At 64.1% G+C, this 57671-nt stretch carries 43 protein-coding genes and 1 riboswitch (1 of these 44 running past the window's edge); of the genes, 19 read left to right on the forward strand and 24 right to left on the reverse strand.

Annotated features, from left to right (window positions below):
• Nucleotides 1-632: 632 nt before the first annotated feature.
• The 5 genes from DMP11_RS02065 (at nucleotide 633) to nifJ (ending at nucleotide 11023) form a co-directional block, all read left to right on the forward strand.
• Nucleotides 633-1856: a hypothetical protein gene (locus DMP11_RS02065; RefSeq protein WP_123184849.1), complete on the forward strand. Its 1224-nt coding sequence runs from the start codon at nucleotides 633-635 to the stop codon at nucleotides 1854-1856.
• Nucleotides 1857-2677: 821 nt separating this feature from the next.
• Nucleotides 2678-4006, forward strand: a complete 1329-nt coding sequence (frc, locus tag DMP11_RS02070) for a formyl-CoA transferase (RefSeq protein WP_123184850.1) — start codon at nucleotides 2678-2680, stop codon at nucleotides 4004-4006.
• 163 nt (nucleotides 4007-4169) lie between these two features.
• Nucleotides 4170-5915, forward strand: coding sequence for an oxalyl-CoA decarboxylase (gene oxc / locus DMP11_RS02075; RefSeq protein WP_123184851.1), 1746 nt, complete (start codon nucleotides 4170-4172; stop codon nucleotides 5913-5915).
• A gap of 52 nt (nucleotides 5916-5967) precedes the next feature.
• Complete coding sequence (locus DMP11_RS02080) at nucleotides 5968-7161, forward strand: AEC family transporter (protein ID WP_123184852.1); 1194 nt, start codon at nucleotides 5968-5970, stop codon at nucleotides 7159-7161.
• 208 nt (nucleotides 7162-7369) lie between these two features.
• Nucleotides 7370-11023 carry a pyruvate:ferredoxin (flavodoxin) oxidoreductase gene (nifJ, locus tag DMP11_RS02085; protein ID WP_123184853.1) on the forward strand — a complete coding sequence of 1218 codons (3654 nt, stop codon included), beginning with the start codon at nucleotides 7370-7372 and terminating at the stop codon, nucleotides 11021-11023.
• A 271-nt stretch (nucleotides 11024-11294) separates the two neighbouring features.
• Here nifJ and cysK read toward each other — a convergent pair whose 3' ends face one another.
• The gene (gene cysK, locus DMP11_RS02090) at nucleotides 11295-12221 is read right to left on the reverse strand and encodes a cysteine synthase A (RefSeq protein WP_123184854.1); all 927 of its coding nucleotides are present in this window, start codon (nucleotides 12219-12221) and stop codon (nucleotides 11295-11297) included.
• 163 nt (nucleotides 12222-12384) lie between these two features.
• Entirely contained in the window at nucleotides 12385-13662 is a 1278-nt protein-coding gene (locus DMP11_RS02095; RefSeq protein WP_123184855.1) for a hypothetical protein, read from the reverse strand.
• Between the two features lie 664 nt (nucleotides 13663-14326).
• Between DMP11_RS02095 and DMP11_RS02100 the strand changes: the two genes are divergently transcribed.
• A complete protein-coding gene (locus tag DMP11_RS02100; RefSeq protein WP_123184856.1) occupies nucleotides 14327-15154 on the forward strand; it encodes a gamma-glutamyl-gamma-aminobutyrate hydrolase family protein in 828 nt (275 codons plus the stop codon).
• 231 nt (nucleotides 15155-15385) lie between these two features.
• Here DMP11_RS02100 and DMP11_RS02105 read toward each other — a convergent pair whose 3' ends face one another.
• Entirely contained in the window at nucleotides 15386-16756 is a 1371-nt protein-coding gene (locus DMP11_RS02105; RefSeq protein ID WP_123184857.1) for a Na+/H+ antiporter NhaC family protein, read from the reverse strand.
• Between the two features lie 115 nt (nucleotides 16757-16871).
• On the opposite strand from DMP11_RS02105, the gene DMP11_RS02110 reads away from it, so the two are divergent.
• On the forward strand, nucleotides 16872-19493 hold the full coding sequence (locus tag DMP11_RS02110) for a DEAD/DEAH box helicase (protein ID WP_123184858.1): 2622 nt from the start codon (nucleotides 16872-16874) through the stop codon (nucleotides 19491-19493).
• Here DMP11_RS02110 and DMP11_RS02115 read toward each other — a convergent pair.
• Complete coding sequence (locus DMP11_RS02115) at nucleotides 19490-21628, reverse strand: HelD family protein (protein WP_123184859.1); 2139 nt, start codon at nucleotides 21626-21628, stop codon at nucleotides 19490-19492. The two genes, DMP11_RS02110 and DMP11_RS02115, sit on opposite strands and share 4 nt — an antisense overlap.
• Nucleotides 21629-22111: 483 nt before the next feature.
• Here DMP11_RS02115 and DMP11_RS02120 point away from each other — a divergent pair, with 483 nt between their 5' ends.
• The gene (locus DMP11_RS02120) at nucleotides 22112-22465 is read left to right on the forward strand and encodes a nitrous oxide-stimulated promoter family protein (RefSeq protein WP_123185042.1); all 354 of its coding nucleotides are present in this window, start codon (nucleotides 22112-22114) and stop codon (nucleotides 22463-22465) included.
• 19 nt (nucleotides 22466-22484) lie between these two features.
• Here the strand turns inward: DMP11_RS02120 and DMP11_RS02125 are convergent, their stop codons facing one another.
• Nucleotides 22485-24335: an ABC-F family ATP-binding cassette domain-containing protein gene (locus DMP11_RS02125; RefSeq protein ID WP_123184860.1), complete on the reverse strand. Its 1851-nt coding sequence runs from the start codon at nucleotides 24333-24335 to the stop codon at nucleotides 22485-22487.
• A gap of 467 nt (nucleotides 24336-24802) precedes the next feature.
• Between DMP11_RS02125 and DMP11_RS02130 the strand changes: the two genes are divergently transcribed.
• Both DMP11_RS02130 and DMP11_RS02135 read left to right on the forward strand, forming a co-directional pair.
• A complete protein-coding gene (locus DMP11_RS02130) occupies nucleotides 24803-25273 on the forward strand; it encodes an RNA polymerase sigma factor (RefSeq protein WP_123184861.1) in 471 nt (156 codons plus the stop codon).
• On the forward strand, nucleotides 25273-27669 hold the full coding sequence (locus DMP11_RS02135; protein ID WP_123184862.1) for a beta-propeller domain-containing protein: 2397 nt from the start codon (nucleotides 25273-25275) through the stop codon (nucleotides 27667-27669). Before DMP11_RS02130 ends, DMP11_RS02135 begins: the two co-directional genes overlap by 1 nt.
• A gap of 312 nt (nucleotides 27670-27981) precedes the next feature.
• Here DMP11_RS02135 and groL read toward each other — a convergent pair whose 3' ends face one another.
• Nucleotides 27982-29610, reverse strand: coding sequence for a chaperonin GroEL (gene groL / locus DMP11_RS02140; protein ID WP_123184863.1), 1629 nt, complete (start codon nucleotides 29608-29610; stop codon nucleotides 27982-27984).
• 35 nt (nucleotides 29611-29645) lie between these two features.
• Nucleotides 29646-29933, reverse strand: coding sequence for a co-chaperone GroES (locus DMP11_RS02145; protein WP_123184864.1), 288 nt, complete (start codon nucleotides 29931-29933; stop codon nucleotides 29646-29648).
• Nucleotides 29934-30186: 253 nt separating this feature from the next.
• Between DMP11_RS02145 and DMP11_RS02150 the strand changes: the two genes are divergently transcribed.
• On the forward strand, nucleotides 30187-31455 hold the full coding sequence (locus DMP11_RS02150; RefSeq protein ID WP_214647039.1) for a sensor histidine kinase: 1269 nt from the start codon (nucleotides 30187-30189) through the stop codon (nucleotides 31453-31455).
• A gap of 11 nt (nucleotides 31456-31466) precedes the next feature.
• Nucleotides 31467-32171: a response regulator transcription factor gene (locus DMP11_RS02155; protein WP_123184865.1), complete on the forward strand. Its 705-nt coding sequence runs from the start codon at nucleotides 31467-31469 to the stop codon at nucleotides 32169-32171.
• Between the two features lie 224 nt (nucleotides 32172-32395).
• On the opposite strand, the gene nadE is transcribed toward DMP11_RS02155, so the two are convergent.
• The 7 genes from nadE to DMP11_RS02190 all read right to left on the reverse strand — a co-directional run bounded on the left by nadE (nucleotide 32396) and on the right by DMP11_RS02190 (nucleotide 38216).
• Complete coding sequence (gene nadE, locus DMP11_RS02160) at nucleotides 32396-33214, reverse strand: NAD(+) synthase (protein WP_123184866.1); 819 nt, start codon at nucleotides 33212-33214, stop codon at nucleotides 32396-32398.
• A gap of 506 nt (nucleotides 33215-33720) precedes the next feature.
• Nucleotides 33721-34260 (reverse strand): P-loop NTPase family protein, encoded by a 540-nt coding sequence (locus DMP11_RS02165; protein WP_123184867.1) that lies wholly within the window; start codon nucleotides 34258-34260, stop codon nucleotides 33721-33723.
• Nucleotides 34260-34628 carry a hydrogenase maturation nickel metallochaperone HypA/HybF gene (locus tag DMP11_RS02170; protein WP_123184868.1) on the reverse strand — a complete coding sequence of 123 codons (369 nt, stop codon included), beginning with the start codon at nucleotides 34626-34628 and terminating at the stop codon, nucleotides 34260-34262. Before DMP11_RS02170 ends, DMP11_RS02165 begins: the two co-directional genes overlap by 1 nt.
• Complete coding sequence (gene tatC, locus DMP11_RS02175) at nucleotides 34628-35413, reverse strand: twin-arginine translocase subunit TatC (RefSeq protein WP_123184869.1); 786 nt, start codon at nucleotides 35411-35413, stop codon at nucleotides 34628-34630. Before tatC ends, DMP11_RS02170 begins: the two co-directional genes overlap by 1 nt.
• A gap of 3 nt (nucleotides 35414-35416) precedes the next feature.
• Nucleotides 35417-36619 carry a twin-arginine translocase TatA/TatE family subunit gene (locus DMP11_RS02180; protein ID WP_123184870.1) on the reverse strand — a complete coding sequence of 401 codons (1203 nt, stop codon included), beginning with the start codon at nucleotides 36617-36619 and terminating at the stop codon, nucleotides 35417-35419.
• Between the two features lie 22 nt (nucleotides 36620-36641).
• Nucleotides 36642-36857 carry a CASC3 protein CASC3 gene (locus DMP11_RS02185; protein ID WP_123184871.1) on the reverse strand — a complete coding sequence of 72 codons (216 nt, stop codon included), beginning with the start codon at nucleotides 36855-36857 and terminating at the stop codon, nucleotides 36642-36644.
• 3 nt (nucleotides 36858-36860) lie between these two features.
• Complete coding sequence (locus DMP11_RS02190) at nucleotides 36861-38216, reverse strand: amidohydrolase family protein (RefSeq protein WP_123184872.1); 1356 nt, start codon at nucleotides 38214-38216, stop codon at nucleotides 36861-36863.
• A 253-nt stretch (nucleotides 38217-38469) separates the two neighbouring features.
• Between DMP11_RS02190 and DMP11_RS02195 the strand changes: the two genes are divergently transcribed.
• A complete protein-coding gene (locus tag DMP11_RS02195; protein ID WP_123184873.1) occupies nucleotides 38470-39171 on the forward strand; it encodes a 5'-methylthioadenosine/adenosylhomocysteine nucleosidase in 702 nt (233 codons plus the stop codon).
• Nucleotides 39172-39434: 263 nt separating this feature from the next.
• Here the strand turns inward: DMP11_RS02195 and DMP11_RS02200 are convergent, their stop codons facing one another.
• From DMP11_RS02200 to tsaD, 3 genes are read right to left on the reverse strand one after another with little or no spacing between them, the layout of a single operon-like run.
• Nucleotides 39435-39929 (reverse strand): S-ribosylhomocysteine lyase, encoded by a 495-nt coding sequence (locus DMP11_RS02200; protein WP_123184874.1) that lies wholly within the window; start codon nucleotides 39927-39929, stop codon nucleotides 39435-39437.
• 35 nt (nucleotides 39930-39964) lie between these two features.
• Nucleotides 39965-40771 carry a class I SAM-dependent methyltransferase gene (locus tag DMP11_RS02205; protein ID WP_235869369.1) on the reverse strand — a complete coding sequence of 269 codons (807 nt, stop codon included), beginning with the start codon at nucleotides 40769-40771 and terminating at the stop codon, nucleotides 39965-39967.
• Between the two features lie 10 nt (nucleotides 40772-40781).
• Complete coding sequence (tsaD, locus tag DMP11_RS02210; protein WP_123184875.1) at nucleotides 40782-43307, reverse strand: tRNA (adenosine(37)-N6)-threonylcarbamoyltransferase complex transferase subunit TsaD; 2526 nt, start codon at nucleotides 43305-43307, stop codon at nucleotides 40782-40784.
• A gap of 302 nt (nucleotides 43308-43609) precedes the next feature.
• Between tsaD and tsaE the strand changes: the two genes are divergently transcribed.
• Complete coding sequence (gene tsaE / locus DMP11_RS02215) at nucleotides 43610-44125, forward strand: tRNA (adenosine(37)-N6)-threonylcarbamoyltransferase complex ATPase subunit type 1 TsaE (protein WP_183621482.1); 516 nt, start codon at nucleotides 43610-43612, stop codon at nucleotides 44123-44125.
• Between the two features lie 91 nt (nucleotides 44126-44216).
• Here tsaE and DMP11_RS02220 read toward each other — a convergent pair whose 3' ends face one another.
• The 3 genes from DMP11_RS02220 to DMP11_RS02230 all read right to left on the reverse strand — a co-directional run bounded on the left by DMP11_RS02220 (nucleotide 44217) and on the right by DMP11_RS02230 (nucleotide 47719).
• Nucleotides 44217-44732 carry a DUF4430 domain-containing protein gene (locus DMP11_RS02220; RefSeq protein ID WP_123184876.1) on the reverse strand — a complete coding sequence of 172 codons (516 nt, stop codon included), beginning with the start codon at nucleotides 44730-44732 and terminating at the stop codon, nucleotides 44217-44219.
• Nucleotides 44733-44764: 32 nt separating this feature from the next.
• Nucleotides 44765-44859, reverse strand: a riboswitch (adenosylcobalamin-variant (AdoCbl-variant) riboswitch).
• A 213-nt stretch (nucleotides 44860-45072) separates the two neighbouring features.
• Nucleotides 45073-46761: a formate--tetrahydrofolate ligase gene (locus tag DMP11_RS02225; RefSeq protein WP_123184877.1), complete on the reverse strand. Its 1689-nt coding sequence runs from the start codon at nucleotides 46759-46761 to the stop codon at nucleotides 45073-45075.
• Between the two features lie 262 nt (nucleotides 46762-47023).
• Nucleotides 47024-47719: a response regulator transcription factor gene (locus tag DMP11_RS02230; protein ID WP_123184878.1), complete on the reverse strand. Its 696-nt coding sequence runs from the start codon at nucleotides 47717-47719 to the stop codon at nucleotides 47024-47026.
• A 122-nt stretch (nucleotides 47720-47841) separates the two neighbouring features.
• Here DMP11_RS02230 and DMP11_RS02235 point away from each other — a divergent pair, with 122 nt between their 5' ends.
• The gene (locus DMP11_RS02235) at nucleotides 47842-48621 is read left to right on the forward strand and encodes a type III pantothenate kinase (RefSeq protein WP_123184879.1); all 780 of its coding nucleotides are present in this window, start codon (nucleotides 47842-47844) and stop codon (nucleotides 48619-48621) included.
• On the opposite strand, the gene DMP11_RS02240 is transcribed toward DMP11_RS02235, so the two are convergent.
• Nucleotides 48618-49982 carry a PFL family protein gene (locus DMP11_RS02240; RefSeq protein WP_123184880.1) on the reverse strand — a complete coding sequence of 455 codons (1365 nt, stop codon included), beginning with the start codon at nucleotides 49980-49982 and terminating at the stop codon, nucleotides 48618-48620. The genes DMP11_RS02235 and DMP11_RS02240 overlap by 4 nt on opposite strands.
• Before the next feature lie 321 nt (nucleotides 49983-50303).
• Here DMP11_RS02240 and DMP11_RS02245 point away from each other — a divergent pair, with 321 nt between their 5' ends.
• Nucleotides 50304-52022 (forward strand): restriction endonuclease subunit S domain-containing protein, encoded by a 1719-nt coding sequence (locus tag DMP11_RS02245; protein ID WP_123184881.1) that lies wholly within the window; start codon nucleotides 50304-50306, stop codon nucleotides 52020-52022.
• A 99-nt stretch (nucleotides 52023-52121) separates the two neighbouring features.
• On the opposite strand, the gene DMP11_RS02250 is transcribed toward DMP11_RS02245, so the two are convergent.
• The 3 genes from DMP11_RS02250 to DMP11_RS02260 all read right to left on the reverse strand — a co-directional run bounded on the left by DMP11_RS02250 (nucleotide 52122) and on the right by DMP11_RS02260 (nucleotide 55523).
• Nucleotides 52122-52877: a TlyA family RNA methyltransferase gene (locus DMP11_RS02250; protein WP_123184882.1), complete on the reverse strand. Its 756-nt coding sequence runs from the start codon at nucleotides 52875-52877 to the stop codon at nucleotides 52122-52124.
• Nucleotides 52878-52990: 113 nt separating this feature from the next.
• On the reverse strand, nucleotides 52991-54040 hold the full coding sequence (locus DMP11_RS02255; RefSeq protein ID WP_123184883.1) for an aspartate-semialdehyde dehydrogenase: 1050 nt from the start codon (nucleotides 54038-54040) through the stop codon (nucleotides 52991-52993).
• Nucleotides 54041-54245: 205 nt separating this feature from the next.
• Entirely contained in the window at nucleotides 54246-55523 is a 1278-nt protein-coding gene (locus tag DMP11_RS02260; protein ID WP_123184884.1) for an aspartate kinase, read from the reverse strand.
• A gap of 478 nt (nucleotides 55524-56001) precedes the next feature.
• Between DMP11_RS02260 and DMP11_RS02265 the strand changes: the two genes are divergently transcribed.
• The 3 genes in view from DMP11_RS02265 to DMP11_RS02275 are tightly spaced (at most 27 nt apart) and all read left to right on the forward strand, a layout consistent with a single transcriptional unit that may run on beyond the window.
• Nucleotides 56002-56562: a hypothetical protein gene (locus tag DMP11_RS02265; RefSeq protein ID WP_123184885.1), complete on the forward strand. Its 561-nt coding sequence runs from the start codon at nucleotides 56002-56004 to the stop codon at nucleotides 56560-56562.
• 7 nt (nucleotides 56563-56569) lie between these two features.
• Nucleotides 56570-56809 carry a helix-turn-helix domain-containing protein gene (locus tag DMP11_RS02270; RefSeq protein ID WP_123184886.1) on the forward strand — a complete coding sequence of 80 codons (240 nt, stop codon included), beginning with the start codon at nucleotides 56570-56572 and terminating at the stop codon, nucleotides 56807-56809.
• A 27-nt stretch (nucleotides 56810-56836) separates the two neighbouring features.
• On the forward strand, nucleotides 56837-57671 hold the 5' portion of the coding sequence (locus DMP11_RS02275; protein ID WP_123184887.1) for a radical SAM/SPASM domain-containing protein. Its footprint extends 407 nt past the window's final position; only the first 835 of its 1242 coding nucleotides appear in the window; the start codon lies at nucleotides 56837-56839; its stop codon lies beyond the right edge, outside the window.

Raw genomic sequence — 57671 nt, forward strand, 5'->3', positions numbered from 1 at the left:
ATCAAACTCGCCCCGCCCTTCGCCACCGCGATGCAACCCACTCTGCCTTCGCCACCACGGAGTCGCGCGTTTGTGGCCGAACGATGTTTTTCTTGCTGGCCCGTGCGGAAACCAATCCTTCTGGCCTCCCGTTTTCCCATTCGGCGCCCCGCCCGATGCCCCGTTTTCCACTGTTCCCCTTCGACAGCGCTAAGCGTTCGCGTTCCGTTTTCCCCATTTTGGGGAAAGCTCCGCCATCGCGTTGCGCGCCAACACTCTCGCCGCAACGTCTGCCCTACTCCACACGGCGCAGCTGGTTTTCCACCGCCCCGTTTTGCCTCGGCGGATTTTCCACCGCTCCTGGTGCACCTCCTCCCAAAACCCGCATTTGGCGCCGCGCCATAACCGCCGTGACGAATTTCTGGCGAAACGGCGGCGACGGTTTGATGGAACTTTGTGTCATGGGGGGCGAAACCGTGACGAATTCCCGTAGAACAGGATCGAAATACCTGTTCAAGTGGCATATTTCCCCATTTTATCCACACCGGTAAAGCGAAAAAATCCCCGCTATAATGCCCGCAAACCCTGCCGCTCAAACCGGCAAACCCCAGTCCTGCCGCTTGGCATCTCTAGCCCCACGAAAAGGAATCCCCATGCCGAACCAGCCCAATCAAAAACACAGCGAAGCTCCCCAACTCCTCATCGCCGATGGAACCGCCGCTACTTTCTGGCGCTTTTCACCGGGCCGAAGCCTGGAAAGCGCCCGACAGCCCCTTGCCCACGCACCGCAAAAACCGCCGTCGGTAAAGCTCATCCCCGCCCTCATGGCCCAATGCCATCCGCGACTAGCGGCAAGTGGGGCTTTCCCGCTCTCCTACGATTCGCGAACTCGCAACAACGCCGCAAATGAAACTGCAAGCCAGCGCATCGCGACGCCCGCCAATCCCCACACCGTTCCGTCAGAGGAGGGCCTTTGCGCCGCTCCGTCAACCAGCGACCCCTTCGCCATCGGCACAAACGCTCGCGTGGAAGAACCTTCTCTGCTCCGTCAGGCCTTCGACGCACGCTGGCACTTTCTTGTCGACTCCCCCGAACAGCGTTTCCGCACCAAATTCGCCGAAAGCCACGTTTGCCGAAACACCTTACCGCCACAATCGGCCATCAGGCTCAACCAAGACGTGTCCATCGCTTCGCCCGAGTTCACCTTCCTGCGCATGGCCAAAAAGCTTTCCCTTCTCAATCTTGCAGCGTTTGGGTCGGAACTCTGCGCAGACTTTTACTACAGCTGGGAAGACGGCCGGACGGTTATCAAGCCACGATCGGCCCTCGTCACCCAAAACGCCCTTGCCGCGTTCGTGGAGCAGGCCAGCTTCATGGAAGGTGCGGTGAACGCCCGAAAGGCTCTTCCGTTTATCGCGGCCCATGCTCGGTCGCCCCGAGAAATACAGTCCGGTCTGGTGATGGGGCTCCCCCGTCGCATAGGCGGGCAAGGCATTGGAGCGCCGATACTCAATCACCGCATCGAACACGCGCCCACCCGAAACTGCCCCCAAGGGCACTTTATCTGCGACCTCTTTTGGCCGCTCGCCCAGGTAGACGTGGAGTACGAGGGCTTCGAATGCCACGCCAACCGATTCCTTGAAGATTCAATGCGCCGCAACGCCCTTGAGTCGCTGGGCATAACGGTCATCACCCTCACAAAAGACGAGTTTCGCGAGCTGAACGACATCATTGCCATCGCAAAGCGCATCACGGAGAAAAAGGGGATGCGGTGGAGGCCGCCTTCTGCGAAGGAGTTGGAACGCATGCGGCGCCTGCACGAGACCGTACTCTCATGGTCGAGGAACCAGGGCCAGCCGCCGAGCATCTTCGGCTGATTAAGCGCGGGCAAGCGCAATGCGGCGCGCAAATTAAGGACGGCGAATATCGGCCCGTCATGCCGGCATTTTTGCCACATCCTCGAAAAAATGACAGGGCGCGTCAAAGAAATGAGGATGTGGCAAAAACAGGCGGCGAAAATTGCCACATCCTCGTAATAGATGCGAAATCGGCACAAAAAATGAGGATGTGGCAAAAGTACGGCTCCAAAATTGCCACACCCTCGAAAACGCGACACAGCGCGTCGAAAAAACGAGGATGTGGCAAAAAACCGATGCGCGCGAGGTCCATGTTACGCGAAGACGCAAGCGGGACGGCGCGAGCAAGGGCAAAGGGCGCGAAGCGGTAGCGCCAGACTGGATGGCCCGCGTCAAAGGCGCACAAACAATGGCCCAGCGAAGCGCGGGGAAAGCACGGCGTGATGCGATGGATACAAACGGGGGCTACGCGGGCCGGCGGCGGCACGGCGCGTGGCGAGCAGGAACGGAGCCGCATCGGGGGTGTCAATCGCCGGCGAAGGTCGCACGGGGACGGAACTGCTGCGGGAGCGCCGATTGCCGGCGGGGCCCTGGCCGCGGGCGCGGACAACCGAGAGCGGCGGGAGGCGCGATGGGGCGGCCAGGGCTCGGCGCGCAGTGCGGGCGGCGGAGCTACGCGAGCCGGCGGCAAAGGCGGGCGACGGGGCGGGAGGGTCGGCAACATGCCTTTAACGGGCGGCTCCCAGCTCTATGGCAATCGCGCCCATGGAGGCGGAGCGCTCCCAGCAGCGACTATGCTCGTCTTTGGCGGTTTATCAATCCCTCTATTGAAAGGTGGAATAATGACCGATATGCAGTCAACGGCCCCTTTGGCCGGTATTAAGGTAATTGACTGGACCCAGGTGCAATCCGGCCCCTCCTGCACTCAGATGCTGGCCTGGATGGGCGCAGAAGTTATCAAGCTGGAGAAAGTACACGGCGGCGATCCCACCCGCAGTGAGATGAACGACGTGGACGGCAGCTACTCGCTGTACTTCCTGCAGCTCAACGCCAACAAGAAGTCGCTTACCCTGGACATGAAAGACCCCGAAGGCGCTAAGGTGCTGACCGCCCTTTTGAAAGACGCTGACATCTTTATCGAGAACATCGGCCCCGGCGACGTGGAGAAGCTGGGCTTTGGCTGGGAGCAAGTGCACCAGATCAACCCCAAGTGCATCATGGCCTCGCTGAAGGGCTTCAACCAGGGCAGCCGCTTCGAGCACGTGAAGGCCTTTGAACCGGTAGCCCAGTGCGCCGGCGGCGCCGCCTCCACCACCGGCTGGAACGACGGCACCCACCCGCAGCCCACGCAATCGAGCGCGGCCCTGGGCGACTCCAACACCGGCATGCACATGCTGATCGCCATCCTGAGCGCGCTTTTGCAGCGGCAGCGCACTGGCGAGGGCTGCTACGTGTACCAGTCCATGCAGAACGCCGTGCTCAACCTGTGCCGTATCAAGCTTCGCGACCAGCTGATCCTGGACAATCTGGGAGAGCTTTCCTACTACGCTTGCTATCCGGGCTTCAATTGGGGCAAGGCCATCCCTCGCGCCGAGAACGCCGAAGGCGGCCTGGTACTGGGCTGGTGCTACCGCGCCAAGGGCTGGGAGACCGACCCCAACGCCTACGTGTACATCGTCATCCAGCAGTCCCCGAAGGGCTTTGAGACCTTCTGCAAGGCGCTGGGCTTCGAGGATTGGCTGACCGACCCCAACTTCAGCACCCCCAACGCCCGCGACGAGCACAAGGCGGAAGTGTACAAGCGCGTGGAAGAGTACACGATGCAGTACGACAAGATGACCCTCACCGAGAAGCTGGGGGCCGCCGGCGTGCCGGTGGGCCCGGTGCTGGATTGGCACGAGCTGGAAAGCGACCCCGATCTGAACAGCGACGGCACCATCGTCACCATCGACCAGGAAGACAGCCGCGGCAACTTCAAGACCATCGGCCTGCCCTACACCATGTCGAACTACACCCCCGATTACAAGCGTGCGCCGAAGCTGGGTGAGAACAACAGCGAGATTCTTACCGCGCTGGGCTACAGCGCCGAGGAGATTGCCGCGCTCGAGGCCAAGGGTGTCATCGGTAGCAACAACGGCGTGCCGGCCGACCTGAAAAAGCCGGCCAAATAGGTGCCTTTTGCGGCGCGCGGTCCGCTAACTCGCCGCAGCCGCAAAAGACGACGGCCAAAGGCCGCACCCCCCCCCCGAAAACCCGGGGCGCTGCAGAACCTCCTGCGGCGCCCCCTTTCAAACGCCCCTTCCCCAGGAAGGGCAAACTACCTGGAGGCTTCTTATGGACAACACTACCGCTGCCACCAACCTCACTGATGGCATGCACATCCTTACCGAATCGCTCATGGCCAACGGCGTAAGCAAAATGTACGGCGTGGTGGGCATTCCGGTGACCGACTTCGCCCGCATTGCCCAGGCCAAGGGCATCCGCTACATTGGCATGCGCCACGAAGCCGACGCCGGCAACGCCGCCGCGGCCGAGGGCTTTCTCACCGGCAAGCCCGGCGTATTCCTCACCGTTTCCGCCCCTGGCTTCCTGAACGGCATCACCCCGCTGAAGGAGGCCACCGAAAACGGCTGGCCCTGCATCATGATCGGCGGCTCCTCCACCCGCAACCTGGTGGACATGGGTGAAGGAGACTACGAGGGCCTGGACCAGATGAATTTCGCCAAGCCCTTCTGCAAGGCATCGTTCCGCGTGGACAACTTGGAAGACATCCCACTGGCAGTGGCCCGCGCCATGCGCATCGCGCTTTCGGGACGCCCCGGCGGCGTGTACATCGACTTCCCCGGCGAAACCATGGGGCTTTCCATGGACGCCGATGCCGCCAAGGCCATGATCTACACCGTGAACGACCCTTGCCCGGCCATGGTGCCCTCGCAAACGTCGGTGGACACCGCCATGAAGCTTCTGGCCGGCGCCAAGAACCCCTGGATCATCCTGGGCAAGGGGGCCGCGTACGCCCAGGCCGACGAGGAGATTCAGAACTTCATCCACGCCACCGGCATCCCCTTCCAGCCCATGTCGATGGCGAAGGGCCTGCTGCCCGACGACGACCCGCTGGCCACCCTTTCCTGCCGCGGCCTGGCCATGCGCACGGCCGACGTGGTGCTGCTGGTGGGCGCGCGCCTGAACTGGATGCTGCAGTTCGGCAAGGGCAAGAAGTGGAACCCCGATGTGAAATTCATCCAGATTGAAATCGACCCGGCCGAAATCGACAACTCCCGCTACATCGACGCCCCCATCGTGGGCGACATCAAGTCCACCATGAAGATGATGAACGAGGCGCTGAAGACCACCCCGGTGAAGGCCTCGGCCGAATGGCAGCAGCTGCTGGCCGCCGACATCGCCAAAAACGACGCCCGCTTCGCCGGCAAAACCGCCAGCAGCGAAGTGCCCATGAACCACTACAACGCGCTGGGTGCCGTGAAGAAGGTAATGGACAAGAACCACGACGTGTATCTGGTGAACGAAGGCGCCAACACCCTGGACGACTGCCGCGACATCGTGAACCAGTACCTGCCGCGCCACCGTCTGGACTGCGGCACCTGGGGCGTGATGGGCGTGGGCCTGGGTTACGCCATCGGCGCCGCTGTGACCACTGGCAAACCGGTGGTTTCCATCCACGGCGACTCCGCCTTCGGCTTCGACGGCATGGAAGTGGAAACCATCTGCCGCTTCCATCTGCCAGTAACCGTGATGGTGCTGAACAACGGCGGCATCTACCGCGGCGACTTCGAGAACCTGGGCACCGACGGCGACCCCTCCCCTCTCACCCTGGACGCCACCGCCCACTACGAGAAGATGATGGAGGCCTTCGGCGGCAAGGGCTACTTCGCCACCACCCCCGACGAAGTGGAGCAGATGCTGGCCGAGGCCATCGCCTCGAAGCAGCCTTGCATGATCAACGTTCAGCTGTCCGTGCATGCCGGCGTAGAGAGCGGCCACATTGGCAACCTGAACCCGAAACCGGTGACGGGCCCGCTGGCCGACTCTGAAATGGTTGACGACCCGGCCGTGAAATAGCCTCTTGACTTTACGCCCCGGCCCCACGCCGGGGCACCCTTAGGAGGGAATCATGGTCCAAATTCTTGTAAACGACATTCTGCCCATCTTGGTCATCATGATCTTGGGCTACATCTGCGGCAAGTTCAGCTACTTCGACGACGACCAGCGACAGGGCCTGAACAAAGTGGTGCTGAACATCGCGCTGCCGGCCGCTCTGTTCGTGTCCATCGTGAAGGCCACCCGCGAGATGCTGGTGAGCGACATCACCCTCACGCTGATTTCGCTGTTCGGCATCGTGGGCATGTTCATGCTCAGCTTCTTCCTGTGCAAGCTGCTATTCCACCACAGCACCCAGGAAGCCGCCGTGTGCGCCCTGATCGCCGGCTCCCCCACCATCGGTTTTCTGGGATTCGCGGTGCTGGATCCCATCTACGGCAACAACGTGGACACCAACCTGGTAATCGCCATCGTGGCCATCGTGGTGAACGCCATCACCATCCCCATCGGCTATTACCTTATTAACCTGGGGCAGGCGAAGGACAAGGCGAAGGCGCTGGCGGCCGCCGGGAAATCTGCGGCGGGCAAGGCGGCCGAGGCGGTTTCCGCTGCCGCCAACACCGGGGCGAAGGCAGTTGCCGACGCCGCTGTCGGCGATGGCAAACTGGCGATTGCCGCCGACGGCACCCACGTGGACAAGCACGGCGACACCATCACCGCCAAGGGCGAAGTGGACGTTTCCCGCTCGTCCAACAAGGGCACCAAAAAGCACCACGAGATAAAGAACCCCAACCTGGCCGCCATCGTGAACGCCCTGAAGCAGCCGGTGTGCTGGGCGCCTATCTTGGCCGTGCTGCTGGTGATCATCGGGGTGCAGTTCCCCTCCGAGCTTGACCCCTGCTTCGAGCTGATCGCGAAGGCCAACTCCGGCCTGGCGGTGCTCTCCGCCGGCCTGGCGCTGTCCACCGTGAAGTTCTCGCTAGGGGTGGAGACGCTGTGGAACACCTTCTTCCGCCTGATTCTCACCCCTGCGGTGTTCATCGGCCTGGGGCTGATCTTCGGCATGGCGGGCGATGGCGACAAGCTGTCACTGCTGGTTATGGCCGTGGCCCTGCCGCCCGCTTTCAGCGGCATCATCATCTCCAGCCGCTACAACATCTACGTGCAGGAAGGCGCGTCTTCAGTAGCGGTTTCCACCGTGGGCTTCGCCGCTACCTGCGTGCTCATCGTGTGGATCATGCCCATCATCACCCACATGTTCGCCTAAGGGCAGCTGGTCTCTTGTGTGGGCCGATTCGACAGGGTCGGCCCACACAACCCAATTATTCGTAGGGCAGAGATTCTATCTCTGCCTGGGTCGTAAGGAAAAATGGCTGCAAGCCTTCTGGAGCTGGGCCGATTCGGCGGGCCGAACCTCGTTCCGGCCCGCCGAATCGGCCCAGCTAGGATGGAGCCAGTGTTGAAGGAGACGGATCATGGCATCTGAACGCAAACCGATGGACGGCATGACCGCCGCCGCCTACGCCGCCTACGCCCTCTCGGAAGCCGCCGTAATCTTTCCCATCACCCCCGCATCGCGAATGGCCGAAACCGTGGAGGCGTGGTCGGCGGCCGGCAAGAAGAACCTGCTGGGGCAGCCGGTGATGGTAAAGGAAATGCAGTCAGAAAAAGGCGTGGCGGGCATGGTGCACGGCAGCCTGGCCGGCGGGGCCCTCACCAGCACTTTCACCGCATCGCAGGGGCTGATGCTGATGATTCCCAACCTGTACAAGATTGCCGGCGAACTGCTGCCGGGGGTGTTCCACATCACGTCGCGGTCGCTCTCGGCTCACGCGCTGTCCATCTTCGGCGACCACCAGGACATCATGGCCATACGCCCCTCGGGCATCTGCATGCTGGCCTCCAATTCGGTGCAGGAATGCATGGACCTCTCGCTGGTGGCCCACCTTTCCGCCATCCAGGGCAGCCTACCCTTCGCCCACTTCTTCGACGGGTTCCGCACCTCCGACGAAATAACCACCATCGACACCATCAGCCCGGAAGCCATGCGGGGGCTGGTGGATTGGGGCGCGGTGCAGCGGTTCAAGGCGCAGGCCATGGACTGCCAGAACCCCATGATGCGCGGCACCGACCAAAACCCCGACATCTACTTCCAAAACCGCGAGGCCGCCAACCGCTACCACAACGCCATGCCGGCTATCGTGCAGGCCAACATGGACAAGGTGGCGCAACTGACCGGGCGCGCCTACCACCTGTTCGATTACGCGGGAGCGCCGGACGCCACGCGGGTGGTGGCGGCCATGGGCAGCGCCTGCGACACACTGGCGGAAGCAGCGGCGCACCTGAACGCCCAGGGGCAGAAGGTGGGGGTGCTGAAAGTGCGGCTGTACCGCCCCTTCGACGCGACGGCGGCCATGGCGGCCCTGCCGAACACCGTGCAGGCGCTGGCGGCGCTGGACCGCACGAAAGAGCCGGGCAGTCAGGGGGAGCCGCTGTTGCAAGACCTGGTGCAGGCGGCTTTCGACAGCGGCCGGAAGATGGACGTAATCGGCGGCCGCTACGGCTTGAGCTCCAAGGAGTTCTCCCCTGCCGATGCCATTGCGGTGTTCGACCATCTGCGGCTTTTCAGCGGCGAGGCGGCCGGGGCCGAAAGCGGGGCGGGCAAGGCGCTGCGCCGTTTCACCGTAGGGATAACCGACGACGTTACCCGCCTTTCCATCCCTGTGGGGCCGGCGGTGAACACGCTGCCCAACAGCCGCTACCAGCAGTCCATTTTCTACGGCTTCGGCTCGGACGGCACCGTGGGGGCCAACAAGCAGGCAGCCAAGATGGTGGGCGACGCCACCGGCAGCTACGTGCAGGAGTACTCCTGGTTCGACGGCAAAAAGTCCGGCGGCCTCACCATTTCCTACCAGCGCTTCTCCAACGCCCCCATCCACTCCCCTTACCTGGTGGAAGAGGCGGACTACATCGGCTGCCACAAAGACATCTACCCGCTGCGGGGCTACCCCATGCTGGACCACCTGAAAGACGGCGGCATCTTCGTGCTGAACTGCCCCTGGGGCTCGCTAGAGGCGCTGGGCGCCCACTTGCCGGCGGCTTTCAAGCAAGCGCTAGCGGCCAAGCACGCTCGCTTCTTCCAAATCGACGCCAACAAGCTGGCCCAAGAAGTGGGGCTGGGGCCGCGCATCAACATGATCATGGAGACGGCGTTCTTCAAGCTGGCGGGGGTGATGGATTTCGAACAGGCCGTTGAGCTGCTGAAACGCGACATCGCCACCTTGTACGCCGCCAAAGGGCAGAAGGTGATAGACGCCAACATCGCCGCCATCGACCAAACGGCGGCCCGACTGAAAGAGGTGCGCTACCCCGCCTCGTGGGCCCACGCCAAAACCGGCGCCGTGGCCAGCAACGCCCAGGCCATCGCCGAAGGGCCCGCCTACATCCGCGATTACTTCGCCCCCATATCCCGCCTTGAGGGCAACCAGCTGCCGGTGTCGGCCATGCACCCTGCCGGCTTCCAACCGCTGGGCTCCACCGCCTACGAGAAGCGGCGCGTTGCGGTGAACATCCCCGAATGGGACGTGGACAAATGCATCCAGTGCTACCAATGCGCCACCGTGTGCCCCCACGCCGCCATCCGCCCCTTCGTGGCCGCGCCCGCCGAGCTTGAAGGGGCGCCAGACGCCTTCGCCACCAAGCCGGCCACACTGGCGGCCCTCAAGGGCAAGCAGCTGCGCATCCAGGTGTTCCCGGAAGACTGCGTGGGCTGCGGCAGCTGCGCCGACAACTGCCCGGCGCCGGGGAAGGCCCTGGTCATGAAGCCTCTGAGCTCGCAACTAGACGCGCAGCGGGAAAACCTCGCCTTCGCCCAGAAGAACATCTCCCCCAAAGACCACCTGGCCGCCCCCACCACCGTTGCCACCCTGCAGCTGCAGCAGCCACTGCTGCAGTTCTCCGGCTGCTGCGGCGGCTGCGGCGAAACCCCTCATGTGAAGATGCTCACCCAGCTGTTCGGCGACCGGCTGATCATCGCCAACGCCACCGGTTGCAGCTCCATCTGGGGCGCCTACAGCCCCTCGATGCCCTACTGCGCCAACAAGCGCGGCCACGGGCCGGCGTGGGGCAACTCGCTATTCGAGGACAATGCCGAGTACGGCTTCGGCATCACCCGCGCCCTGGACGTGCGCCGCTCCGGCCTGACCAATCTGCTGCAGCAACAGCTGGCCGACGGCTCTTCGCAGATGGACGAGGAAACCCGCAGCTTGATTGAAGACTGGCTGGAGTTCAAAGACGAACCGAACGCCGCCGGCAACCTGGGGCGCATCATTTGCGAGAACCTGGAAGCCTACCGGCCCGCCACCAGCGAAGAGGCCAGCCGCATCCAGCGCATCCTGGCTGAAAAGACTCTCTTCCAAAAGAAGAGCGTGTGGATTGTGGGCGGCGACGGCTGGGCCTACGACATCGACTTCGACGGGCTGGACGAGGTGCTGGCCAGCAAGCAGAACGTGAACATCCTGGTGCTGGACACCGAAGGCTACTCCAACACCGGCGGCGAGATGAGCAAGGCCACCCAGCTGGGGTCGGTTTCCGGCTTCTCGCTGGACGGCAAGCCCACCCCCAAGAAGAAACTGGGGCGCATGATGCTGCAGTACGACTACGTATACGTGGCCAACATCTGCCTGGGGGCAAACATGCAACAGACTATCGACGCCTTCCGCGAGGCGGAAAGCTACAACGGCCCTTCCATCGTGGTGGCGCTGTGCCCCTGCATCTCCTGGGGCATCCACGGCGGCATGGCCACCAACATCCGTCTGGCGAAGGAAGGGGTGAAGGCGGGCTTTTGGCCGCTGTTCCGCTTCGATCCGCGCCGCGCCGCCGCCGGGAAAGACCCGCTGCAAGTGGACTACGCCCAGCCCACCGGCAATATGGAGGAATTCCTGAACAAGCAAAACCGCTTCACCGCGCTGGCCGGCCGCCTGCCCCAACACTCGGCCCTGCTGCAAAGCGAGCTGGCAAAGGAAGGTACCGACGACTACCGCACCCTCACGAACCTAGCGGGCGTTTACCAGCGCGCAGAGTGTGATTCCAGGTCGAATTCGTTGGGCAGAGATTCTATCTCCGCCTAACCGACAACCCGCATCCTGCCACAGCATTCGTTGGGCAGAGATTCCGCCTCTGCCCAACCGGTAGCCCGCGTTCTGCGGCAACATTCGTAGGGCAGAGATTCTATCTCTGCCTAACCGACAACCCGCATTTGGCCGCAACATTGGGCCAAGAAAAAAAAAATCTCGGCCCAACGAATGCTCAACCCCCCGACAAATCACCCCACCTAACGCAAAAGGGCCGCATGGTTCCAACCCCATGCGGCCCTTGCCGTAAGTAAATGCAGCCCTTCGGTTACTTCGCAAACATCTCGGTGGTAAGGTAGCGCTCGCCAGTGTCGGGAAGGATCACCATGATGGTCTTTCCGGCGTTTTCAGGGCGCTCGGCCAGCTTTGTGGCCGCCGCCACCGCCGCGCCGGAAGAGATGCCCACCAAAAGCCCCTCTTTGGCCGCCAGCTCGCGGCCCACGGCGAAGGCTTCGTCGTTCTCGACGGTTAGCACCTCGTCCACCACGTCCAGGTTCAGGGTTTCGGGGATGAACCCAGCGCCGATGCCCTGAATTTTGTGGGGGCCGGCAACGCCCTGGGTAACCACCGGCGACGCGGCCGGCTCCACCCCCACCACCCGAATGGCGGGATTCTGCTGCTTCAAAAAGGCCCCGGTGCCGGAAATGGTGCCGCCGGTGCCGAAAGCGCTCACGAAGATGTCCACCTTCCCCTCGGTGGCCTCCCAGATTTCCGGGCCGGTGGTGGCGAAGTGCACCTGCGGATTGGCGGGGTTCACAAACTGGCCGGGGATGAAGGAGTTGGGGATTTCCGCTGCCAGCTCGTCCGCCTTGGCGATGGCCCCCTTCATGCCCTGAGCGCCAGGGGTGAGCACCAGCTCGGCCCCGTAGGCGGCCATTAGGTTGCGGCGCTCGATGGACATGGTTTCCGGCATGCAGATGATGAGGCGCAGGCCCTTCGCCGCCGCCAGCGCCGCCAGCCCGACGCCGGTGTTACCGGAGGTGGGCTCGATGAGCACGGTATCTTGGTTCACCTTGCCGTCGCGGATGGCGCTGTTCAGCATGTTAAGGGCAATGCGGTCCTTCACAGAGCCGGCGGGGTTGAACGATTCCACCTTGCCCACGATTTTAGCCGCAAGGCCGTGGTTCTTTTCGTAATTGGCCAGCTCCAGGAGCGGGGTGTTGCCAATCAGCTGCTCAACGCTGGTGTAGATCATGAGCTCTCTCCTTTTAGCTTCTCTACCCTGTTCGTTTCCAAACCCCGTATCCGGGCGGGGGCGCGCCCTGACTGCCTGCGGGGTTTTCACCGGATTATAGACTATTCCTACCAAATTGCTAGACTTTATTTTCCATTGGACGGATTTTCCTGCGGCCGCCCAGCTACTCTCCCAGGTAACTGGCCTGTTGCTGCCGCGCCAGCTCCAGCCCGCGGGCCACATAGCCCTCGCCGAATTGGTGGCGAATCTTCCAGGCGTAGCGGTTTTCCGGGTTCTCGAACTTCGCCCGCTGAAATTCCAAGCACTCGGCCACCTCGGGGCCAAAGCCCTCATAGAACGCCTCCATCTGGTCGATTACCTTGCTGGCGGTTTTCACCACCGAGAACGCGTCGCCGTTGGGCATCACGATCTTCACCGTCTTCAAATCGAAATGGGCGGCGTTCTTGAAATTCTGCACCGCCTGCACCTGGTCTTTCGTGGTCAGCACCTCGTCGGGCGTGCTGGCCATCCACACCAATAGCAGCTGGCTGAACAGCACGTCGCGCACATCGATGCCAGCCCGCACCAGCGGGTTCAGGTCCACCATGCGCAGCTCGATGTGGCTGATGCCCTCCTTCAGCGCCTGCAGCCCGTAATCGCCGCGCGGCTTCAGGCGAATGGGGTAATACAGCTCGGAGGGGTAGCGAATCAGCCCGCTGTCCACGTACTGTTGAATGCTGTCAGCATAGGCCTCGGCCGAACTGTAATCCAAAATGGGGGCAAAGAAATTCCAGTAGCCCAGTTCAGAGCAGCGCACCGTGGCAAGCCCTTGGAACAGCTCACCGCCGATTTTCCCCTTCTCCACGAAAGACGAATCCATCACCGGGCTGGCGGCCATGACGGCGGTGAGGATCCAGCCGTAGATGACCGATTTCTTGGCCAGCATCACATACAAGTCGTCCCGGTAGCGGTCGAAATCCTGGCAATCGGAAAGGGCGAAGTCGGCCCGCAGCAGCTCATCGGCGAACGAATAGTTCAGGTGAATGCCGGAAAACGCCATCTTGTAGCGGCCGTAGCGGTCGGACAGGTACTCGCGGTACACCGTCTTCGATGCCTCGGCGCCGGTGTACTGGGCAATGGGGATGTCCCGTTCGCTGCGGATGTAGGGCGGGTTCGAGAACGGCCACAGGTACTCGCGCTCGTCCATGTGGCGCAACGTTTTTTGCACCTGGGCGGTGTAGCTCTCCAGCAAATCCACCGCCGCTTGAGGGGTGGCGGCAATCTCGGTGTTCACCTCAACCTGGTTTTCCGAGAAGTCACGCACGATGTGCACGTTATCGGCGAAGTGAGCCGGGGTTTGGGCCAAGAAGCCGCCGCCGTCGATGCGCAGGCTCTCCTTCTCCAACCCGAAGTTGCCCTTAAGCAACAGGGCCCTCACCTGGGGGTGGTTGGCGCGAAGCATGGTCTCTCCTTGCAATGGGGCGCCCGGGGCGCGGGCGCCAATGCGGCCCGATGCGTGGGGCAGGGCCGCTCCGATAAATTGCCATCAGTGTAGCAGTTCAACGGCCCACCCCTCTCCACGGTTGCAAAAGCGGCACCCAACCCCCTGCGCGGCGCGGCCCCCCCGTCCCGCACACCCTCGCCGCACCGCGGCCGCACGCACCGCGGCCGCACGCCCCGCGCCCTCGCCGCCACGGCCGTTCGAGCCCTCGCCGCCACGGCCGTTCGGCGCGACCTCCCGGCCCCTCGCCGCACACCCCTACCAAAGCCGCGAAAATGCGCGCGGCGCATCGCGTTTTTTCAACTTTGGTAGGGAAAACGGCGCATTTTAGCAACATTGGTAGGAAAAGCGCATTTTCGCAAGACAAAACCCCAGTTCGCTTAATTCTCCGGCACCAAAACCCCTACCAAAGTTGAAAATTCGCGCAAGCGTGTCAGGGGAGGGGCGTCATGCCACCGTGTCAGGGGAGGGAGCGTCATGCCCCCGTGTCAGGCGAACGCCATGCCCCCGTGTCAGGCGAACGTCCCCCTGGCACGCCCCATGCCCCTGTTCTGCCACTAGACAAATTGGACACAGGCGGGAAACATTGGTTGCGTAAACTGAAAGGCAACGAGAAAGGACGCACATGGAACGGCAACCGGTCATCGGACTCACCTGTACCCTGGACGAGGCGCAGGGGCATGAACGGGTGAACTGCGAATACATCGACCGCATCGCGGCGGCCGGCGGCACCCCCATCCTGCTTTCCCCCGTGGCCGGCGGCCGCGAGGCCAACGAGGCCATGGCCCAGCACTACCTGCAGTTAATTGACGGCCTGCTGCTCACCGGCGGCGGCGACATCCACCCCCGCCACTACCCCACCCACGACACTTCTTCCGAAGCGCTGGCGCTGGTGGACTTGGTGGACGAGAACCGCGACTGGCTTGAGCTGGAGCTGGCCCGCAACGCCCGCACATCCGGCACGCCCACGCTGGGCATCTGCCGCGGGTGCCAGATCATCAACGTGGCGGCCGGCGGCACCATGCACGCCGATTTGCTGACCGACGGGCTGGCGGAAGCCTCCCATCGCCAGGAGCCCCCTTACACCGCCTGCACCCACGTGGTGCGCTACGATGCGGAAACCCACATCGCCCTCAACTGCCGCCGCTGCTCCGCCTGCACCACACCGCAGCAGAAAAACGCCGCCCCTGCAGCCGCGGCCGATGCGGCCCCCTGCTCCGAACCCGCCAGCACCCTGTGCCGCAGCTGCGCCGTTGCCACCACCAACAGCATGCACCACCAGTGCCTCGCCACTTTGGGGGAAGGGCTTGCGCCGGTTGCGTGGTCGGAAGCCATCACCGAGGGCATCTACGACCCAGAACACCCCTTCTACCTGGGGGTGCAGTGGCATCCGGAATACTTAGACAGCCAATCCGCCATCTTCGCCGCCTTCGTGGAAGCCTGTCGCAGCTAGCCGCACTCCCCAGCGCGGCTCTTTGGCCAGAAAACCCACCTATGTCAAACAGCTGCGCTGAAAACTAACCGTTTGAAATAATTTATTGCCCTGCGAGACCCTTAAACGACGCGCGAAGGCCCTGCAGGGGGCATTTTGGCGCCCGTTGCCGGCGCCCGCCTCTAACAAAGATGGGGTTTTTGGCCAAAACCGGCGGCTACGCCGCAACCGCTCCGCTGAAAGCGGGGGCGGCTAGTCCCCCAGAGCGCTGCGGGCACCGTCGGCATCCGTCGGCGGCACTTCCGCGTCGGGACGGCGGTCTTTCGGCGGCACCACGAAGATGAACAGCAGCACGCTGGCCAACAGGCAGAAGGGGTAGAACAAGAACGGGATGATCTGGAAAGCCGTGACGGCCTGGCCCAGCGAGGCGCAGGCGGAAATGGCCACCAGCATCTGGGCGCCGTAGGGCAGCAGGCACTGCATCACGCAAGAGAAGGTGTCCAGGATGGAGGCGGTTTTGCGGCGGGTGATGCCGTAGGTTTCCGCCATCTGGCGGGCGATGGGGTTGGCCATCACGATGGCCACGGTGTTGTTGGCGGTGGCCACGTCCATGGCCGCCACCAGAAGCCCCATGCCCAACTGGCCGCCCTTGCGGCTTTTGAACAAGCGGCGGATGCCGTTCAACAGCGCCGTGAAGCCGCCGTATTCGCGAATGAGGGCGCAAATGGCGCTCACCAGCACCGCCACCATGGTGGTTTCGAACATGCCGGCCGCGCCGGAGCCCATATTGGCCAGAAGGTCGGTAGCGGCCACCGAACCGGTAGCCACCACAATCACCGCACCGGACACGATGCCCAGCAGCAGTACGATGAACACGTTAATGCCCACAATGCCCCCCACCAGCACGATGATGTAGGGCACCAGCTCGATGAGCTGGTACTCGTGGGCCACCTCGCTGGCAACGGGGGTGCCCAGCGTCATGACCAAGATCACCACCAGGGTTACCACAGCAGCCGGCAGGGCTATCTTGAAGTTCTCCCGAAACTTATCCTTCATCTGGCAACCTTGCCCCTGGCACGCGGCAATGGTGGTATCGGAGATGAACGACAGGTTGTCGCCGAACATGGCGCCGCCCATCACCGAAGCCACGCACAGCGGCAAGCTGAAGCCGGAAGCCGTGGAAACCGCCACCGCGATGGGGGTGATAAGGGTGATGGTGCCCACCGACGTGCCCATGGATATGGACACGAAGCAGCTGACCACGAACAGCACCGCCACTGCGAACTCGGGCGGAATGATGTCCAGCATGAAGAACGCCACGCTCTCAGCGGAGTTGCGCCCCACCGTGCCCACGAACACGCCGGCGGTGAGGAAGATGAGGATCATGGTGACGATGGTTTTATCGCCGATGCCGCGCCCCATGACGGCCAGCTTGTCGTCGAAGGGCAGGCTGCGGTTTTGGAAACAGGCCACCAGAAGCGCCACTAGGAAAACCACCACGATGGGTATGTTGTAGAAGCCCATGGAAATGCCCATGCCGTACTCGAACAGCACCCCCAGCCCCAGGTACAGCACTAAAAATACCGCGATGGGCAGAAGCGCCTTCACATTGCCTTTTTCCATGAACCCTCCTTGAATGAACAAACGGATGCAGTTTACTGCAACGGCCCGCACCCGGTGGCGGGGAACAGCTAAAATAAGAGGTTCGATATTATCTTGAAGCTAAAGGACGCCTCCCATGCCCGCTGAAACCGAAAACCCCGCCTCCCCTGCCGATGCCGGCGATGCCTTCGCCTTCGGCTCGCTGGGACGACTGGCCCCCTCCTGGTGGGTGGACGAGGGGCAAACCCAAGAGCAGCTGGAAGCCGCCGACCCCTTCATGGGGGAAGAGCAGGCGCTGGAAACCTTCCTGGAATGGGTGGACGCCCGAGGCATTACCCCCTGGCCCCACCAAGAGGACGCGCTTTTGGCGCTGGCGGCCGGCAACCACGTGATTCTGGGCACCCCCACCGGCTCGGGCAAATCGCTGGTGGCGGAGGGCATGTGCTTCCTGGGGCTTGCCACCGGCAAGCGCTGCTACTACACCGCCCCCATCAAGGCCCTGGTCAGCGAGAAGTTCTTCCACATGGTGGACATCTTTGGCCGCGAGAACGTGGGCATGATCACCGGCGACAGCTCCATCAACACCGACGCCCCCATCCTCTGCTGCACCGCCGAGATTCTGGCGAACGTGGCGCTGCGGGAAGGGGCCGAAGCGGACGTGGGCTGCGTGGCCATGGACGAGTTCCACTTCTACGGCGACCCCGACCGCGGCTGGGCCTGGCAAGTGCCGCTGATAGCCATGACCAACACGCAGTTTCTGCTGATGAGCGCCACGCTGGGCGACACCAGCGCCATCGCCGCCGCCCTCAAGGAGCGCACCGGCCGGACGGTGGACGTGATAGCCCATGCCCCGCGCCCGGTGCCGCTCACCTACCAATACACGCTGGATGCGCCGGAGGCCACGGTGGAGCTAGGGCTGCGCAAAGGGGAAGCGCCGCTCTACATCGTGCACTTCTCCCAGGACGAAGCGCTGGGCACCGCCCGCAACCTGGCCAGCTACGGCGTATCCACCAAAGAGCAGCGGGAAGCCCTGAAAGACGCTGTGAAGGGCACGAAGTTCACCACCCCCTTCGGCAAAATTCTGCAGCGGCTGCTGCAGGCGGGAGTGGGGGTGCACCACGCCGGCATGCTGCCCCGTTACCGGCTTTTGGTGGAACGGCTGGCGCAACAGGGGCTGCTGCCGGTCATCTGCGGCACCGACACCCTGGGCGTGGGCATCAACGTGCCCATCCACACGGTGCTGCTCACCCAGCTCACCAAGTTCGACGGCGTAAAGATGCGCCGCCTACGCTCCCGCGAGTTCCACCAAATTGTGGGCCGGGCCGGCCGGGCCGGCTTCGACACCGAAGGCATGGTGATCGCTCTGGCGCCGGAGTTCGAAATTGAAAACCACAAGGCGATGGTGAAAGCGGGCGACGACCCCAAAAAGCTGCGCAAGCTGAAAAAGAAGAAGCCGCCCGAGGGGTTTGTCAGCTGGAACCAGCAAACTTTCGAGCATCTGATTGAGAAGCCGCCAGAGACGCTGGTGCCCCGCATGCGCATCACCCACTCGATGGTGCTCTCGGTGGTGAGCCGCGGCGGCGACGCCCGAGAGAACGTGCGGCAGCTGATTGCGGACTCCGCCCAAACCCCCGAGGAAAAGGCCCAGCTGAACGCCCGCGCCGATGAGATTTTCGCCACCCTTTTGGAGGGGGGCGTGGTGCTTGAGCAGCAAGACGAGAAGGGGCGCGCCAACTATGTGCTGACGGTGGACCTGCCGCCCGACTTCGCGCTTGACCAGCCGCTTTCCCCGTTTCTGCTGGCGGCGCTGGACTTGCTGGACCCCGAGAGCGAACGCTACGCGCTGGATGTGATTTCGCTGGTGGAAGCCACGCTGGAAAACCCGGCGAAGGTGCTGCGGGCACAGGAGAAGAAGGCCCGCAGCGAAGCGGTGGCCCTCATGAAGGCAGACGGCGTGGACTACGAAGAGCGGGTGGAGCGGCTGCAAGACATCACCTACCCCAAGCCGCTGGAGGGCCTGCTGGCCCAGGCCTTCGGCATCTACTGCGAATCGGTACCCTGGGCCCGCGACTACCAGCTGGAGCCGAAGTCGGTGCTGCGGGACATGGTGGAAACCGCCAGCGACTTCAAAACCTACATCGGCCGTTACAACATCGCGAAATCGGAGGGCACGCTGCTGCGCTACCTCTCCGACGCCTTCCGGGTGCTGGTGCGCACGCTGCCGCCGGATGCGCTGGACGAGCGGCTGCTGGACATCATCGCGTGGCTGGGCTTCATGGTGCGCACCACCGACTCCAGCCTGGTGGAAGCATGGGAGAACGCCGGCGACGTGCCCGAGGCCCTCATGCCGCAACTGGACGCCACCGCCATCGTGGCCGACCGCCACGGCATGGAGGTGATGGTGCGCAACGCCCTGTTCGCCCGCGTGCGGCTGGCGGCGCTGGGCAACGTGGCCGAATTGGGGCGGCTGGACGGCGAGTGGGGTTTCGGTGAGCGCCGCTGGCGGGAAGCGCTGGAGGATTTCCACGCAGCCCACAAGGCCATCTCCATCGACGGCAACGCCCGATCGGCCGCCTACTTCGTCACCGACCCGGCCAACGAGCAAACCGACCACACCTGGCACGCCACCCAGATTTTCCTGGACGAAGAGGGCGACGGCGACTTCCGCATCGAGGCGGACGTGGACCTGGACGCCACCCAAGAGACCGGCGAAGTGGTGTTCAAGAACTTCCGCGTGGGCTTCTTCGAGGAGCTTTAGAGCGAACCCAGCCAGCCAGTGGGAGCGCCTTTGGAGATGAGGGTGAGGTGCGAGGTGGCGCGGGAAACGGTGGTGTAGAGGCGACGGCGGGCGATGTCTTCCCCAGCCGGGAATACCGCCTCCGACACATCCGGCACCACTACGCTGTCGAACTCCAGCCCCTTCGCCAGCTTCAGCGGCAGCAGCACCACCCCTTCGGCCGGCAGCGTGTCCGCATCGGTGAGGGGCAGCACCCCCTCCCCTTCCAGCTGGGCGGCCGTGCGCTTCAGGTCGCTCTTCCAAGGCACCACCACGGCGGCCAGGCCGCCCGCCTCCCGCGCGGCCGCCACCGCGCGGCGCAGGGCCTGCTGCTGCTCGTCGGCAGTTTCGCACCGCACCAGCTGCACCTCTTCCACCGCCGGGCGCACCGACGATATCTCCATGCGGGCACCGTCGGCCGCCAGGCGCGCGAACAGCGCCGTGATTTCGGGGGAAGAGCGGTAGCTGGTCATGAGGCCGCATTCGCTCACCTGGCCGAAACGGGCCCCCATCAGCGCTTTCACTTCATCGAAGCTGGCGGTGTGCTCGTCGATGGCCTGGTTGGGATCGCCCAGCAGCAGGAAGTGGGCGCGGCGGAAGTAGGTGGCCAGCACCAGCAGCTGCGCCTCGGTGTAGTCCTGCACCTCGTCCACCATCACAAACCGCGCATCGGGGTTGGAAAGCCCCGTCACCAGCATCTTCGCGAACAGCCACTCTAGCGAGCCGATGTTGCCGCCCGCCAAACGGCGCCCGATGGCCTCGATGTTCAGCCACTCGTCCCGCTCCACCATGTCGAAGGCCTCGGCGAAGCGGTCGCGCACGTACACCAGCGCCTGCTCTCGCGCCTCCTGCTCGGTAGAGGGGTCGTACAGCTCCCCCAGAATGCGCAGCTGCTCTTCGATGGAGAGGGCCGAAATCTCGTCCTGAATGCCATCGGAAGCGGCCATAGACCCCAACCGCGACTCCAGCTTGCTCCACAGCTCCTCGCGCATGAGCGCCACCCGGTGCGGCCCGGCCGGCAGATGCCCGTACTTCTCCGACACCTTGCGCGCCTGGTCGGCAGCGATGAGCCGCGTGCCGAACAGGGTTATGTCGCAGAAATCGCCGTCGGAAAACTCCAGCTGTCGCACCGCACGCTCCATAGCCTCCAGCCGCTGCAACGGCACCGCCGGAGAGCCGGCGCCGCGCCCCTTCGGCAGGTGCGCCTGGGCGAACTGCTCCCAGGTGAGGGTTTCGGGGTTGGCCTCCCCCATCTCCGGCAGCACGTCTTCGATGTAGCGGGCGAACAGCGGGTTCGGCGACAGCAGAAACACGTCTTGGGCCTTAAGGTCGCTGCGGTTTTGGAACAGCAGGTAGGCGATGCGCTGCATCATCACCGAAGTTTTGCCGCTGCCGGCGATGCCCCTCACCAGCAGCACCGGCACGTCTTCATGGCGCACCACAGTGTTCTGCTCCCGCTGAATGGTGGCGGTGATGGCCCTCATGTGGGCGCTGCGCTCGTGGGCCAGCGACGCCAAAAGCAGCGGGTCCTCAATGGCCACCGTGGTGTCGAAGTAGGCGTTCAAGCGGTTCTCGTCGATGTCGAACTGGCGCCGCAGCTGCAGCTCCACCTCGATGGTGCGCCCGTCCACCTTGTAGGAAGTGGGGCCTTCCGACTGGTTGTAGTACACCTCGGCCACGGGGCTGCGCCAGTCCACCACCAGCCGGCGGTAGTCCTCGCCGGCAATGCCCGCCGCCCCGATGTAGAGCTCCCGCTGCTTGCCGGTGCTTTTGGGCGTCACCACAATCTTTGCGAAATAAGGGCGCTTCAGCAGCAGCTCCACCGTCTTCAGCTTCTCAGCGTTGGCGGTTTGGGCCAGGTTGTAGCCATCGATGATGCGGTCCATGGCGGCGAAGTCAGCCCAGGTTTCCAGCGCATCATCGGCAGTGGCGAAGTTGCGAGCCAGCTCGTCGGCCATCGACTCCTTGTCGGCCGCCGCCTTAAGCGCCGCCTCTTCCAGTGCCTTCGCAGTGGTGCGGCCAATCTGCTGCAGCGCTCCGTACGTGGCCGAGAGGTGCGCTTGTTCCTCGGCGAAAACAGGGTCGTTCATCTGGGCGTTATCAGTAGGCTGAGCCATAGTTCAAGCGCTCCTTCGCTGCAGTTCTCGAAAAATGCGACTAACTATTGTAGCAGTTTCCCCGCGCCCACTCCCTTCGCCACCCATCCGTTGGAAAACCTATAGGTTTTTGGGGAACCTCTGGAGGGTGGGCCGACCCGACAGGCCTGCGCTCGACGCTCCGCACGAGGGGAACTAACTCGACCTGCGGTCGAGTGGATTTCCCCTCTACTCCGCCTGGCCGGACCTCGCTCCGACCCGCCGGGTCGGCCCAGCCAGGATGTTGCTCCGGGCGAACGGGTCCGTTTCAGCTGTGCGGGGGAAGGACGGGGGCGGTCCAACAAAGCGAGTTCCGCACGACGAAAACGCGCCAGTGGCGCGTTTTCCAAAGCAGGACTGTCTGAGCGACTTGGGCTGCCCCCGCCCTTCCCCCTGCTCCAGAAACCTGTGGATTTCCTGCTGCTGGAGGTCGCAAAGCAAACAGGGGCGGATATACTGCCGGGCATGGTTAATTCAGTTGACAGCCCGAAAGTGGCGAAGCGGCGCCTGCGCGAAAAGCGCACCATCTCTCAGATGGTGGCCATGTACTGCGCCGGCCATCATGACGACGCGCAGCGCACCGAGACGGCCCATTGCGGCGAAGCGGTGTGCCCTGAGTGCAAGGTCATCGACGATTACGCGTTGCTGCGCACCGAGCGCTGCCGGCAAATGGCCACCAAAGTGTCCTGCGAGCAGTGCGGCAACCATTGCTACCGGCCCGAAGAACGCCAGCGCATCTGCGCCGTCATGCGCTACGCCGGCCCCCGCATGATCACCAAGCACCCCATAGCCGCCATCCGCCACCTGCTGGGCAAGTAAGCGCCCGGGTTGCGGCGCGCTACTCTCCCAACTTTTCAGCCGCTTCCAGCCATTCCAACTCAAGCTCTTCGATTTGGTCCTCCATCTGGGTGATTTCCTCTTGAATCTTTCCCAGCGCGAGGTAATCGGAAGGGTCGGCGGCGGCCATTTCCTCCTGCTTGGCGGCGATTCTGCCCCGCAAGGTGTCCGCCTTCTTCTCGTTGGAGGCCATCAGTTTGCGCAGCTGCCGCTGCTCGCCACCGGAAAGCTTCGGGGCCGCCGGGACTGCACCCGCCGTCGCCGTCAGCGCAGCCGCTTCATCCGCCACCGCACCCGCCGCGCGCTCCTCGGCGTCGGTGAAGCCGGGCGGCACCGCTCCGGCCACTTCACGGGCCGCCGCCAGCTCCAGGTACTCCTCAACGCCGCGAGGCAGGTGGCGCACCTTGCCGTCAACGATGGCAAACTGGTGGTCGGTCACCCGCTCCATCAGGTAGCGGTCGTGGGTGACCAGCAAAAGGGTGCCGGGCCAACCGTCCAGCACATCCTCCACCGCCGCCAGCATATCGGTGTCCAAGTCGTTGCCCGGTTCGTCCAAAATCAGCACATTGGGCTCGTCCAGCAAAATAAGCATCAGCGCCAACCGCCGCTTTTGACCGCCGGAAAGGTCGCACACCGGCTCGTTCAGATCGACCTTCGTAAAGCCCAGCTTCTCCAGCACCTGCGCCGGCGTCATCTCCTTGCCGTCCAGCATAGTGCGGCGGCTGTAGCGGGAAATCACCTGGCGCACCCGGTCGTCGCCTAAGGCCGTCAGCTCATCCAAATGCTGGGACAGCACGGCGAAGCGCACCGTCTTGCCAATCTTCACCCGGCCCGCCGTGGGTGCCAGCGCCCCTTGGATCACCCGCAGCAACGTGGTTTTCCCCACACCGTTGCCGCCCACGATGCCGTAGCGATCGCCGGGGCCGATAATCCAGGATACATCGTCGAGCACCTTGTGGCCGTCGAAGGCTTCAGTGACCCCCTTCAGCTCCACCACGTCTTTGCCCAGCCGCGCCATGGCCATGCGCTTCAGGGCCAGTTCGTCGCGCAGCGGGGGTACGTCGGCAATGAGCGCCTGGGCGGCAGCCACATGGAACTTCGGCTTCGTGGCCCGCGCCCGGGCCCCGCGGGAAAGCCAGGCCAGCTCGCGGCGCAGCTGGTTCTGGCGCTTCTGCTCCGCCAGGTTCGCCAGCCGCTCCCGCTCCACCCGTTGCATGATGTAGGCGGAAAAACCGCCCTCGAACGGCTCCACCTTGCCGTGGTGCACTTCCCACATGCTCAGGCACACCTCGTCCAAAAACCAGCGGTCGTGGGTGACCACCAAAAGCGCCCCTTGCCCCTTGCGCCATATGGTTTTCAGGTAACCGGCCAGCCAGGTGATGGCGCGAATGTCCAGGTGGTTGGTGGGCTCATCCAGCATCAGCACGTCCCACTCCCCCACTAAAAGGCGGGCCAGGTCTACCCGGCGCCGCTGCCCGCCCGACAAAGTGCCCACCAGCCTGTTTCCGGGGATGTCGGCCACCAGCCCCGCCAAAATGCCCTTGATGCGGTTATCCTTGGCCCAAGCGTAATCGGGCATGTCCCCTAAGATGGCCTGCTTTACCGTGGCCGCAGCGTCCAGCGCGTCCGCCTGGCCCAAGATGCCCACCCGGGTGTCGCGGGTGGTAAGCACGCGCCCCTCGTCCGGCTGCACCAGCCCCGCCAAAAGCCGCAGCAGCGTGGACTTGCCGTCGCCGTTGCGCCCCACGATACCAATGCGGTCGCCTTCGTCCACCCCCAGCGATATGCCCGAGAACACCGTTTTCGTGGGGAACTCCACCGCCGCCTTTTCGCAGCCCAGAAGAAATGCCATGCCTGCCGTCCGTTTCTCGAAAGTAATCGGCGGTAATTGTAGCGCAGCGCGGAGCATCGAGTACCGAGCCCATCGGGTCGGCCCACCCAGGATGCCGCCGCAGGTCCGAACATGACGTTATCCCCGTCCCCCGTCATGCCCTCAGGTCGAATTCGTAGGGCAGAGATTCCATCTCTGCCTAAACGGACGGGCCGCACGGGGCCGCGGCCTCAGGCCGAGATAGAATCTCGGCCCTACGAGAATGCCCGTTTCGGCTGTGCGGGGGAAGGGCGGGGGCGGTCCAACAAAGCGAGTTCCGCACGACGGAAAAGCGCCAGTGGCGCTTTTCCCAAAGCAGGACTGTTTGAGCGACTTGGGCTGCCCCCGCCCTTCCCCCTGCTCCAAAAAATTTCCCAATCCGATGCAACAGATGGGCTGCTTATATACTCTTATACACAAGACGTCTTTTTAGCCAAACTGGGGGACAAATGGACGCACGAGCGTTTACTGAGCAATACCGCACGATTTACCAGGACCTTTATCGCTTCGCCCTGTACACCATGCGCAACCCGCACGATGCAGAGGACGCGGTGAGCGAGGCGGTGCTGGCCGGATACACGGGAATGGAGGGGCTGCGCAAGGACGAAGCTTTCAAAAGCTGGATGTTCACCATCACCGCGAACGTGTGCCGCAAGAAACTGCGCCAGCAACCACCGGAGCCCATCGACCAAGTACCGGAACAACCAGACGACGGGCCCGACGCCGCCACCGCGCTGGCGGTGCGCCAGCTGTTCGGCCAGCTACCCGACGAAGAGCGGGTGATTGTGGCCATGGCGGTTTTCGGCGGCTACAGCTCGAAGGAAGTAGGGGCGCTGCTGAACCTGAACCCCAACACCGTAAGGTCGAAGCACAAGCGAGCGCTGGCCAAACTAGCCGGCCAACTAAAGGATGTGAGCTAATGACCAGGCAAGATGAATTTGACGCTGCCGCACGGGCCTTGCGCGCCGATGCCGAGCAGCACCCCGTTCCCGCCAGCCTGCAGCCCGAGGCCATCGAGGCGATGCTGCTGGCCCACGATGCCCAAAAGTCGGATGGCGAAACCGCCGACAGCGGGCAACCGGCCAGTGCCGCCCCGGCGCCCGTTGAAACCGGAAGCGCCGCGGCCGGCACCGCCTCCCCTCGCCGCCACGTGACGTGGCGCTGGCCCATTGCCGCCGCTGCCTGTTTGGCGCTGCTGTGCGGCGTGGGCGTAGTGGGGGCGCTTGCCGCCCAGGGCAAATTCAGCCCTGCGGCAATCGACGCGCCCTCCTCGCCGCTGCCCGCCGTGAGCGACCCCAGCGCCCCTGCCAGCCCCGAAAGCGGCCTCTCCACCGCCCAGGGCTACGCCCAGGTGCGCGACTGCCTGTTGGCGAGCCAACAGGCCATGGGCGATGGCGGCACGATGTTCATGGAAGACAAGACCGCCGGGGTGGCCCGCACAGAAACGGCAACCGCCTTCACCGCCCAAAATTCCACGAAGGACTCCAGCTTCACCGACACCAACGAGCGCACTGAAGGCATCGGCGAAGCGGATGTGGCGAAAACCGACGGCCGATGGCTCTACGCGCTGCAAGACAGCGGCACCACCGTGGCCATCGTTGATCCGGCCGAAGGCCACATGACCCCCGCCGGCGCTATCGAGGCACCCAAGGGCGCCCAGGTGAGCGAATTCTACGTTGAAGACGGCCGCCTGTACCTGCTGTCCACCGTTTTCCCCGAAGGGGTAGAACAGCCAGACGGCACCTACACCTTCCCACCGGAGACCACGCGGCTGGATGTCTACGACGTCACCGATCCGGCAAACCCCCAGGCCACAGGCTTGCTCACCCAAACAGGCACCTATAACACCGTTCGCTTTGCCGACGGCTATGTGTACCTGTTCAGCGACCAGTGGACCTACGATACCTCGGAAGGAACCGACCCCTCCGCTTACGTGCCCTGCGTGAACGGCGCGGCGGTGGAATGCGGCGACATCTACCTGCCACCGGAGAACATGGGCGACCACTATCTGGTGATCACCACCGTTGACGCCGCCAACCCCAGCGCCGTGGTGGATCAAAAGGCCATCCTGTGCAACGGCGGCAGCGTGTACATGAGCCAGGACGGCGTATTCCTCTACGAGACTACCGGCTACAACTGGGGCATCATGCCCATCGCCCGCTTCGCTGCAGACGACATGGCCGAACCGGCGGGCGAAACCGACCCGATTGCCGAAGCCGCCACGGAAGACCCGGGCGACGCCCCGGCAGATGAGAGCGAAAACGGCGAAGAGGCCCCCGGGGCAACGTCGCCCGCCGAAGGGCCGGATGGCGCAGGCGTCAATGACGACCCGGCCGTAGACGACCCGGCTACTCTCCCGGCTGACGATCCCGCTACCCTTCCGGCCGACGGCCCAGCAGCAGAGCCGCAATCCCCCGAAACCCCCGACGAGGAAGCCCCGGCCCCGAGCGACAACTCCGCCGATGACCCCAGCGAAGGCGAAGCCGACACCCCGGACAGCTCCGGCGGCGATGACCCGGACCTGAAAACCTGCATCCGCAAGTTCACCTTCGACAAAGGCCAGTTGGAAGGTGTGGCCCAGGGAGAAGTGAACGGCACCCTCGACAGCAGCTTCTGCCTGGACGAGTACAACGGGTACCTGCGGGTTGTCACCACCGTGTACGGCGAAGACACCTCAAGCGCCCTCACCGTGCTGAACGAACAGATGGAAGAGGTGGGCAATATTGCCGACATCGCCCCCGGAGAGCAGGTGTACTCGGCCCGCTTCATGGGCAACGTGGGCTACTTCGTCACCTTCAAGCAGGTGGACCCCCTGTTCAGCGTAGACCTCTCCAACCCGGAGAACCCCACCATCATCGGTCAGCTGAAAATCCCCGGCTTCAGCGAGTACCTGCACCCCTACGGTGAAAATCTGCTGCTGGGCATCGGCATGAGTGCCGACGACGCAGGGGCCACTGATGGCGTGAAGCTTTCGATGTTCGATACCAGCAACCCCGCCGACGTGCGGGAAGTAGCCACCGCCGTGCTGGACGGCACTTATTACTCCGATGCGTTCAACGAATACCGGGCCGCCCTCATAGACCCCGCCTCCGACATGATCGGCTTCCCCGTGAGCACCGATCGCGAAGCCTACGCCGTATACGGCTACTCGGAAGACAACGGCTTTAGCCAGCACATGCTGGAGGAAACCAACGGCACGGGCTGGGTGCCAACCCGCGGCATCCGCATCGGCGACGTACTGTACGTGGTGAAGGGCAACGCCGTAGAAAGCTATCGCATTGGCGACTATCAAAAAATCGATGACCTGCTAATTTAGCAAGCTCGCCCCTCCCGGCCAAGGAGGGGCCCACATGGGGCACAACGCCGCACGAGGCGAAAGCGGTTCCCCGGGAAGGGGCGGGATGCCCTGGTTAGGTGAGGTTCGGCACCCGACCAGGACACCCCGCCCCTTCCTGGTGTACGGGCACGGCATACCGCATGACAGGGGACGGGGGTAACGTCATATGGGGGCGCGCCGCGCCCCCATATGACGTTACCCCCGTCCCCTGTCATGCCCAACCAAATCTCGCAACAAAAAGGACGGCCCCTTTCGGAGCCGTCCTTCCAGAAGCTTGTTCGCGATTGCGGCTTAGTACATGCCACCGCCGCCGCCCATGGCGCCAGCCAGGGCAGACAGGTCGGGGCCGTCCTTCGGCATCTCGTTGATGGTGGCCTCGGTGATCAGGATCAGGCCGGCCACGGAAGCCGCGGACTGCAGCGCCGTGCGGGTAACCTTCACCGGGTCGTTCACGCCCATCTCGATCATGTTGCCGGTTTCGCCGTTCTTGTAGTTGCGGCCCCAGCCGGCAGCAGCCTTCTTCACCTCGGCCACTTCCACGGAGCCCTCATAGCCGGCGTTCTCGGCGATGCAACGCAGCGGCGCCTCCAGCGAGCGACGGATGATGTCCACGCCCACCTTCTCGTCGCCGTCCACAGCCAGGCCATCCAGTGCGGGGATGGCGTTGATCAGCGCCACGCCGCCACCAGCCACGATGCCTTCTTCCACGGCAGCGCGGGTAGCCTGCAGGGCGTCCTCGATGCGGGACTTCTTCTCCTTCAGCTCGCTCTCGGTGGCAGCGCCCACCTTCAGCACGGCAACGCCGCCGGAAAGCTTGGCCAGGCGCTCCTGCAGCTTCTCACGGTCGAAGTCGGAATCGGTGCGCTCCAGCTCGGCGCGGATGACGGCGATGCGGTCCTCGATGGCCTTCTTGTCGCCGGCGCCATCCACGATGAGGGTGGTGTCCTTGGTCACCTTAACGGTACGGGCGGTGCCCATCATGGCAACGGTGGCATCGGCCATGGTCATGCCGAAGTCCTTGTCCACCACCTGGGCGCCGGTCACAGCGGCGATGTCCTCCAGGATGCGCTTGCGGCGGTCGCCGAAGCCGGGGGCCTTGATGCACACGCAGTTGAACGTGCCGCGCAGCTTGTTCAGCAGGATGGTGGCCAGCGCTTCGCCGTCCACGTCCTCGGCTACGATCAGCAGCGGGCGACCGGACTTCATGACCTCTTCCAGCAGCGGCACCATGTCCTGGATGGAGGACACCTTCTGGTCGGTGAGCAGGATGAACGGGTCCTTCAGCACCGCTTCCATCTTCTCCATGTCGGTGGCCATGTAGGGGGAAATGTAGCCGCGGTCGTACTGCATGCCCTCCACGATGTCCATCTCCAGGCCGAAGGTCTGGGATTCCTCGACGGAAATGGCGCCATCGTTGCCCACGGCCTTCATGGCCTCGGCGATCTTGGTGCCGATCTCGGCATCGCCGGCGGAAATGGTGCCCACGTTGGCAATCTGCTCCTCGGTGGAAACGGGGGTGGAGGCGTCCTTGATGGCGGTCACCACGGCGTCGGTGGCAATCTCAATGCCGCGACGGATGGCCAGCGCGTCAGAGCCGGCGGTTACGTTCTTCAGGCCCTCCTTCACAATAACGTCGGCAAGCAGGGTGGCAGTGGTGGTGCCGTCGCCGGCCACGTCGTTGGTCTTCACGGCCACTTCGCGCACCAGCTGGGCGCCCATGTTCTCCACGGGGTTCTCCAGCTCCACTTCCTTGGCCACGGTAACGCCGTCGTTGGTGATCAGCGGGGCGCCGTAAGACTTCTCCAGGGCAACGTAGCGGCCCTTGGGGCCCAGCGTCACCTTCACGGCGTCGGCCAGCTTGTTGACGCCGGCAGCCAGAGCGCTGCGGGCATCGGAGTCGAACAAAATCTCCTTAGGCATTTTGCATCCTTTCAAGTTCAGTTAAATCGGGAAAGTTACTCCACTACAGCGTAGATGTCGTCGGCGCGCAGGATGAGCACGTTCTCGCCGCCCATGGCCACTTCGGTGCCGCCGTACTTGCTGTAGATAACCTTGTCGCCCACCTTCACGGGCATGGGCAGGAACTTGCCGTCTTTGTCCATGCGGCCCTCGCCCACGGCCAGCACGGTGCCGGTTTGGGGCTTTTCCTGGGCGCCGGAGGCCAGGTACAGGCCGGATGCGGTGGTGACTTCCGCTTCATCCTGGCGAAGGATGACGCGATCGCCGAGAGGCTTGAGGTTCATCTTGGTGACTTCCTTTCGCTGCATACTGCTTGCAATAGCTTGTCACTCCCTGAGAGGGGAATGCTAGCACTCACGTAACATGAGTGCTAAAAACAAAACGTGCTTATAATACCAGCCTCATGTGGCATTGCAATGGAAACTGCGTAAATCTTAGTGTCTGTGACTTAGATTTCCACGTTTGTCCACAACTGGCGAAGTGACGAAGCCGTGGCGTTCGGGGCTCAGGGGGCGGCCCTTGCGCTATGATGGGGCCATGGAAGACGCGCTGTTCCCACATACCAAAATGACCGCTCTGGACTGGCTGGCAGACGCCGGCGTCGCTCTGGCTGCATTCGCCTTCGGCTGCCTGCAGCTGTACCTGGCGGTCAACCTGCTGATCCCCGACGAGGCCATGCGGCGGTTTTTGGGGATAGAAGCGCTGGTGCCCACCGCCAACGCCATCGCCGCGGTGGCCGTGACTACGCTTCCCCTGGTGCTGCGGCGCCGTCTGCCGTGGCCCTGCCTCGTGTTCGTGCTGGCAGCATGGGCCTTCGGCCAAACCGCCTCCCAGGACATCTCCCTTTCCATCGTGGGGCCGCTGGTGGCCCTGTTCACCGTGGCCTACTGCCGCACGCGCCCCGAGGCCATCGCCGCCGCCTGCTTGGCGGCGCTGTTCGTGCTCATTGTGCCCACCGCCATGCGCCCCTCCTACCTGGTGCATCTCACCCTCATCCAAAACTTGGCGCTGCTGGCGGCCGCCGCATTGGCGGGGCAAGCCCTGCAGCTCAACCGCGCCTACGCCGCCGAAGCCGAACAGCGGGCCCTTGCCGCCGAGCGCAACCGTGAAACCGAGGCGCAGCGGCGCGTAGAGGAAGAGCGGGTGCGCATTGCCCGCGAGGTGCACGACATAACCGCCCACTCCCTTTCCGCCGTCAGCATCCAAGCGGCCGTGGCGGAACGGCTGGTGAAAACCGACCCCGCCGCGGCCGAAGCGGCCATTCGCGAGGTGCGCGCCACCGCGAAAGATGCCCTGGGGGAAATGCGGGCCATGGTGGGCGTGCTGCGCAGCGGCAACGACGGCCCGGAAACCGCCCCCACCGCCGGCAGTGATCGGCTGGGGGATTTGCTGGCCTACTTGGAAGGGGCCGGCATCCAGGCCACGTTGGACGACACCCGCTACCAGCGAGGCCAGGTACCCGCCTTCATCGATGTGGCACTTTTCGGCATCGCCCGCGAGGCCTGCACCAACATCGTGCGCCACGCCCGGGCCACCCGCGCCTCCATCACCCTGGCCTGCCAGCAAGCGGCGGGTCAGCAGCAAGCGGTGCTGGTGGTGCAGGACAACGGCAGCGTCCCCAAGCAGCTGAAGATAGAAACCAGCGGCCATGGCCTGAAGGGCATGGAGGAACGGGTGCGCCTTCTGCACGGCACCCTGCAAACCGGCATCAGCAAAGGCGGCGGCTTCGTGGTGAAGGCCACCGTGCCGCTTGAGAGCGCCGCCTCCCCCGCCCCGTCGGCTGAACCCGCCCCGCAAGAAGTCTGAGAGGAAGCCCCATGGAACAAGCTGCCAAAACCGCCCCCTTGCGGGTACTGGTGGCCGACGACCAAGATCTGGTGCGCCGCGGCTTTCAGGTTATCCTGAACTCCTACGACAACATCGAGGTGGTGGGGCTTGCCCGCGATGGCGAAGAGGCGGTGGAGTTGGCCCAGCAGCTGAAGCCGGACGTGGTGCTGATGGACATCCGCATGCCGCGGAAAAACGGCATCGAAGCCACCCGTGACATCGTGAACAATCCGCTGCTGCGCAAAACCCACGTGCTGGTGCTAACCACCTTCGACACCGACGAGTACGTCTATGACGCCTTGGCGGCCGGCGCTTCGGGCTTTCTCTTGAAGGACGTGGACCCCGATGAAATTGCCGACGCCATTGCCGTGGTGGCCCAAGGGGACGCCCTCATCCAACCGAAAATCATGAAACGGCTGGTGGAAACCTTTGTGGCAGCGCGGCCCCAAGCGGGCAGAACCGCCGCTCCGGCGCAAATGCGGGAACGGCTGGCAGAGCTCACCGAGCGCGAACGGGAAATCCTGCTGTTAGTGGCCCGGGGCCTGAACAACGAGGAAATCGGCCAGGAGCTGTTCATCTCCCCCGCCACGGTGAAAACCCATCTGGCCCGTATCATGGGGAAAACCGACGCCCACGACCGTGCCCAGCTGGTGGTGTTCGCCTACGAAAGTGGCTTAGTGCGAAGCGCCCAATAGGACCACCCTTCACCTCGGTGGCCCGTCGTTGGGCAGGCATTCCGTGTCCGCCCAGGCTGCAAGCACACGGGGGCCGTCTGCTAGGCAGAGATAGAATCTCTGCCCTGCGAAATCGTCATGCAAGGCGTCGCCAGGGCGCAGCACGACCTAGCGGCGGTTGCCCGTTGCACCGGAGCGCAATCGTCATGCAGGATGTCAGAAGAATTGCCGGGACGGCGCGCGCCCTAGTAGAACTTCGCCTGCGGGAACGGCGGCTCAAGCGCCCGTTTGAACTCGTAGGCTCTCGCCCGCGCCAGGATATTGCGGGCCTGCACCACGTCCATCTCGGCCGCGGCCGCGGCCTCCTCCAGCTCGCGCCCATGCTCCACCGCTGCCACCAGCAGCTTGTCCAGGGCATCGTAGCCCACCCCCAGGCTGCGTTCATCGCTCTGGCCGGGGGCCAGCTCGGCGCTGGGGGGCTTCACAAACACGTTCACCGGAATGGGACCCTCATGGCCCGCTTCCACCCCTTTGCGGTTGCGCCAGCGAGCCATAGCGTACACATCGGTTTTGTACACGCCCCCCAAAGGCGCAAAAGCACCGGCGGTATCGCCGTACAGGGTGGAATAGCCCATCTGGGCCTCGCTCTTGTTGCCGGTGTTCAGCATCATCCAATTATGGGCGTTCGACAGCGCCATAAGGCACACCATGCGGCAGCGGGCCTGGGTGTTCTCTGCCGCCAGCCCCTTCAGCTCGCCGCCGCACGCGCGGGCCAGCACATGCTCGAAGGCCTCAAAGGGTTCGCAGATGGAGATGGAACGGTGGTCGATTCCCAAATTGCGAGCCAGCGCCTCCGCGTCGTCCACCGAATGCTCAGACGAGTACGGGCCCGGCAGCAGCACGCCGTGCACATGGGCCGCCCCCAGCGCGTCCGCGGCCATCACCGCCACCAGCGCCGAATCCATGCCTCCGGAAAGCCCGATCACCACATCGGTAAAGCCGGCCGCGCGCACGTAATCCGCCGTGGCCTCGCAACAGGCGCAGTACATCTCTTCCGGAGTCATGGGCACCCTTTCTCGAAAACTACCGTGCCGCCAGTATGGCCCACCAATGTTTCAGGCCCATTGCGAACCCAGAAGAGATACACGAACGTAGGGGTTTTGGAGGGTGGGCCGGCCCGACAGGCCTGCGCTCGACGCTCCGTACGAGGGGAACCAACTCGACCTGCGGTCGAGTGGATTTCCCCTCTACTCCGCTTGGCCGGACCTCGCTCCGACCCGCCGGGTCGGCCCAGCCAGAATGCTAATCCAGGTCGGATTCGTAGGGCAGAGATTCTATCTCTGCCTAAACGGACGGCCCGCGCGGGGCTGCGGCATCAGGCCGAGATAGAATCTCGGCCCTACGAAAATGGCCCGGTAGGACGAGCCCCGTCGCGGCCGTGCGGGGGAAGGGCGGGGGTGGTCCAACAAAGCGAGTTCCGCACGACGAAAACGCGCCAGTGGCGCTTTTCCCAAAGCAGGACTGTCTGAGCGACTTGGGCTGCCCCCGCCCTTCCCCCTGCTCCAGAAAACTACGCCAGTTGGAGGCGTTGGAGCAGCCAGTGGGCCAAGGGTTCGAGACCGGCGCCGGTGGTGGCGGAGGTGAGGAACACGGCGGCTTGCGGCTGGTGTTGGGCAACGGCGGCGGCAAGGGCATCGCGCGCCGGGGCGCTGCCCACGGTGTCGATCTTGTTCACCACCAGTGCTGCGGCATCCGGCACTGAGGCATCGGGCACTTCGGCCGCCGAAACCAGCCACAAATCGCACGGGTGGCCGGCGGGCACTTCCCGCACCGCCACGTCCAGCCGCGCCAAGGCCTCCGGCTCAAAGGGCAGCCCATCGGCCCCGTCGGCATCGGGGCGAAACGCCTCAGCCTCCGTTGGGATTCCCGTGGCCTCGAACTTCTCCACTTCGGCTGCCGTGGCATCGGGCCCTAGCACCACCGCCATGTTCAGCTGGTCGCGCAGCTGGTCTACCAATGCCATGATCAGGGAAGTTTTGCCCGCATGCGGGGTGGCCGACACCGTCAGCACGGCCGGCAGCGCAGAGGCCCCCACCTCAGCGCCGGCCATCAGAGGGCTTCCCCTTCGTCGGGAATGTCCACCTCGATGGAATCGATTTCCAGCTCGCGGCCGGCCAGCAGCTCGGTAAGGGAGCTGCCGCACTGGGGGCACGCCCAGTGGAACTGGTCGTGGTCGAATTCGCTTTCGCATTCCAGACAGCGGCTATGGGGATGCACGGTGATGATGCGCAGCTGGGCTCCCTCCAGAAACGGATCCCCTTCGCTTAAGGCCTCCCAGGCGAAATTCATCGCGTCCTGCAGGGCACCGGTCATCTCCCCCACCTTAAGGGTGACGGAAAGAAGCCGCGTGGCACCCGCTTCCTGGGCCACCGGGCGCACCGAATCCAGCACGCCGGAGACGATTCCCAGCTCGTGCATTACTCTTCGGCCTCGGCCTTTGCCAGCTCTTCGTTCTGCCGCTTGATGCGGCGGGACAGCACCACACGGGCCAGCAACAACGACAGCTCGTAGAGCACGATCATGGCCGCGAACATGAGGAACATGGTGACCGGCGAAGCGTCGGGGGTGATGATGGCGCAGATAACCAGCAGCGCCACGTACACGGTGCGCCAGGCGCCGCGCAGTTTGGCGTAAGGCACCACGTCGAAGATGACCAGGTAGAAGATGATGAGCGGCAGTTCAAAGGCAAAGCCGAAGCCCAGCTCGAACTTGATGATGATGTCCACATAGGAGGACATGCGCGCCGCCACATAGCCCAGGCCGTCCGCTTGGTCGGTGAGCCATTGGAAGGCGGGGTTCAAGATGATGCAGTAGCAGAAGATGGTGCCGATGATGAACAGCGCCACCGCCGCGATGAAGGTGGGCATGAACCACTTGCGCTCTTTGGGCTTCAAGGCCGGCAGGAAGAATGCCAGAAGTTGCCAGAGTATCACCGGGGAGCAGGCCACGATGCCGGCCCACAGCGAAATTTGGAAGCGCACCGCGAAGGCCTCGAAGGGGTCGATGGCCTGCAGCGACGCCATGCCCTGGGCATCGGTGGGCAGGTACTCGGCGATGGGCAGCAGCAGGAACTGGCCCATGGTGGGGGTGGCCATGTAGAACACGATGATGGCCACGAACAGGCAGGCCACGATACGCACAAGGCGCATGCGCAGCTCGCCCAGGTGGTCGAAAAGGGGCATGCGCGCCGGTCCGATAGGCATAGCTTACTCCCCTTTCTCTTCTTTGGCGGCATCGGCCGCGGCGGACGATTTCGTAGTTTTGGCGGCAGTGGTTTTCTTGGCCGTAGTGGTTTTCTTGGCAGCCGGCTTCTTGGCTGCAGGGGCAGCGGCCTCTTCGGCCTTGGCGGCGGTTTTGGCGGTGGTGGCCTTTTTGGCGGGCGCCTTCTTGGCAGCGGGCTTGGCTTCGGCGCCGTCGGCCTTGGCAGCAGCCGTCTTCTTGGGGGCAGCCTTCTTGGCGGCCGGCTTGGCCTCGGCGCCATCGGCTGCCTTGGCGGGCGCCTTCGCGGCAGCGGTCTTCTTGGCCGCCGGCTTCTTCGCCGCAGCGGGCGCGGCCTCCTCCGCCTTCGCCGCAGCGGCCTTGGCGGCCGGTTTCTTCGTAGCAGCGGGCTTTTCCTCGGCCTTCTTGGCCACAGCGGCCTTGCGGGCGGCGGCAGCGGCGGCAGCCGGGCCGGAAGCGGCCTTGGCAGCCGTAGCGGACGCCGGTTTGGCAGCGGCCTTGGCGGCCGGCTTCACGGCAGGAGCGGCGGCCTTGGCTTCGGCCTTCGCAGCAGGCGCCGCAGCCTTCGCGGCAGCCGGCTTCACGGCAGCGGCAGCGGCAACGGTGGCAGCAGCCGGCTTAGCGGCATCGGAGGCCTCCGTCAGCTTGGCATCGGCGGCATCGGCCGTCGCGGCCTTCTCCTTCTCGGCCGCCAAACGGGCGGCGCGTTCGCGATCATAGCGAGCCTTGCGCTCCGAGAAGCTCTCCCCCTGCTTCACCACGCCGGTGGAAGAAGACGAGCCCGCAGATGCGGCCGGGCGCGCAGCAGGCGTCGGCTTCGCCGCAGCAGACGAGCCGGTAGAACCCGAAGCGGCCGGCGACGCCGGACGCGGAGCCGCCCTGGTCACGGTCTTGCCCGCATTCTTGCGGGCCTCCGACACCTCGCGCCCCGCCTTCTTCAGGTCCGCGGCGCTCTTCTTCGCCTGCTCGGTGGCGCGGTCGAAGGTTTCCAGCGGGTTTTTGAAGGGGTCCTCGGCGTTGGGATCGAACACCTCGTTTTTCAGCACGCCGCTCATTTCCTCCTGAGCGGTGCGGAACTTAGCAATGAACTTTCCCAAGGTGCGCGCCATGGCGGGCAGCTTATCCGGGCCGAAAATCAAAAACCCGAACAGCAGGATGAGGAAAAGTTCGAATCCTCCGATACCGAACAATGTAATCGTCCTCTCTTTCGAATTACATCGACAACACGCTGAGAGCCACCGTGGGTATGCCAAGGGCAAGCACCAGGATGACGCACACGACTATGGTGAATATCTTTTTCGTTTTGGCTTCCGCCTCGGCCCGCTCCTTCGCGCGCCGCTCGCGCTCTTCGGCATCGCGCACCCGCTGCGCCCGCTGAGCCGCGGTGGCGGTGCGCTGGTTCTTCTGCGACTTGTTGTTGCTTCCCATAAGCTACGACCTGAGCTTTCCGCGAATCTCGATGGCCCGCGCCACGCTGCGCGCCACCTCAACGTTCACATGCCACTTGTTCTTCTCATACAGGATGTTGCCGTCCACCATGGTCATCAGCACATCCGAGCTAGTGCAGGTGTTCACCACGGCGGAAATGGGATTGCCGCCGGGGGCCTGGTGCGAACTGGAAAGGTCCACCGCAACGATGTCGGCGCGCTTGCCAATTTCCAGCGAGCCCACCTTGTCGTCGATGCCCAGCGCGCGGGCGCCGCCCAGGGTGGCCAGTTCCAGAATGGTGCCGCTGTCCAAGAAGCGGCGGGTGCTCATCGAGCGGCTCATCAGCATGCCCACCGTCATCTCGGTGAACATGTCGGTGGAGTTGGTGGCCGCGGGGCTGCCAGTGCCGAAGCCCACGGGGATGTCGGCGCGCAGGAACTCGTCCAGCGGCGCCACCCCCATGCCCAGCTGGGCGTTCTCGCGGGGACAGGTGGCGATGGCCACGTTGTTCTGGCGCAGAGTGGCCAGGTCGCGATGGTCCACGTGCACCGCCTGCACCACCAGGGTGCGCGGCGCCTGGAACGCGCCCCAGTTCAGGGCGTACTGCACCGGCGACACACCGGTGGGCATCCAAGGGGGCACTTCCACGAACCCGCGGTCGTTGCCCATGGCGTCCACCGAAAACGGCGAAGAGCCGTAGCGCACGAAGTTCATTTCCTCGCGGCTGCCGGCCAAGTGAATGGCATAGGGAATGTCTTGCTCGGCGGCAAACTCGGCCGCGGTGCCCATGAGGGCGGGGTGGGCGCTGAACAGGTGCCCCGGCGCGATGCCGATGGTCACGCGGCTTTCGTCTACCTCTTCGCGCCAGTGGAAGATATCCTTTTGGGCCATCTTCATGGCGTACTCGATGCGGTTTTTGTCCATGGCGCGCACTTCGCGGTAAACCACCGCCCGCAGCCCCAGCTTCTGAGTGGCGGTGACCGACGCCCCGTTGGAGGTGGTGTCAGAAATGGTGGTGATGCCGCCGGACAGCGCGTCCAGGCAGCCCAGCACCGCGGAGTCGTACCAGTCGCTCATCTCCATGAGCGGGGCCTTCTCGGTAACCTTCATGAGCCACGTGTTGTAGGGAAGGTCGTCCACCAGGCCGCGCATCACCGAGTACTCCATGCGGGTGTGGGTGTCCACCATGCCGGGCATGATGGCCGCCAAACCGAAGTCGCGCACTTCCTCGGACGGATAGCGCAGCTTCATGATGTCCGCCGCGCCCATGTCGCAAATCTCGCCGTTGCGAATCAGCACGGCCCCTCCGGTCATGGGGTCGGAGGCGATGGGCAATATGTAGTGAGCGCAAATGAGCATGCGGTTTCCCTATTCTCGCGTTCCTGCAAGCCATCGCCTTCCGCGGAAAACAACTCCCCGCCGCCGAAGGCGCACAGCAAATTCGAATGATACCATTACATGAGCGGCCGCCTTGCTTTAACCTCGGCGTGCGCAAGAAATGCAAAACAAAACACCCGCTCGGCGGCATCGCGCGCCGCACGAGGGCCTCCCGTTCGGGGCGCCCCGCGCGCAGCGGCCGGCCAAGGGTTCCTTCCCGCAGAAAGAAGGCCTCATGAAATTCGGAATTATCGGCGCCATGGACGTGGAAGTGCAGCTGCTGCTGGAGGCCATGAAGGCCAACGGCCCCCTTTTGCAGGCGAACCACGGCGGCATGGCCTTCAGCGAGGGGGTGCTGGGGGCTCACCAGTGCGTGGTGGTGCAAAGCGGCGTCGGCATGGTGAACGCCGCCCTGTGCACCCAGGTGCTGGTGGACCGCTTCGGTGTTGACCAGGTGATCAACACCGGCGTGGCGGGTTCGCTGGACCCGCGGCTGGACATCTGCGACATCTTGGTGGCGGAAAGCGCCGTGAACCACCTCATGAACGCCTGCAATTTCGGCTATGCCCCCGGGCAGGTGCCGGGCATGGACCAGGTGGCCTTCCCCACCAACCCCCTGCTGGCGTCCCAGGCGCTGGAGCGCGCCCGGAAGCTGGGGCTTCACGCGGTAGCCGGCGTGGTGGCCTCGGGGGACGAGTTCGTGCGCACCGCCGAGGAGAAGCGGCGCATCCGCAACGTCTTCGGCGCCGCCTGCTGCGAGATGGAGGGGGCGGCCATCGCCCAGGCCTGCTGGGTGAACGACGTGCCCTGCGTCATCGTGCGGGCCATCTCCGACAAGGCCGACGGCAGCGACGCCATGGATTACCCCGAATTTGAACAGAAAGCGGCCCGCACCTGCGCGCAACTGGTGGAGGAGCTGGTGCGTTCCTGCTCGTAGGGGCCGGGAGCTGACGGGGGGGCGGGGTTAACGTCAGGTCCGAACCTGCGGTGCATCCTGGCTGGGCCGACCCGGCAGGTCGGAGCAAGGTCCGGCCAAGCGGAGCAGAGGGGAAATCCACTCGCCCGAAGGGCGAGCTAGTTCCCCTCGTACGGAGCGTCGAGCGCAGGCCTGTCGGGTCGGCCCGCCCTCCAGAGACGCAAAAAAGGCAGAGATAGAATCTCTGCCCTACGAATTAAACCTGCGATGTATCGGGGGGCTGCTTAGTCCAGGAGCGCCGGATAGGTGGTGTGGGCCTCGTCCAGCCCTTCCAGGGTGTCGGCCACATAGCGGCGGGCCCACCACTTCGCCTGGTTCAGGTCGGCATCGTGGTAGTTGCCGCACTCGGCAGGGCTGGCGCCAGGAATCTCGCCTTCAAAGTCACGGGCGAAGCGGAACAGTCGCGTTACCACGTCGGCCACCTCTTGCGGGGTGCATTCCCCAAAAACCACCAGGTAGAAACCGGTACGGCAGCCCATGGGGCCGAAGTACACCACACGGTTGGCCCATTGGGGGTCGTTGCGCAGGAAGGTGGCACCCAGGTGCTCCAGCGCGTGCACGGCAGCGGTGTCCATCACCGGCTCGCGGTTGGGGGCGGTCATGCGCAAATCGAAGGTGGTCACCACCGCACCGGTGGCGGGGTCCTCGTCGCGGCGCGACAGGTACACCCCCGGTTCAAGCACGGTATGGTCAACCGAAAAACTGGCAATGCGCTCCATGTTCGCGTCCTTTCGCCGCTTTCAAATTCTTCAAACTATTGGGGCTTGCGGGCGGTATGCACCGCCGCGATGCCGCCGGTGTAGTTCTTCCATTGCACGTCGGTGAATCCGGCCTCTTCCAGCATGGCAGCGAATTGCCGCTGGTCGGGGAAGGCCTTGATAGAGCGGGACAGGTACACGAAACCGTCGCGGTCGCCGGTAATCAGGCCGCCCCAAAACGGGATGAGGTGCTTCAGGTAAAAGTGGTACAGCCCCCGCCACACGGGGTTGGGGGGCGTGGAGAACTCCAGGCAGGTGAAGGAGCCGCCCGGCTTCAGCACCCGGTACATCTCGGAAAGGGCCTGCTGGCGCTTGGGCATGTTGCGGATGCCGTAGGCCATGGTGAGGGCGTCGTAGCTTTCGCTCTCGTAGGGGATGTCCTGGGCATCCACCACCTCGAAATCCATCGGCACATCGCCGCCGGCGCCGCAAGAGCGGTGGGCGCGGGCCACATCCAGCATCTCGTTCACCAAATCGGTGCACTGGATATGGGCCGGATGCTTGGCGCGGGCCACGGTGAAGGCCACATCCCCCGTGCCGCCGGCGATGTCTATCACGTCGTCGGTGGGCTGGATGTCCGCCTGCTTCATCATGCCCGCCAGCCACAGCTTGTAAGAGCCGAAGCTGGATATGGCGTTGAAGCGCTCGTATTTTTTGGCAATGGTGGCAAAGATGTGCTTCACCCGCTCACTGGACAACTCGGGGGCCGCCTCTTGGCCGGTGGCGGTGTCGATGCTGGCGGCCGCGGGCCGCGGGCTTTCGGGAGGTGTGGGTGCGTTGTTTTCCATAGTGGGGCTAAGCATAGCGCATCCTTTAGTAGGGCTCTTCGAGGTTGGCGCCGGCGGCGGCATCGGCGTCAAGCGGCGCGAACTTCCCCGCCCGGTAGCGGTCCAGCGCCACCAGCGCGATCATGCCGGCGTTGTCGCCGCAGCTGGAAAGCGGCGGCAGTACCAGCTGCACCCCCATCTCGGCGCACAGCTGCTGATAGGCCTCCCGCAGCACCGGGTTAGCGGCAACGCCGCCCCCCAGGCAGAAGGTAGGGGCGCTGGTTTGCTGCAGGGCGGTGCGGGCCTTGGCAATCTGCACGTCCACCACCGCCTGCTGGAAGCTGGCGCACACGTCGGCCACCGGCACCGCCTGGCCCGCCTGCCGCTGCTGGTTCACATAGTTCACCACGGCGGTTTTCAGCCCCGAAAGCGAGAAGTCCAGGTTGCCCGAGCGCATCATGGCGCGGGGGAAATCGATGGCGGCGGGGTTGCCCTGAGCGGCGAAGCGGGAAATGGCCGGGCCGCCAGGATACCCCAGCCCCAGCGCTTTGGCCACCTTGTCGAAGGCCTCCCCCACCGCATCGTCGATGGTGGAGCCCAGCACCTGGTAGCGGCCCCAATCGGCCATGTGCACCAGCAGCGTGTTGCCCCCCGACACCAGCGAAACCACCGCCGACGGCGCAAAGTCGGGGGCGCCGATCTTGTTGGCGTACAGGTGGCCTTCCAGGTGGTTCGCCACAATGAACGGGATGTCCAGCGCCCACGCAGCACCCTTGGCGAAGGCCACCCCTACCACCAAGGCCCCCACCAGACCCGGCGCGTAGGTAACGGCCACGGCATCCAGGCGGTTCCACGGCAGCGGCGCGGGCTGCCCCAGCGCCGCTGCCGCCTCCTCCAGCGCGGCGTCGCACACGCCGCAGATGGCCTCGATGTGCTTGCGGCTGGCTATTTCGGGCACCACGCCGCCGAAGCGGGCGTGGAAATCCACCTGGGAAGCAATCACGTCGGCCAGAAGGCGGCCGGTGCCGTCTGTCACCGCCGCCGCCGTTTCGTCGCAAGACGATTCGATGGCCAAGATGAGCGGCCCCTCCGCCGCGGCAGCTGGGGCAGAGGAGCCATCCGCCGCCCCGTTAGGCGAGGAGGCCCCGGGCGCGGCAACGGACGTTCCCTCAGCACGCAGGGCGGCCGCGCTTTCACCTGCGCCGCCGCCGGCGGGCGCCGTCTGGTGCAGCAGGTCCATGCCCGCCACGTCCTTCGCGGAAGAGGGCAGCTGTGGCGCTTGCATGATGATGGCGTCTTCGCCGTCGGAGTAGTACCGGGGGCGGCGCCCCAGCGGCTGGTAGCCCAGCGTTTCATAGAAGGCCTGGGCGGAAGCATTAGAGGCGCGCACCTCAAGCGAGCTAGTGCGGGCGTTCAGGTTGCGGGCGTCGTCGGCCACCCGCGCCACCAGCTCGCGGGCGATGCCGCGACGGCGGAACTCCGGCACCACCGCCACCTTGAGAATCTGGGCATCGCCGTCCACCACTAAGGCGCCGGCATAGCCCAAAAGACGGGCGCCCGCGGGCAACGGCATGGAGGGGTCGGCCTGGTAAGCGGCCCACCACACCCTGTCGGTGCGACCCAAATCGTCGGCCACCGAGGCCTCGCTCCAGGCGTCGCTGCCCATGCAGGCGGCCTCCAGTGCCGCCACGTCGGCGGCCCGGGCGGCCCTCAGCGGCTTATAGGCCACGCCATCGCTGCCGGCCCGGGCGTTCAGCACCGCCGTATCGTGCATGGTCACATGGCGACTGTCCCGCGGCGGCGCCTCCTCGGGGGCCACGGCGTTGCGGCGCCGCTCCGCCTCTTCGGCATCGGACAGGCGGGTGTACACCGGCAGCACGAAAGCAGGGTTGTGGCGCGCGGCGTCAAACGGGTCGCACTCCCCCGCCTGCCACTGCGCCTGCAGCGCCCGCAAAAGGGCCGCGCCCGTGGGCGCCCACAAATCGGCGGCCAGCAGACGGCCGGCCGGCGCGAAGAGCCCTTGGTACTTCGCCAGCCCGTCGCCGGTGATGGCAGGCTGCTGCGGCCCCTGCCCGGCCTCCGCCAGCTGGTCCGCAAACGCCTGGGCCTGCACCACGGTATCTTCCCCCAGGCGCACCGGGGCGCCCTCTTCCAACTGATAGAACACCGGGTACACTTCCCGGCGCATGGCGTCGGCCGCCACCAGCAGCCGCCCGCGCTCACCTGCCACCCAGGCGTTCCAAGCCACGGCGTCCAGGCTGGACAACCCCACAAGGGCCGCCCCCAGCGCCGAAGCGATGCCCTTCGCCGTTGCCACGGCAATACGCACGCCGGTGAACGACCCGGGGCCGCGCCCCACCGCTACGCAGGCGATGGAGGCGCGCTCCACGCCCGCCCTCCGCAACAGCTGCTCTATTTCCGGCAGCAGCCGCGTGTTGGAAGCCCGGTGGGCCTGCACCTGCAGCGCCGCCACCTCTTCCACCGTTTTGTCCTGGGCGTTCAATCGTCCCAGCCCCACCGCGATCACTTCATTGGCGGTATCGAAGGCCAGCACGTAGTTCCGTTGTGTCATAGGAGTCCTTTTCGCTTTTCCGATGCCGCATATGTTAGCCAATTCGGCCCTTGGCGCGCAGCGGCGCGGCCGCCGATTGCGAAAACAACACGGCGCCCGAAGCACTGCGGCCTCAATCTGGCCAAAATGTGCTGGTTTGTCAGAAGCTGCGAGACGGGAAAACGCGTACAGTGCCCTCTGAACAATAATTACACCCCGCATTTAGCGAAGGTGCGGGGGTCTTTCGCACAAACACCGCCCTTTTGCTCTGACAAAAGAGGCTTTTTTGGCCAGATTCAAGCCCCGTGGCGTATCATGGGGGCATGGCAAACGGACTCACCTACATACGGCGCACCAACTCGGCAGAGGCCACTAAGCACCTGGCCGCCACGCTGGCCCCTTACGTGCATCCCGGCGACGTGATTGTGCTGGAGGGCGACCTCGGTGCCGGAAAAACCCAGTTCACCCAAGGCTTCGCCGCGGCACTGGGAGTGGCGTCGGCCGTCACCAGCCCCACCTTCAACATCCTGCTCACCTACCCCGAAGGGCGCCTGCCCCTCTACCACCTGGACCTCTACCGCTTAGACGAGGCAGAGCAGCTGGAAGACATCGGCTATTACGAGCTGATCGACGGCGACAGCGATGGCGTGGCCTTCGTGGAATGGGCCGAGAAGTTTCCGGAGTCGCTGCCCTGCGACTATTTGGAAGTGGCCATTTACCGCGATCCCGCCGATGAGTGCGCCCGCCAGATTCGCGCGCACTCCTTCGGCCCCCGCTCCCGCCAGCTTTTGTGCGTGTGGGCGAAGGATTCCAAATCGCGGCTGCAGAAATCCCACTAAACCGAAGACGCAAAAAGGGCGGGGCAAACCCCCGCCCTGCGCGATGCGGCGAAACCCCGCCGGCTTCGCCGCCCCTTGTTGCCGCGCCCCCTTAGAAGGTGACGTACTCCCATACCAGCTTATCGCCGGCCTGAAGCTCCGTCTGATCGGCGGCCACCGTGGGGCTTTCCCCGTTCACGGTGTAGGTCCAGCCGCTGGAACCTTCATTGGCGGTAGAGCCGATGGCAGTCACGAACGGGCCGTAATCGGATTCCTCCACCGACACCTGAAGCCCCGTGATCTTCAAGGCTCCCAATGCGGAAGTTCCCTGGTCAACGGCCATCTCTTCACTGTAGAGCGCAGCCCCTTCGTCGGTGGCGCTCATCACTTCCACGCTCACCGTTATCTTGTCGGCGCCGGTGACGGCAGAGTCATCCGCTTCGCCAGGCTCTTGCGGGCCAGCGGCCTGCTCGGCCGGCTGGGCCGCAGGGGCGCCGGAGCCATCGGTGGACGCCGGCTCGCCGCTGCAGCCCCCCAGCAGCGGGGCCGCCGTGAGGGCCAGGGCCAGCAGCAAGGCCCACGCCATGGCGCGAGGACAGCGCTTCTTCATCTCACTTGCTTTCAACATAGGTTCAAACCTTTCTCTCCAGGGCCCGATGCGCTCGGTTCGGCATTCCGACTTCGCCGCCTGCGGCGGGCTTTACGGTTACTGGCATAGCGGAGGAATCGCACCCCCATTCCCCGAAGCTGCAAGCTGCAGCATCTGTACCAAGCGGGCCACTTCGCGCTCCAACAAAAAGCTGCCGTCGCGCGCAAACGACAGCAGCTAGGAATTATAGGGCATGACAGGGGACGGGGGTAACGTCATATTGGGGCGCTGGCGCCCCAATATGACGTTACCCCCGTCCCCTGTCATGCGCCCCCGACACACCGGTTCCGGTGGCCGCCAGGCCACCGGAACCCGAAACCTAGAACAGCCCGCTGATTACGCCGTTCTCGTCCACGTCAATCTTGAAGGCGGCCGGCGCCTTGCCCAGGCCCGGCATGGTCATGATAGAGCCGGTGAGGGCCACGATGAAGCCGGCGCCGGCAGACACCTTCACCTGGCGCACCGTGATTTTGAAGTCGCGCGGGGCCCCCAACTTGGTGGCGTCGTCGCTGAAGGAGTACTGGGTTTTGGCCATGCACACCGGCATGTCGCCGAAACCGAGCGCCTCCAACTGGGCAATCTCCTTCTTGGCGGCCGGCTCGAAGATAACGCCGTCGGCATGGTAGACCCGCTTCGCAATGGCCTCAATCTTCTCCGCGATGGACAGCTCGCCGTCGTAAGAGAAGGTGAAGGTCCCGGCGCTGCGGCCCGCCTCGTCGCCGCTCTCGCACAGCTTCACCACTTCCTCCGCCAGTGCCACGCCGCCTTCGCCGCCTTTGGCCCATACTTCCGAAAGCGCCACGTTCACACCCAGCTCGCGGCACTTCGCCTCCACCAAATCCAACTCGGCCTTGGTGTCGGCGGGGAAGGCGTTGATGGCCACCACGCAGGGCAGGTTGTACACATTGGTGATGTTCTCCACGTGCTGTAGCAGGTTGGGCAGGCCCGCCTCCAGCGCCTCCAGGTTTTCCTCGTTGAGATTGGCCTTCGCCACGCCGCCGTGGTTCTTCAACGCCCGCACGGTGGCCACCACCACTACGGCGTCGGGGGCCAGCCCCGCCAGGCGACACTTGATGTCCAGGAACTTCTCGGCTCCCAAATCGGCGCCGAAGCCGGCCTCGGTCACACAGTAATCCCCCAGCGCCAGCGCCATGCGGGTGGCCATGATGGAGTTGCAGCCGTGGGCGATGTTGGCGAAGGGGCCGCCGTGCACGAAAGCCGGCGTGCCTTCGAGGGTTTGCACCAGGTTGGGCTTCAGGGCATCCTTCAAAAGTGCCGTCATGGCCCCTTCCGCATGCAGGTCATGGGCGGTCACCGGCTTGTCATCGTAGGTGTATCCCACCACAATTTTGCCCAGGCGCTCTTTGAGGTCGGTGATGGAAGTGGCCAAGCAGAACACCGCCATCACTTCGGAGGCCACTGTGATGTCGAAGCCGTCCTCGCGGGGCACGCCATGGGCCTTGCCGCCCAGGCCGTCCACAATGTGGCGCAGCTGGCGATCGTTCATGTCCACCACACGCTTCCAGGTGATTTTGCGCACGTCGATGCCCAACTCGTTGCCGTTCTGGATATGGGCGTCAAGCAGAGCCGCCAGCAGGTTGTTGGCAGCGCCGATGGCGTGGAAGTCGCCGGTGAAGTGCAGGTTGATGTCCTCCATGGGCACCACCTGGGCATAACCGCCGCCCGCAGCGCCGCCCTTGATGCCGAACACCGGCCCCAGCGACGGCTCGCGCAGGGCCACCACCACGTTTTTGCCGATGAGGGAAAGGGCATCTGCCAAACCCACCGTAGTGGTGGTTTTCCCTTCGCCGGCAGGCGTTGGGTTAATGGCAGTCACCAGAATCAGCTTGCCCGGCTGGTGCTGCTCGCGGCGCAACAGGTTGTAATCCACCTTCGCCTTGTAGTTGCCGTACAGCTCAAGGTACTGCTCGTCGATGCCCGCCTTCTCGGCAATGGCGGTAATCTTCTGCGGCTCGGCCGCCTGGGCAATCTCGATGTCGGTCAGCATGAATCCCTCGTTTCTCGTCCGGCGCCCCCGCAGAGCGCATGGCCCGCAAAGCTATGGCCGCCATTATAAGGGCAAACCGGCAGCGCAGTTCCCCGCACTCGGCCAGCAGCCGCAAATCCATGCCGCCCTCCCGGCGCCGCCCGTACACCCTGCCCCTCCCCCTTGGCCCCGGGCCGCTTCCTTGCGCCGGGCAAAACAAAAGCCCCCGGGCGCGGTGCCTCGGGGGCTTGCGTATTGCATGGGAAGGCGCTGGCAGCCAGCTCTACGCGTGGAAGCGGTAGCCGTAGCCGCGCACCGTCTCTACCAGGCCGGGATCGTAGCCAGCGCCGGCGATCTTGTCGCGCAGGCGCTTGATGTGAGTGTCCACCGTCTTAGTTTCGGTGAGGTACTCCCAGCCCCAGGCGTCGCGCAACAGGTCCTCGCGGGAAACCACCTTGCCGGCGCTCTTCATCAGGCTCGCCAGCAGCTCGAACTCGCGCGGGGTAAGGTCGATCTCGCCGTTCTCGCCCACGGCGGTGTGGGCGTCTTCATCCAAAGTGATGCCGCTCACGGTGACGGAGTTGCTAGCACCGGGGAAATCGCCGCCCGTGCCGCGGCGCAGCAGGGCGCGCACGCGGGCAATCAGCTCACGCACGCCAAAGGGCTTGGCCAGGTAATCGTCGCCGCCGATTTCCAGCCCCACCACCTTGTCAAGCTCGGTGTCGCGAGCGGAAAGGAACAGCACCGGGGACGTGGTTTTTGAGCGCAAGCGGCGGCACAGCTCGTAGCCGTCCATGCCCGGCAGCATGATGTCGAGGATAAACAGGTCGTACTTGTTCTTGCTCGCGAGAAGGAAAGCCTCTTCGCCGTTGTCAACCACGTCGGCGTTATAGCCTTCCTTTTTCAGGGCGTAGCTGACGAACTCGGTGATAGAGGGCTCGTCGTCAACAACAAGGATGCGGTTGGGGGTATCTGTCATGACAATGCCTTTCTCTCGTCATTAAGGGTGCACCCTTGGGGGCAAAACGTTTCAGGTTCGCAATAAACCTTGCTCTAAAATATAGCTATTATGGAGAAAAGTACAGCGAGGTTGTCACAATTATGTTACTTGTAGTGGATATCGGGAACACCCAGACCGTTGTGGGCATCTACGAGGGGCAACAGCTTTTGGCGTCATGGCGAATCGGCACGAATCGCTTGAACACCGCCGACGAGTTGCGCTCCATCGTTTTGCCGCTGATGAGCGCCGAAGGCCTTGACCCGGCGAGCATCCATCGAGCCGCCATCGCCTCAGTGGTGCCGCAGCTCACCGGCGCCTGGCAGCAGGCAGTGCGGGACGTGAACGGTATCGAGATGCTGTGCTGCAACGCAGAAACCGCCGCGGGCCTGTTCAGCGCCCACTACCCCAACCCCCGCGAGATTGGCGCCGACCGCGTGGCCGACGCCGTGGCCGCCAGTGCCCGCTACGGGGCGCCGGTGGTGGTGGTGGATTTCGGCACCGCCACCAACTTCGAGGTTATCGACCGCGACGGCTACTTCGTGGGCGGCATCATCGCTCCAGGGCTGCAGACCAGCGCCGGCGCCCTCACCTCCCACGGCGCGCTGCTGCCGGCTACGGCCCTCATCGCCCCGGCGCTGCCCATCGGCACCAACACCGTGGAGGCCATCCAGTCCGGCGTGATGCTGGGCGAAGCGGACCGGGTGGACGGCCTGGTGCGGCGCATCTTCGCGCAGCTGGGCTACGAGGCCGCCGTGGTGGCCACTGGCGGCCTGGCGGCAACCATGGCGCCGCTGTGCTCCACCATCACAGAGGTGAACCCCAACCTTACCCTGGAGGGGCTGCGGCTCATATTGGAAGAACAGGAACGGCGCGGCCGCTAGTTCTTCAGCGAGTTCAAAGGCGCCGGCATGCGGCCTCCGCGATGGGCGAACACGGTGCCGGCGCGGTTGTTCACCGGCATCACCGGCGCATAGCCCAAAAGGCCGCCGAAGTTCAGCGTGTCCCCCACCTTTTTGCCAATGGCGGGGATAAGGCGCACGGCGGTGGTTTTGCAGTTGATCATGCCGATGGCGCATTCGTCGGCGATGATGCCGAAGATGGTTTCCGGCGTGGTATCGCCGGGAATGGCAATCATGTCCAGGCCCACCGAGCACACGCAGGTCATGGCTTCAAGCTTTTCCAGGGACAGCGCCCCGTCTTCGGCGGCGCGAATCATGCCGGCGTCCTCCGATACGGGGATGAAGGCGCCGGAGAGGCCGCCCACGCTGCTGGAAGCCATCACGCCGCCCTTCTTCACGGCATCGTTGAGCATGGCCAGCGCCGCTGTGGTGCCAGGGCCGCCGCACTCTCCCACGCCGATGGCTTCGAGGATTTCCGCCACTGAATCGCCGGGCGCGGGGGTGGGGGCCAGCGACAGGTCCAGGATGCCCTTTTGCACTCCCAGCCGTTGCGACGCCTCGCGGGCCATCAGCTCGCCGGCGCGGGTGATCTTGAACGCCGTGGCCTTGATGGCCTCGGCCACCGTGGTGAGGTCGGCATTTTTGGGAAAGTCGGCCAGCACGGCGCGCACCACGCCAGGGCCCGACACCCCCACGTTCACCACCTCGTCCGCCTCGCCGGAACCGTGGAAGGCGCCGGCCATGAAGGGGTTGTCCTCCACCGCGTTGCAGAACACCACCAGCTTGCCGGCGCCGATGCAGTCGCGATCGGCGGTAGCACGGGCCGCTTCCAGAATCACATGGGACATCTTCAGCACCGCGTCCATGTTAATGCCGGCGCGGGTAGAGCCCACGTTCACCGACGAGCATACGTTGTCGGTAACAGCCAGCGCATGGGGAATAGAATCCATAAGCTTGTGGTCGGCCGCAGAGGCCCCCTTCTGCACCAGCGCAGAGAAGCCGCCCACGAAATCCACCCCCACCTCTTTGCCGGCGCGATCCATGGCCTGGGCCACGGGGGTAAGGTCGGCGGCGGTGACGGCGGCGCACACTTCGGCGATGGGGGTGACGGAGATGCGCTTGTTCACGATGGGAATGCCGAATTCCCGCTCCAGTTGCTGGGCCGTGGGCACCAGGCTCTCGGCGGCAGAGGTCATGCGGTCGTACACCTTGCGGGCCACGGCGTTGACGTCGCTGTCCACGCAGCCGCGCAGGTTCAGCCCCAACGTGATGGTGCGGATGTCCAGATTCTGCTTGTTCACCATTGCCAGGGTTTCGGCAATTTCCAAAGGCGTGATTTGCATGGAGGGCCCTTCTTCGTAGCGGATGTGCGCAGACGCGCAAGAGGCGCGCCGGAATGGTGCCACCATATTAGCGCCCAGCGCCGGGCCGCGCCGCCGCCGAGGCGCCTTTTTTCGCCCACAGGAGCGCCCCGCGCGGCCCTGCGCCCGCTCATGGCGCGGGGCACGGGGCAAAGGCGGGGCGCCCAAGCGGCCGATACGGTGCCGCAGAGGGCGGAGAAAACGAAAAAACACCGAATGGCGATTTACTTCCACTTCCGAAACGGGTATTTTTGGTTTACTCCAACCAAAAACAACCAAAACGCAGCAAGGAGGAGGCAGCACATGGACGCTTACCGCGGCGGGCAAGCCCCCTCGCCGGAACTGGGCCACTACCAGCTGCGGCAAGCGGTGTTGCAAACGTTGCGCTCCATCGGGCTGCGCCCCTCCGGTACCATGGGCCGCGAGACCATGGAGGCCGCGGTGGCCCAGCTGGCCATCGCCCCTGGCGACCTGGTGTTCGTGGACACGGAATGCCCCGATTTCCTGGCGTTTTTGCTCAGCGGCCTTGCGGGGGATGTGGCCGTGGCGCTGGCGCCGCCCCTCGATGGCTCCCTCTCCCCCGAGCAACTGCTGCGGCTGCAGGACAACATTGGCCGCACGGCTCTCTCCATCACCGGCAGCAACCGCTTCGCCGACAGCGAAACCGCAGGCCAGCGCCGCCGGGCTGGCAGCTTCAAGCAGCTGCGCCACGGCTTCGGCGGCCGATTGCGCCAAGGGGTGCAATCCGGCGGTTTGGCGGTACCGGTGTCCGCCTCCCAATTTCTCAGCGATCCGCTGTGGCTGGCCAGTTGCGGCGAAGAGGCCGCTGGCGCCGCCCGGGCCGCCGACGATCTGCCCCCCAGCACCGCGCCCTGCCCCGGTAGCGCCGGCGCCGCCCCTGAAGGCGGCTGCCCCGAGAAGAAGCGCGGGCGCGGACGGCCGCGGAAGTACCCGCTGCCCACGGCGGCCATCTGGTGGACCTCCATTCCCGCTGCCGACAAAACCACCATGGCCTTCTGGGACATGAACCGCCACCTGTGCGGCGCCATCGGGCTGCCGGGCACCGAGCGGGCGGCGCTGTTCCTGCTCTCCCCCGAGGAAACCACCGCCGTGGAAATGGGGCAGCTGACGCCCCAAGACGATGCCGGCGGCACTGCGGCGGCCTTGGAGTCGCGGCGGGTGGGATTCGGGGAAATCTTCGCCAACGGGAAGCGCTACTGCCCCGATTGGTACCTGGACCCCCAGAACACCTGTGGCGAGGCACCGCTGGAAGCGGTGACCAGCCGCATCGGCCGCGGCACCACCCTAAGCGGAAAGAACCTGCCGCTGGAAGGGCCGCTGCCCCAATGCCCCGCCATGATTCAGCGGGCCCAGCAGCAGCCGCCGGCCGTGCGCCCTTCGTGGATGCCCCGCACCGACACCTACATAACCTGGGGAAACCTGCTCGAACCCACCGATTGCTGCTATTTGGAGGCCTCGGGCATCCATCCCAACGGCTCTATCCACCTGCAGCGGCTGGCGTTCATTCCGCCCCAGCAGGAGCGCTACACCATCGCCCCCGAAGACGGGCCGGTGCTACTGCTGCCCCGCGACGGCGGCAGCTGCGCGCTGGCGGAGGCCCCCTGCCCCATCCTGTTGGCCAACAACGTGTTTGCCCTGCGCTTCCCCTCGGGCGATGCCGGCGAAGAGGAAGAGGCGCCCCGCAGACGGGGGCGCAAGCCCAAGCCGCCCTCCCCTTTCGGCAACGCCAGCTCGCCATTGTGCGCCGCGCCGCTGCCGGCATACGTGGAGGTGTTCCTGCAAAGCGAGTACGGCCGCGCCCTGATAGGTCAATTGCCCAAGCCGCTGGGAAAAAGCGACATTGCCGCGCTGCCCATCCCGCTGCTTTCCGAGGAGATGCAGCGGGAGGTAATCGAGCGCGATGCCGGCATCAGCCGCACCGTGGCCCGGGAAGCCGAACGGGCCGAGCGAGTGATCGCCATCATGGAGGAAGCCGCCCGCACCAACCGCTTCGAAGCCTAGGGGCGCACGAGGCGACGGCGCAGAGGGACCTGGGCGGGGTCCCGGCGCGAGCATCCCTGTCGGGCCGACAGCAATGTTACCCGGTCAAGCATGGGGAAGTTAGGCGACTGGCCTATAGACGGCGGACACCAGGTACTCCACGTTGCCTTGGGCGCCGGTGATGGGTGATTCCACCACGCCTTCCACTTTGAAGCCGGCCGCCGCCAGCGCCGCCTTCACCTCGTCCACCGTGCGCAGCCGCACCGCCTCATCGCGCACGATGCCGCCATCGGTTTCCTCATGGCGCGATTCGAATTGCGGTTTCACCAGCCCCACGAAGCGGGAACCAGGGGCGCACATCCGCGCAATCACCGGCACCAGCGGGGCCAAGCCGATGAAGCTCACATCGATGACCACCAGGTTGAAGGGAGCGCCCAGCTGGGCCGGGCTGGCGTCTTTGATGTTGGTGCGCTCGAACACCGCCACTCGCGCGTCTTGCCGCAGCTTCCAGGCCAGCTGGCTGTAGTTCACATCCACGCAAGCCACGCTGGCTGCTCCCTCTTGCAGCAGGCAATCGGTGAAACCGCCGGTAGAAGCGCCGATGTCCAGGCAGCGCATCCCTGCGGGATTGATGGCGAAAGCCTTAAGCGCGCCGGCCAGCTTGTAACCGCCGCGGGAAACGTAGCCGCGCCGCCCCTTCACGAATATGTCCGCATCGGGGGCCACCGCCACCGCGGCGCTGGAAACGTACACGTCGTCCACACGCACCTCGCGGGCAATCACCGCCCGCAGCGCTTCTCCCCGGCTGGCGAAAAAGCCCCGCTCCACCAGTAGGTCGTCCAGCCGCATCTTCTTTTGTTTCGGGGAGGCCACCATGTGCTCGCTTCCATCAGCTTGACCAAATGAAAAAGGCAGAGAAGAGATCTCTGCCCTGTAGTTTATCGAAACGCACCGCGGCCCGCAGCAACGGGCCCGCGCGCCGCGCGCCCTTACGGCAGCAGCAGCTGGGCGATCTGCACGGCGTTGAGCGCAGCGCCCTTGCGAATCTGGTCCGCCACGTCCCAAAACGCCAAGCCGTGGGGCACCGAAGGATCCTTACGCAAGCGCCCCACGTAGGCGCCGTCGGTGCCGGCCAGAATGCCGGGCATCGGGTAGCAGTTGGCGGCGGCATCGTCCATAAGGGTGAGCCCTGGCGCCGCCTCGAACGCGGCCTTGGCCTGCTCCACCGTCACCTCGTCGGCAAACTCCACGTTGATGGATTCGCCATGGCAGCGCAGCACTGGCACTCGCACGCAAGTAGCGGCCACTTGAATGTTCGGGTCGCCCATAATCTTCTTCGTCTCCACCACCATCTTCCATTCCTCTTTGGTGGAGCCGTCGTCCATGAACTTGTCGATGTGGGGGATGCAGTTGAAAGCAATGCGGTGCTGGAAGGCGGAAACCGTCAGCTGGTCCTCGGGGGTGCCCTCCAGGTACTCGCGGGTTTGGTCGTACAGTTCGGCCATGGCAGGCGCCCCAGCGCCGGATGCGGCCTGATAGGTGGAAACCACCACGCGCTTGATGGGGGAAATGTCGTAGAGGGGTTTCAAGGCCACCACCATCTGAATGGTGGAGCAGTTGGGATTGGCGATAACGCCGTTGTGCCAGGCCACGTCCTGCGGGTTCACCTCGGGCACCACCAGCGGCACGTCCTCGTCCATGCGGAAAGCGCTGGAGTTGTCGATCATCACCGCGCCGGCAGCCACCACCGCCTCGCGCATCTGCTGCGACACGCCAGAGCCGGCCGAGAACAGGGCGATGTCCACCCCTTCGAACGACTCGGGGGTCATCTCCTGCACCACCAGGTTGCCGGCGGGCACCAGGCCGCAACCTTCGAAGGGCAGCTCTTTGCCGGCCGAACGGGTCGAAGCCAGCGCCCGCACCTCCGCCGCCGGAAAGTCGAGGTCGTGCAGCACGTTCAAAAACTCACGCCCCACGGCCCCCGTGGCTCCCGCCACCGCCACTACCGGATTCGCCGGCATTTCTTTCGTCCAAGCCATATCGATTTTCCTCTCAACCCATCAATTACAAATCGAAAAATCCATCTGGTTCAGCTTTACCAATCTATGGTCCAAATGAGCAAGCGAGAAGCCGCCCGGCGCCCCAGATTGCCCTGCGCAGAGGGCCAAGCGTACTTCGGTACGCGCCGCGCCCCCTGGAAAGGGCAAGATGGGGTGCCCGGCGGCTTCGCAGCGTCGAGTAGTTCTAGCGGCCTTTGTTCATCTTCGCCGCAATCTCTTCGGCGGAAAGCTGGGTTTCCTCGAACACGCTGTCGGAATCGAGGCCGAAGGCGGTGTGCAGGCACTGCACCGCATGGGACACCTGGGCCAGATCAACCACCACCGAAAGGCGGATAGGCGACGTGGAGATGGCCAGGATGTTGATGCTGTTCTCCCCCAGCGTGGAGAACGCCTTGGCAGCCACGCCAGGCGACGACTTCATGCCGGTGCCCACCAGGCTCACCTTCGCGATATCGGTATCCACCTCGTAGTACGGCGCCTGGATGGAGGGCAGAATGCGGTCGAGCGTTTCCTTCGCACGGCCCAAATCCCCCTCAGGGCAGGTGAACGAAATGTCGGTGATGCCGTCCTTCGACACGTTTTGGATGATCATGTCCACGTTCACCATGGTGGCAGCCAGGGTAGAGAACACCTTGGCGGCCACGCCGGTGCAGTCGGGCACGCCGCGGATGGTCACCTTTACCTCGGACGTGTCGTGGGCAATGCCGGTGATGACGGCCTCTTCCATTTCGGATTCCTCCTTGATGAACGTGCCCTGCGCATCGGAAAACGCAGAGCGCGAATGAATGACCACGTTCCACTTGCGGGCGAACTCCACCGCGCGGCTCTGCAGCACGCCGGCGCCGGCGCTGGAGAGCTCCAGCATGTCGTCGTAGGAAATCTCGTCCAGCTTCTTGGCGCGGGGGGCCACCCGCGGGTCGGCCGTGTACACGCCGTCCACGTCGGAATAGATTTCGCACACATCGGCCCCGATGCCCCAGGCGATGGCCACCGCCGTGGTGTCGGAGCCGCCGCGGCCCAGCGTGGTTACGTCGTCGTTGGCATCGATGCCCTGGAAACCGGCCACCACCGGCACAAAGCCGCGGTCGAGCGCCTCTTGGATGCGCTCGTTGTCCACCTTCACGATGTGGGCCTTGTTGTGGGTGCCATCGGTGAGAATGCCCGCCTGGCGGCCGGAGAAGCTCATGGCCTTGTAGCCCAGCGCCTCGATGGCCATGGCCAGAAGCGTCATGGACACGTGCTCGCCGGTGGACAGCAGACGGTCCAGCTCGCGGGCGGGCGGGTTCGAGGTCACGGCGCGGGAAAGCCCCATCAGCTCGTCGGTGGTCTTGCCCATGGCGGACACCACGGCCACCACCGCATCCCCTTGCTGCTTGATGCGCACCAGCCGCTTGGCCACGTTCTTTATGCGCTCGGGCGAAGCCACCGAGGTCCCGCCGAACTTTGCGACAATAAGCGCCATAGAACTACTTCCCTTATCGTTTCGAAGTCGCTTGCAAAAGCTCGCACCACTATAGCGCATACCGCGGACGCCGCGCCGAGCGCACCCCCGCAAAGCGCCCGCCAAAGGGGCGAACGCCGCAAGCAGGTGCGCAATGGGAGGGCGCAACCGAGCGGACCCACTCCCACCAGCCTGCAAGACAAATGCCAAACAGTCACTATCGCTCTGCGGGCACTGCGCAGGACAAATCGCTTCTCAAAGCAGATTCTTGATAAAGGATATTCAAAAAAGCTATATTGCTAGTAGAATGAAGAACATTAGATTTAGCCATCACAGCGAAGAGGAGGAGCCACGATGCTGTTCTACATTGATGCTTCTGCCAGTCGAGGATGCCTAGACATTGGCATAGGAGGTGTTTGCTTGAGCGTTGGTATGATTTCCCTGCCGAAACAAAACCCACTGTCCTAGGGCGATAAGCCAAGTAGATAAGAGGTATCCCGTGGAGCCACATTGCACTGAAACAGTAGCGACCAACAAGGCCCTTTCCAGGCTTCAGTCCGCATCCAGGGTTTTGTCCGTCGTATTCCTGATAGTGTTTGCCGTTCTTTTCCTCTTATGCATAGCTGCCATGGTTCTGCTTACCGTCGGCGCTCTCCAAGAGGGCATGGCGGGCGATGCCTCCTTCTGGGTCAACTTGATCTCTACGGCCGTTTCCTGCATCGCGTTCCAGCTTGTCGTCTTTTGCCTCTTCGTTGGCTTTCGTAGCATAGGTCGCGGCCACTCCCCATTCACAAAGCTCTTATCGCGGCTGATTCTTGTCATCGGGGTCCTCTTCCTTATCATCTTCATTGCCGAGCTGCTCTCCGAGTCCAGCTTCAGCGCCTACGTGTACCCCTCAAGCGACATCCGACTGGGAATCGTGGACACGCCCCCCGAAAAATCTCCCTTTTCGATTTTCGTTGACATAAAGGCGCTTTCGGCGGCTGTGGTATGCTTCTGCCTATCGATGGCATTTTCCTATGGGCGAATGCTGCAGGAAGTGAACGACGGGACGGTATAGGCCCCCAATGGCAATCATCATTCGGCTTGACAGAGTGCTTGCAGATCGAAAAGTCAAATCCGTGGATCTAGCCAATAAGCTCGGGCTCTCCCCCCTTTCCCTCTCAAGACTCAAAACGGGAAAGGTCAAGGCCGTAAAAATCGAAACCATGGACGGTCTTTGCAAGCTTCTGGATTGCCAACCTGCAGACATCTTCGAATATGTCCCCGATGACGAATGCGACGGACTGTTCGGCATAGACGACTAGCCCCCTTAAACGAAGAAGGATAGCGCCTTGAAGCTCAACTGCCACGCAGCTCTCTTTCGGTTTGCAAGCATCCCAATGCTGGGCAACACATCAACTGGCTGCATTGTAGGGCTAACCCAAACAGGGTTAGCCCTTTGTGAGAAAATGCTGCAAGAGGACGTTCCCAAAGAAAAGGCATTTCAAGAAGAGCCTCAGCTCTGTCAGCACTTGCTCGATGCGGGATTCTGCGATTCAAATGTCGCAGAATCCCGCCATCAGCCCAAATCCGCCTATCTCCATGTAACCCAACGATGCAATTTAAATTGCATCGGATGCTATTCCGCCAACGAACTTAGGAACGCAGCAAATGATCCATCGGCAACCGATTTGAAAAAAGCCATCAATCAGTTGCAGCACGTTGGCATTTCTCATCTAATCATTTCTGGAGGAGAGCCGCTGTTACGCAATGACCTTGAAGAAATAGCAAAGCATGCCAAGGAGAATTGCGGTATATCGGCCATCACAGTTCTCAGCAACGGAACCCTAATAACCAAGGAAAGGGCTCGCGCACTCTCCCGCTATGTTGACAAAATAGCCATCTCGTTTGATGGGTGCTCATCAGATTCCATTCCCTACATTCGTGGAAGCCAGAGGTTCGACCAGCTCTGCACGGCGCTTGAGGCGGTCGTAGATTCAGGGACAACGGGACACATCATCGCGACGGTTCATGCCAAAAACTATGACGACATGCAACAATACCTTCAGCTAGCAGATCGCTATGGCGTATCCGTCAATTTCAGCCTCCTGTCCTGCAGGCCCAGCAACGAGCAAATCTCCGATCTCATACCAAATCCCCAGGCGCAAGCAGATTTAAGCAGAACGC

Source organism: Parvibacter caecicola, assembly GCF_003725335.1.
Classification (GTDB): domain Bacteria; phylum Actinomycetota; class Coriobacteriia; order Coriobacteriales; family Eggerthellaceae; genus Parvibacter; species Parvibacter caecicola.

Excerpts from the sequence above, each read along its gene's own strand:
- DMP11_RS02150 (WP_214647039.1), top strand. The coding sequence starts at position 30,187 with ATGGAAGACGCGCTGTTCCCACATACCAAAATGACCGCTCTGGACTGG.
- DMP11_RS02230 (WP_123184878.1), bottom strand. The coding sequence starts at position 47,719 with ATGACAGATACCCCCAACCGCATCCTTGTTGTTGACGACGAGCCCTCT.
- DMP11_RS02185 (WP_123184871.1), bottom strand. The coding sequence starts at position 36,857 with ATGGGAAGCAACAACAAGTCGCAGAAGAACCAGCGCACCGCCACCGCG.
- DMP11_RS02240 (WP_123184880.1), bottom strand. The coding sequence starts at position 49,982 with ATGCAAATCACGCCTTTGGAAATTGCCGAAACCCTGGCAATGGTGAAC.
- DMP11_RS02105 (WP_123184857.1), bottom strand. The coding sequence starts at position 16,756 with ATGGAAAAAGGCAATGTGAAGGCGCTTCTGCCCATCGCGGTATTTTTA.
- tatC (WP_123184869.1), bottom strand. The coding sequence starts at position 35,413 with ATGCCTATCGGACCGGCGCGCATGCCCCTTTTCGACCACCTGGGCGAG.
- nadE (WP_123184866.1), bottom strand. The coding sequence starts at position 33,214 with ATGACTCCGGAAGAGATGTACTGCGCCTGTTGCGAGGCCACGGCGGAT.
- DMP11_RS02205 (WP_235869369.1), bottom strand. The coding sequence starts at position 40,771 with ATGCTTAGCCCCACTATGGAAAACAACGCACCCACACCTCCCGAAAGC.
- DMP11_RS02220 (WP_123184876.1), bottom strand. The coding sequence starts at position 44,732 with ATGTTGAAAGCAAGTGAGATGAAGAAGCGCTGTCCTCGCGCCATGGCG.
- DMP11_RS02100 (WP_123184856.1), top strand. The coding sequence starts at position 14,327 with ATGGAACGGCAACCGGTCATCGGACTCACCTGTACCCTGGACGAGGCG.
- DMP11_RS02065 (WP_123184849.1), top strand. The coding sequence starts at position 633 with ATGCCGAACCAGCCCAATCAAAAACACAGCGAAGCTCCCCAACTCCTC.
- frc (WP_123184850.1), top strand. The coding sequence starts at position 2,678 with ATGACCGATATGCAGTCAACGGCCCCTTTGGCCGGTATTAAGGTAATT.
- DMP11_RS02200 (WP_123184874.1), bottom strand. The coding sequence starts at position 39,929 with ATGGAGCGCATTGCCAGTTTTTCGGTTGACCATACCGTGCTTGAACCG.
- DMP11_RS02095 (WP_123184855.1), bottom strand. The coding sequence starts at position 13,662 with ATGCTTCGCGCCAACCACCCCCAGGTGAGGGCCCTGTTGCTTAAGGGC.
- DMP11_RS02170 (WP_123184868.1), bottom strand. The coding sequence starts at position 34,628 with ATGCACGAGCTGGGAATCGTCTCCGGCGTGCTGGATTCGGTGCGCCCG.
- DMP11_RS02165 (WP_123184867.1), bottom strand. The coding sequence starts at position 34,260 with ATGGCCGGCGCTGAGGTGGGGGCCTCTGCGCTGCCGGCCGTGCTGACG.
- DMP11_RS02080 (WP_123184852.1), top strand. The coding sequence starts at position 5,968 with ATGGTCCAAATTCTTGTAAACGACATTCTGCCCATCTTGGTCATCATG.
- DMP11_RS02245 (WP_123184881.1), top strand. The coding sequence starts at position 50,304 with ATGGACGCTTACCGCGGCGGGCAAGCCCCCTCGCCGGAACTGGGCCAC.
- DMP11_RS02135 (WP_123184862.1), top strand. The coding sequence starts at position 25,273 with ATGACCAGGCAAGATGAATTTGACGCTGCCGCACGGGCCTTGCGCGCC.
- DMP11_RS02120 (WP_123185042.1), top strand. The coding sequence starts at position 22,112 with ATGGTTAATTCAGTTGACAGCCCGAAAGTGGCGAAGCGGCGCCTGCGC.
- DMP11_RS02235 (WP_123184879.1), top strand. The coding sequence starts at position 47,842 with ATGTTACTTGTAGTGGATATCGGGAACACCCAGACCGTTGTGGGCATC.
- DMP11_RS02250 (WP_123184882.1), bottom strand. The coding sequence starts at position 52,877 with ATGGTGGCCTCCCCGAAACAAAAGAAGATGCGGCTGGACGACCTACTG.
- DMP11_RS02115 (WP_123184859.1), bottom strand. The coding sequence starts at position 21,628 with ATGGCTCAGCCTACTGATAACGCCCAGATGAACGACCCTGTTTTCGCC.
- nifJ (WP_123184853.1), top strand. The coding sequence starts at position 7,370 with ATGGCATCTGAACGCAAACCGATGGACGGCATGACCGCCGCCGCCTAC.
- DMP11_RS02260 (WP_123184884.1), bottom strand. The coding sequence starts at position 55,523 with ATGGCGCTTATTGTCGCAAAGTTCGGCGGGACCTCGGTGGCTTCGCCC.
- oxc (WP_123184851.1), top strand. The coding sequence starts at position 4,170 with ATGGACAACACTACCGCTGCCACCAACCTCACTGATGGCATGCACATC.
- DMP11_RS02270 (WP_123184886.1), top strand. The coding sequence starts at position 56,570 with ATGGCAATCATCATTCGGCTTGACAGAGTGCTTGCAGATCGAAAAGTC.
- DMP11_RS02255 (WP_123184883.1), bottom strand. The coding sequence starts at position 54,040 with ATGGCTTGGACGAAAGAAATGCCGGCGAATCCGGTAGTGGCGGTGGCG.
- DMP11_RS02155 (WP_123184865.1), top strand. The coding sequence starts at position 31,467 with ATGGAACAAGCTGCCAAAACCGCCCCCTTGCGGGTACTGGTGGCCGAC.
- groL (WP_123184863.1), bottom strand. The coding sequence starts at position 29,610 with ATGCCTAAGGAGATTTTGTTCGACTCCGATGCCCGCAGCGCTCTGGCT.
- tsaE (WP_183621482.1), top strand. The coding sequence starts at position 43,610 with ATGGCAAACGGACTCACCTACATACGGCGCACCAACTCGGCAGAGGCC.
- DMP11_RS02190 (WP_123184872.1), bottom strand. The coding sequence starts at position 38,216 with ATGCTCATTTGCGCTCACTACATATTGCCCATCGCCTCCGACCCCATG.
- tsaD (WP_123184875.1), bottom strand. The coding sequence starts at position 43,307 with ATGACACAACGGAACTACGTGCTGGCCTTCGATACCGCCAATGAAGTG.
- DMP11_RS02145 (WP_123184864.1), bottom strand. The coding sequence starts at position 29,933 with ATGAACCTCAAGCCTCTCGGCGATCGCGTCATCCTTCGCCAGGATGAA.
- cysK (WP_123184854.1), bottom strand. The coding sequence starts at position 12,221 with ATGATCTACACCAGCGTTGAGCAGCTGATTGGCAACACCCCGCTCCTG.
- DMP11_RS02225 (WP_123184877.1), bottom strand. The coding sequence starts at position 46,761 with ATGCTGACCGACATCGAGATTGCCCAGGCGGCCGAGCCGCAGAAGATT.
- DMP11_RS02195 (WP_123184873.1), top strand. The coding sequence starts at position 38,470 with ATGAAATTCGGAATTATCGGCGCCATGGACGTGGAAGTGCAGCTGCTG.
- DMP11_RS02110 (WP_123184858.1), top strand. The coding sequence starts at position 16,872 with ATGCCCGCTGAAACCGAAAACCCCGCCTCCCCTGCCGATGCCGGCGAT.
- DMP11_RS02125 (WP_123184860.1), bottom strand. The coding sequence starts at position 24,335 with ATGGCATTTCTTCTGGGCTGCGAAAAGGCGGCGGTGGAGTTCCCCACG.
- DMP11_RS02130 (WP_123184861.1), top strand. The coding sequence starts at position 24,803 with ATGGACGCACGAGCGTTTACTGAGCAATACCGCACGATTTACCAGGAC.